53 protein-coding genes (1 of these 53 cut by a window edge) are annotated in these 57,047 nt (G+C 60.3%); 22 read left to right on the top strand and 31 right to left on the bottom strand.

The window, feature by feature from the left end; translation table 11 throughout:
• Window positions 1–126: 126 nt before the first annotated feature.
• Complete coding sequence (locus tag AC1ROI_RS14690) at window positions 127–1,146, top strand: DUF4917 family protein (RefSeq protein WP_102595571.1); 1,020 nt, start codon at window positions 127–129, stop codon at window positions 1,144–1,146.
• A 150-nt stretch (window positions 1,147–1,296) separates the two neighbouring features.
• Here the strand turns inward: AC1ROI_RS14690 and AC1ROI_RS14685 are convergent, their stop codons facing one another.
• Window positions 1,297–1,839: a helix-turn-helix domain-containing protein gene (locus AC1ROI_RS14685; protein WP_102595572.1), complete on the bottom strand. Its 543-nt coding sequence runs from the start codon at window positions 1,837–1,839 to the stop codon at window positions 1,297–1,299.
• A 108-nt stretch (window positions 1,840–1,947) separates the two neighbouring features.
• On the opposite strand from AC1ROI_RS14685, the gene AC1ROI_RS14680 reads away from it, so the two are divergent.
• Both AC1ROI_RS14680 and AC1ROI_RS14675 read left to right on the top strand, forming a co-directional pair.
• Window positions 1,948–2,730 (top strand): aldolase, encoded by a 783-nt coding sequence (locus tag AC1ROI_RS14680; protein WP_010462472.1) that lies wholly within the window; start codon window positions 1,948–1,950, stop codon window positions 2,728–2,730.
• Between the two features lie 29 nt (window positions 2,731–2,759).
• Window positions 2,760–3,647: a dihydrodipicolinate synthase family protein gene (locus tag AC1ROI_RS14675; protein WP_102595573.1), complete on the top strand. Its 888-nt coding sequence runs from the start codon at window positions 2,760–2,762 to the stop codon at window positions 3,645–3,647.
• Window positions 3,648–3,791: 144 nt separating this feature from the next.
• On the opposite strand, the gene AC1ROI_RS14670 is transcribed toward AC1ROI_RS14675, so the two are convergent.
• The 3 genes from AC1ROI_RS14670 to AC1ROI_RS14660 form a co-directional block, all read right to left on the bottom strand.
• Window positions 3,792–4,136 (bottom strand): YegP family protein, encoded by a 345-nt coding sequence (locus AC1ROI_RS14670; protein WP_102595574.1) that lies wholly within the window; start codon window positions 4,134–4,136, stop codon window positions 3,792–3,794.
• A gap of 174 nt (window positions 4,137–4,310) precedes the next feature.
• On the bottom strand, window positions 4,311–4,616 hold the full coding sequence (locus AC1ROI_RS14665) for a ribbon-helix-helix domain-containing protein (RefSeq protein ID WP_008025707.1): 306 nt from the start codon (window positions 4,614–4,616) through the stop codon (window positions 4,311–4,313).
• A 14-nt stretch (window positions 4,617–4,630) separates the two neighbouring features.
• Complete coding sequence (locus AC1ROI_RS14660; RefSeq protein WP_102595575.1) at window positions 4,631–5,212, bottom strand: DJ-1/PfpI family protein; 582 nt, start codon at window positions 5,210–5,212, stop codon at window positions 4,631–4,633.
• A gap of 265 nt (window positions 5,213–5,477) precedes the next feature.
• Here AC1ROI_RS14660 and AC1ROI_RS14655 point away from each other — a divergent pair, with 265 nt between their 5' ends.
• Window positions 5,478–6,368 carry a DMT family transporter gene (locus tag AC1ROI_RS14655; protein ID WP_077749584.1) on the top strand — a complete coding sequence of 297 codons (891 nt, stop codon included), beginning with the start codon at window positions 5,478–5,480 and terminating at the stop codon, window positions 6,366–6,368.
• An 85-nt stretch (window positions 6,369–6,453) separates the two neighbouring features.
• On the opposite strand, the gene AC1ROI_RS14650 is transcribed toward AC1ROI_RS14655, so the two are convergent.
• The 4 genes from AC1ROI_RS14650 to AC1ROI_RS14635 form a co-directional block, all read right to left on the bottom strand.
• Complete coding sequence (locus AC1ROI_RS14650) at window positions 6,454–7,668, bottom strand: class I SAM-dependent methyltransferase (RefSeq protein WP_102595906.1); 1,215 nt, start codon at window positions 7,666–7,668, stop codon at window positions 6,454–6,456.
• Window positions 7,669–7,987: 319 nt separating this feature from the next.
• Entirely contained in the window at window positions 7,988–8,605 is a 618-nt protein-coding gene (locus tag AC1ROI_RS14645) for a TPM domain-containing protein (protein WP_010462489.1), read from the bottom strand.
• Between the two features lie 28 nt (window positions 8,606–8,633).
• Entirely contained in the window at window positions 8,634–9,383 is a 750-nt protein-coding gene (locus tag AC1ROI_RS14640) for a TPM domain-containing protein (protein WP_169856214.1), read from the bottom strand.
• 34 nt (window positions 9,384–9,417) lie between these two features.
• On the bottom strand, window positions 9,418–10,026 hold the full coding sequence (locus AC1ROI_RS14635; RefSeq protein ID WP_010462493.1) for a LemA family protein: 609 nt from the start codon (window positions 10,024–10,026) through the stop codon (window positions 9,418–9,420).
• A gap of 236 nt (window positions 10,027–10,262) precedes the next feature.
• On the opposite strand from AC1ROI_RS14635, the gene bglX reads away from it, so the two are divergent.
• Window positions 10,263–12,554 (top strand): beta-glucosidase BglX, encoded by a 2,292-nt coding sequence (gene bglX, locus AC1ROI_RS14630; protein ID WP_077749543.1) that lies wholly within the window; start codon window positions 10,263–10,265, stop codon window positions 12,552–12,554.
• 132 nt (window positions 12,555–12,686) lie between these two features.
• Here the strand turns inward: bglX and AC1ROI_RS14625 are convergent, their stop codons facing one another.
• The 5 genes from AC1ROI_RS14625 to AC1ROI_RS14605 all read right to left on the bottom strand — a co-directional run bounded on the left by AC1ROI_RS14625 (window position 12,687) and on the right by AC1ROI_RS14605 (window position 17,013).
• Window positions 12,687–13,844: a phospholipase D-like domain-containing protein gene (locus tag AC1ROI_RS14625; protein ID WP_077749544.1), complete on the bottom strand. Its 1,158-nt coding sequence runs from the start codon at window positions 13,842–13,844 to the stop codon at window positions 12,687–12,689.
• A 1-nt stretch (window position 13,845) separates the two neighbouring features.
• Window positions 13,846–14,436 carry a YceI family protein gene (locus AC1ROI_RS14620; protein WP_010462496.1) on the bottom strand — a complete coding sequence of 197 codons (591 nt, stop codon included), beginning with the start codon at window positions 14,434–14,436 and terminating at the stop codon, window positions 13,846–13,848.
• A gap of 105 nt (window positions 14,437–14,541) precedes the next feature.
• Complete coding sequence (locus AC1ROI_RS14615) at window positions 14,542–14,871, bottom strand: amidase (RefSeq protein ID WP_077749545.1); 330 nt, start codon at window positions 14,869–14,871, stop codon at window positions 14,542–14,544.
• Window positions 14,868–15,962, bottom strand: a complete 1,095-nt coding sequence (locus AC1ROI_RS14610) for a serine hydrolase domain-containing protein (RefSeq protein ID WP_102595853.1) — start codon at window positions 15,960–15,962, stop codon at window positions 14,868–14,870. Before AC1ROI_RS14610 ends, AC1ROI_RS14615 begins: the two co-directional genes overlap by 4 nt.
• A 172-nt stretch (window positions 15,963–16,134) precedes the next feature.
• Window positions 16,135–17,013, bottom strand: coding sequence for an acyl-CoA dehydrogenase middle domain-containing protein (locus AC1ROI_RS14605; protein ID WP_083374860.1), 879 nt, complete (start codon window positions 17,011–17,013; stop codon window positions 16,135–16,137).
• Between the two features lie 154 nt (window positions 17,014–17,167).
• Between AC1ROI_RS14605 and olsB the strand changes: the two genes are divergently transcribed.
• Both olsB and AC1ROI_RS14595 read left to right on the top strand, forming a co-directional pair.
• Window positions 17,168–17,923 carry an L-ornithine N(alpha)-acyltransferase gene (gene olsB / locus AC1ROI_RS14600; protein ID WP_010462503.1) on the top strand — a complete coding sequence of 252 codons (756 nt, stop codon included), beginning with the start codon at window positions 17,168–17,170 and terminating at the stop codon, window positions 17,921–17,923.
• Complete coding sequence (locus AC1ROI_RS14595) at window positions 17,923–18,714, top strand: lysophospholipid acyltransferase family protein (RefSeq protein WP_077749548.1); 792 nt, start codon at window positions 17,923–17,925, stop codon at window positions 18,712–18,714. The genes olsB and AC1ROI_RS14595 overlap by 1 nt, the downstream gene beginning before the upstream one ends.
• Window positions 18,715–18,841: 127 nt before the next feature.
• Here AC1ROI_RS14595 and AC1ROI_RS14590 read toward each other — a convergent pair whose 3' ends face one another.
• Complete coding sequence (locus AC1ROI_RS14590; protein WP_102595770.1) at window positions 18,842–19,420, bottom strand: acyl carrier protein phosphodiesterase; 579 nt, start codon at window positions 19,418–19,420, stop codon at window positions 18,842–18,844.
• 171 nt (window positions 19,421–19,591) lie between these two features.
• On the opposite strand from AC1ROI_RS14590, the gene AC1ROI_RS14585 reads away from it, so the two are divergent.
• The 3 genes from AC1ROI_RS14585 to AC1ROI_RS14575 are packed head-to-tail and all read left to right on the top strand — an operon-like array spanning window position 19,592 to window position 22,155.
• Window positions 19,592–19,912, top strand: coding sequence for an ArsR/SmtB family transcription factor (locus AC1ROI_RS14585; RefSeq protein WP_010462509.1), 321 nt, complete (start codon window positions 19,592–19,594; stop codon window positions 19,910–19,912).
• 3 nt (window positions 19,913–19,915) lie between these two features.
• Window positions 19,916–21,082, top strand: a complete 1,167-nt coding sequence (locus tag AC1ROI_RS14580) for an MFS transporter (protein WP_077749549.1) — start codon at window positions 19,916–19,918, stop codon at window positions 21,080–21,082.
• A 23-nt stretch (window positions 21,083–21,105) separates the two neighbouring features.
• The gene (locus tag AC1ROI_RS14575; RefSeq protein ID WP_010462513.1) at window positions 21,106–22,155 is read left to right on the top strand and encodes an alkene reductase; all 1,050 of its coding nucleotides are present in this window, start codon (window positions 21,106–21,108) and stop codon (window positions 22,153–22,155) included.
• A gap of 249 nt (window positions 22,156–22,404) precedes the next feature.
• Here the strand turns inward: AC1ROI_RS14575 and emhR are convergent, their stop codons facing one another.
• A complete protein-coding gene (gene emhR, locus AC1ROI_RS14570; protein ID WP_083374862.1) occupies window positions 22,405–23,037 on the bottom strand; it encodes an efflux system transcriptional repressor EmhR in 633 nt (210 codons plus the stop codon).
• A gap of 265 nt (window positions 23,038–23,302) precedes the next feature.
• Between emhR and AC1ROI_RS14565 the strand changes: the two genes are divergently transcribed.
• From AC1ROI_RS14565 to AC1ROI_RS14535, 7 genes are all read left to right on the top strand, one after another.
• Window positions 23,303–24,460 (top strand): efflux RND transporter periplasmic adaptor subunit, encoded by a 1,158-nt coding sequence (locus AC1ROI_RS14565; protein WP_010462517.1) that lies wholly within the window; start codon window positions 23,303–23,305, stop codon window positions 24,458–24,460.
• A gap of 3 nt (window positions 24,461–24,463) precedes the next feature.
• On the top strand, window positions 24,464–27,613 hold the full coding sequence (gene emhB, locus AC1ROI_RS14560; RefSeq protein WP_102595769.1) for an efflux RND transporter permease subunit EmhB: 3,150 nt from the start codon (window positions 24,464–24,466) through the stop codon (window positions 27,611–27,613).
• Window positions 27,610–29,070: an efflux RND transporter outer membrane subunit EmhC gene (gene emhC / locus AC1ROI_RS14555; RefSeq protein ID WP_077749550.1), complete on the top strand. Its 1,461-nt coding sequence runs from the start codon at window positions 27,610–27,612 to the stop codon at window positions 29,068–29,070. Before emhB ends, emhC begins: the two co-directional genes overlap by 4 nt.
• A gap of 438 nt (window positions 29,071–29,508) precedes the next feature.
• Window positions 29,509–30,768: an OprD family porin gene (locus tag AC1ROI_RS14550; RefSeq protein WP_102595699.1), complete on the top strand. Its 1,260-nt coding sequence runs from the start codon at window positions 29,509–29,511 to the stop codon at window positions 30,766–30,768.
• A 192-nt stretch (window positions 30,769–30,960) separates the two neighbouring features.
• Window positions 30,961–32,151 carry an NAD(P)/FAD-dependent oxidoreductase gene (locus AC1ROI_RS14545; protein WP_102595698.1) on the top strand — a complete coding sequence of 397 codons (1,191 nt, stop codon included), beginning with the start codon at window positions 30,961–30,963 and terminating at the stop codon, window positions 32,149–32,151.
• Between the two features lie 27 nt (window positions 32,152–32,178).
• A complete protein-coding gene (locus tag AC1ROI_RS14540) occupies window positions 32,179–32,544 on the top strand; it encodes a DUF1641 domain-containing protein (protein WP_083374866.1) in 366 nt (121 codons plus the stop codon).
• Between the two features lie 21 nt (window positions 32,545–32,565).
• Window positions 32,566–33,378 (top strand): methyltransferase domain-containing protein, encoded by an 813-nt coding sequence (locus AC1ROI_RS14535; protein WP_102595697.1) that lies wholly within the window; start codon window positions 32,566–32,568, stop codon window positions 33,376–33,378.
• Between the two features lie 194 nt (window positions 33,379–33,572).
• On the opposite strand, the gene pcaC is transcribed toward AC1ROI_RS14535, so the two are convergent.
• The 11 genes from pcaC to pcaR form a co-directional block, all read right to left on the bottom strand.
• Window positions 33,573–33,965 carry a 4-carboxymuconolactone decarboxylase gene (pcaC, locus tag AC1ROI_RS14530; RefSeq protein WP_083374868.1) on the bottom strand — a complete coding sequence of 131 codons (393 nt, stop codon included), beginning with the start codon at window positions 33,963–33,965 and terminating at the stop codon, window positions 33,573–33,575.
• 10 nt (window positions 33,966–33,975) lie between these two features.
• Entirely contained in the window at window positions 33,976–34,767 is a 792-nt protein-coding gene (gene pcaD, locus AC1ROI_RS14525; RefSeq protein WP_102595696.1) for a 3-oxoadipate enol-lactonase, read from the bottom strand.
• An 11-nt stretch (window positions 34,768–34,778) separates the two neighbouring features.
• Entirely contained in the window at window positions 34,779–36,143 is a 1,365-nt protein-coding gene (locus AC1ROI_RS14520; protein WP_102595695.1) for a 3-carboxy-cis,cis-muconate cycloisomerase, read from the bottom strand.
• A 45-nt stretch (window positions 36,144–36,188) separates the two neighbouring features.
• The gene (locus tag AC1ROI_RS14515) at window positions 36,189–37,493 is read right to left on the bottom strand and encodes an MFS family transporter (protein ID WP_010462539.1); all 1,305 of its coding nucleotides are present in this window, start codon (window positions 37,491–37,493) and stop codon (window positions 36,189–36,191) included.
• A gap of 186 nt (window positions 37,494–37,679) precedes the next feature.
• Complete coding sequence (pcaG, locus tag AC1ROI_RS14510) at window positions 37,680–38,246, bottom strand: protocatechuate 3,4-dioxygenase subunit alpha (protein ID WP_077749557.1); 567 nt, start codon at window positions 38,244–38,246, stop codon at window positions 37,680–37,682.
• A gap of 1 nt (window position 38,247) precedes the next feature.
• Window positions 38,248–38,952: a protocatechuate 3,4-dioxygenase subunit beta gene (pcaH, locus tag AC1ROI_RS14505; protein ID WP_010462543.1), complete on the bottom strand. Its 705-nt coding sequence runs from the start codon at window positions 38,950–38,952 to the stop codon at window positions 38,248–38,250.
• 35 nt (window positions 38,953–38,987) lie between these two features.
• A complete protein-coding gene (pcaF, locus tag AC1ROI_RS14500) occupies window positions 38,988–40,193 on the bottom strand; it encodes a 3-oxoadipyl-CoA thiolase (RefSeq protein ID WP_172962179.1) in 1,206 nt (401 codons plus the stop codon).
• Window positions 40,190–40,969, bottom strand: coding sequence for a CoA-transferase subunit beta (locus tag AC1ROI_RS14495; protein ID WP_010462546.1), 780 nt, complete (start codon window positions 40,967–40,969; stop codon window positions 40,190–40,192). Before AC1ROI_RS14495 ends, pcaF begins: the two co-directional genes overlap by 4 nt.
• Window positions 40,969–41,826 (bottom strand): CoA transferase subunit A, encoded by an 858-nt coding sequence (locus tag AC1ROI_RS14490; RefSeq protein WP_010462548.1) that lies wholly within the window; start codon window positions 41,824–41,826, stop codon window positions 40,969–40,971. The genes AC1ROI_RS14495 and AC1ROI_RS14490 overlap by 1 nt, the downstream gene beginning before the upstream one ends.
• 282 nt (window positions 41,827–42,108) lie before the next feature.
• Entirely contained in the window at window positions 42,109–43,455 is a 1,347-nt protein-coding gene (gene pcaK / locus AC1ROI_RS14485; RefSeq protein WP_010462550.1) for a 4-hydroxybenzoate transporter PcaK, read from the bottom strand.
• Window positions 43,456–43,583: 128 nt separating this feature from the next.
• On the bottom strand, window positions 43,584–44,426 hold the full coding sequence (gene pcaR, locus AC1ROI_RS14480; protein ID WP_010462552.1) for a pca regulon transcriptional regulator PcaR: 843 nt from the start codon (window positions 44,424–44,426) through the stop codon (window positions 43,584–43,586).
• Window positions 44,427–45,105: 679 nt separating this feature from the next.
• Here pcaR and AC1ROI_RS14475 point away from each other — a divergent pair.
• Together AC1ROI_RS14475 and AC1ROI_RS14470 are read left to right on the top strand one after the other, a co-directional pair.
• A complete protein-coding gene (locus AC1ROI_RS14475; RefSeq protein ID WP_007935837.1) occupies window positions 45,106–45,306 on the top strand; it encodes a hypothetical protein in 201 nt (66 codons plus the stop codon).
• 376 nt (window positions 45,307–45,682) lie between these two features.
• Window positions 45,683–47,158: an inorganic phosphate transporter gene (locus AC1ROI_RS14470; protein WP_102595692.1), complete on the top strand. Its 1,476-nt coding sequence runs from the start codon at window positions 45,683–45,685 to the stop codon at window positions 47,156–47,158.
• 621 nt (window positions 47,159–47,779) lie between these two features.
• Here the strand turns inward: AC1ROI_RS14470 and ccoM are convergent.
• The 3 genes from ccoM to AC1ROI_RS14455 form a co-directional block, all read right to left on the bottom strand.
• Window positions 47,780–47,893, bottom strand: a complete 114-nt coding sequence (ccoM, locus tag AC1ROI_RS14465) for a cytochrome c oxidase subunit CcoM (RefSeq protein WP_010462558.1) — start codon at window positions 47,891–47,893, stop codon at window positions 47,780–47,782.
• A gap of 144 nt (window positions 47,894–48,037) precedes the next feature.
• Window positions 48,038–48,199, bottom strand: coding sequence for a hypothetical protein (locus tag AC1ROI_RS14460; protein ID WP_007935839.1), 162 nt, complete (start codon window positions 48,197–48,199; stop codon window positions 48,038–48,040).
• A gap of 72 nt (window positions 48,200–48,271) precedes the next feature.
• Window positions 48,272–48,613, bottom strand: a complete 342-nt coding sequence (locus AC1ROI_RS14455) for a hypothetical protein (protein WP_010462560.1) — start codon at window positions 48,611–48,613, stop codon at window positions 48,272–48,274.
• Window positions 48,614–48,831: 218 nt separating this feature from the next.
• Here AC1ROI_RS14455 and rapA point away from each other — a divergent pair, with 218 nt between their 5' ends.
• A complete protein-coding gene (rapA, locus tag AC1ROI_RS14450) occupies window positions 48,832–51,678 on the top strand; it encodes an RNA polymerase-associated protein RapA (protein WP_010462562.1) in 2,847 nt (948 codons plus the stop codon).
• A gap of 179 nt (window positions 51,679–51,857) precedes the next feature.
• Here the strand turns inward: rapA and AC1ROI_RS14445 are convergent, their stop codons facing one another.
• Window positions 51,858–53,207, bottom strand: coding sequence for a spinster family MFS transporter (locus AC1ROI_RS14445; RefSeq protein ID WP_077749560.1), 1,350 nt, complete (start codon window positions 53,205–53,207; stop codon window positions 51,858–51,860).
• A 358-nt stretch (window positions 53,208–53,565) separates the two neighbouring features.
• Between AC1ROI_RS14445 and AC1ROI_RS14440 the strand changes: the two genes are divergently transcribed.
• The gene (locus AC1ROI_RS14440) at window positions 53,566–53,931 is read left to right on the top strand and encodes a YkgJ family cysteine cluster protein (RefSeq protein ID WP_042932325.1); all 366 of its coding nucleotides are present in this window, start codon (window positions 53,566–53,568) and stop codon (window positions 53,929–53,931) included.
• A 131-nt stretch (window positions 53,932–54,062) separates the two neighbouring features.
• Entirely contained in the window at window positions 54,063–56,273 is a 2,211-nt protein-coding gene (locus AC1ROI_RS14435; RefSeq protein ID WP_102595590.1) for a putative bifunctional diguanylate cyclase/phosphodiesterase, read from the top strand.
• On the opposite strand, the gene AC1ROI_RS14430 is transcribed toward AC1ROI_RS14435, so the two are convergent.
• Window positions 56,226–57,047 carry the 3' portion of an NAD(P)-dependent oxidoreductase gene (locus AC1ROI_RS14430; protein ID WP_172962155.1) on the bottom strand. The gene runs 84 nt beyond the window's last position, so 822 of the gene's 906 nt are visible here — the last part of the coding sequence; the start codon falls outside the window, past its right edge — the gene reads right to left on this strand; it ends in the stop codon at window positions 56,226–56,228. The genes AC1ROI_RS14435 and AC1ROI_RS14430 overlap by 48 nt on opposite strands.

The raw sequence follows: 57,047 nt of genomic DNA, 5'->3' as shown, positions 1-57,047 counted from the left end.
TAGTGCCGATCCGGCGGGTGCGCACAGGATCGACGCTTCGGGCAGGCAGTAACTTGATCTGGCTCAAGTCCCGGTCGTGATAAAGTCGCCGCCCATCAGACCTTTTGCTTTGAGACTTTGACCGCAATGACCGATTTCCAGGATGTTGATGCCCAACTTGAAGACTGGAACGCCTTGCGCGCCACCGCCTCGTTCAGCGGTTTGCTGGTCGGCAACGGCGCCAGCCGTGCGGTGTGGGACGACTTCGGCTACGACTCGTTGTTCGAAAATGCCCGCACCGTCGAAGAAAAACCCCTGAGCCAGTCCGAGCTGAGCGTGTTCGACGCCATGCAGACCCGCAGTTTCGAACAGGTGCTGAGTGCGCTGAAAATCACCAGCCGGGTCAACAAGGCCCTGGCCGTCAGCTCCGCTGCGCCGCGTAATCGTTACTACGCGATCAAGGAAGCGCTGATCAACACGGTCCACGCGGTGCACATCCCGTGGCGACTGGTGGTGCCGTCTACCCTGGCCGCCATCAGTCAGGAACTGGGCCGCTATCGGACCGTGTTCACCACCAATTACGACTTGCTCAACTACTGGGCGATCCAGCATCAGCCGGATGCCATCACCGATCTGTTCCAGGGCGCCGAACCGGGTTTTGATTTGAGCGCCACAGCGACCGATAAAACCCGTTTGTTGTACCTGCACGGTGGCCTGCACCTGGTGCGCAATCAGGACGGCACGGCGCGCAAGCTGATGTCGACGGAGGGCACATTGCTGGGCAGTTTCGCCATCAACAACACCATCAAGACTCTGGACGATGTGCCGCTGTTCGTCAACGAAGGGCCGGCGCAGGACAAGCTCAAGACCATTCGCAGCTCGGATTATCTGTCGTTTTGCTATGACCAGTTGCTGAGCCATGGTGAGGGGTTATGCCTGTTCGGGCATGCCTTGGGCGAGCAGGACAGCCACATCATCCATGCGTTGCGCCAGGCGAAACCCAAGGTAGTGGCAATCTCGATTTACCCGCGCAGCAAGGCGTTTATCCTGCATCAGAAGCGGCATTACACGAAGGTGTTTGAGGGAACGGGGTCAGAACTGCGGTTTTTTGATTCGAAGACCCATGCGCTCGGCAGCACGAAGCTCACAGTTCCCGTCGAGGTCTGAAGCGAACACCGAACCTGTGGCAAGGGAGCTTGCTCCCGCTGGGCTGCGAAGCGGCCCCTGCATTCTTTCAGAGAAAACGCATTGTCAGGTTTTACGACTGCTTCGCAGCCGAGCGGGAGCAAGCTCCCTCGCCACAACAGCACCGCAACTTCATTCCTCAGCGCTATGCACCACCACCAGCAACTGCGCCTGAACCTCCCCCACTGAGCGAATCCGGTGCGGTTTCTGCGCATTGAAGTGCAGCGCATCCCCGCGATTGAGCAGCACGCGCTCGTTCATGAAGTCCACTTCCACCTGCCCTTCGTGGACGAACAGAAACTCTTCCCCCACGTGTTCCTTGAAGGTTTTATCCGCGAATTCTGTCGGGGGATAAATCATGAACGGCAGCAGGCTGCGCTCGCTGACCTGGTGGGCCAGCACCGCGTAGCCGGGGCTTTCATCGTTGGCCGCCAGGGACTGGCGCTCGTCGCTGCGCACCAGGCTGTAGCTGTCGAGGCTGATGTTGTCTTCGGAGAACAACTCCTCGACCTTCACGTTCAGCGCCTTGGCCAGTTTCAGGGCAGCCGCGATCGACGGCGTATTCAGCCCGCGCTCGACTTTCGACAGATAGCTCTTGGTCATGCCGGATTTTTCGGCCAGGGCCTCCAGCGTCACGCCAAGTTTTTTTCTAAGTAATTTCAAACGGATAGACATGAAGAACGATTAATCCATCAAGGAGGCGACGATTTGCCCTTGCCTATGACACAAAGTGTCATATAGCCTTTGCTGTGTCATTTGCATGAACCACCCAAGGACACCGAGATGGCCAAGACCTTAGCATTACCCAAAGAGCAATTGGTCAAGCAAGCGTTGACCCAGATGCAAAACACCCTGGCGGATAATACGTGGACCGACCGGCAAAAGCTGGCCCTGACCTGCCGGATTCTATTTGAAAATGGTCACGACTCCGGCCTGGCCGGGCAAATCACCGCCCGTGGCCCTCAGCCTGGCACCTATTACACTCAACAACTGGGCCTGGGTTTCGACGAGATCACCGCGAGCAATCTGCTGCTGGTCAACGAAGACCTGGAAGTGCTCGAAGGCCACGGCATGCCCAACCCGGCCAACCGTTTCCACAGTTGGGTGTACCGCGCCCGGCCCGACGTGAACTGCATCATTCACACGCACCCGACCCACGTCGCGGCGCTGTCGATGCTCGAAGTGCCGCTGCAGATTTCCCACATGGACCTCTGCCCGCTCTACGACGATTGCGCGTTTCTCGAAGGCTGGCCGGGTGTACCGGTGGGCAACGAAGAAGGTGATTTGATCGCCGGCGCACTGGGCGACAAACGGGCCATCCTGCTGTCGCACCACGGCCAGTTGTCCACCGGCACGACCATCGAAGAAGCCTGTGTCATTGCTCAGCTGATCGAGCGTGCCGCAAAGCTGCAACTGCTGGCGATGAGTGCCGGGACCATCAAACCGATCCTGCCGGACCTGGGCCGCGAAGCCCATGACTGGATCTCGAAACCCAAGCGCCACGGCGCCGCGTTCAACTACTACGCCCGGCAGCACCTGCGTCAACACGCCGATTGCCTGAACTGAACCCACCCATTTCCTGAAGGAGACACGACATGTCGACCCCCGCCATTCACGGCATCATCGGCTACACCATCACCCCATTCACCGCCAATGGCGAAGGCGTCGATCTCGACGCGCTCGGGCGTTCCATCGACCGCTTGATCGACGGCGGCGTCCACGCCATCGCGCCACTGGGCAGCACCGGCGAAGGCGCTTACCTGAGCGACGCGGAGTGGGATCAGGTCAGTGAATTCAGCATCAAGCATGTGGCCAAGCGCGTGCCGACCATCGTCAGTGTGTCCGACCTGACGACCGCCAAAGCCGTGCGCCGCGCCCGTTTCGCCGAAGCCCATGGCGCCGATGTGGTGATGGTGCTGCCGACGTCCTACTGGAAACTCAGCGAAGCGGAAATCCTCGCCCACTACCGCGCCATCGGCGAAAGCATCGGCGTCCCGATCATGCTCTATAACAACCCGGCCACCAGCGGCACCGACATGTCGGTGGACCTGATCCTGCGGATCGTCAACGCCGTGGAGAACGTGACCATGGTCAAGGAGAGCACCGGTGACATCCAGCGCATGCACAAGCTGCAACTGCTCGGCGAAGGCCGGGTGCCGTTCTACAACGGCTGTAACCCGCTGGCGCTGGAAGCGTTTGCGGCGGGTGCGAAAGGTTGGTGCACAGCGGCACCGAACCTGATTCCGCAGCTCAATCTGGATCTGTATGACGCAGTTCTGGCGAACGACCTGGGCAAGGCGCGTGAACTGTTCTATCGCCAGTTGCCGCTGCTGGACTTCATCCTCAAGGGTGGCTTGCCGGCGACGATCAAGGCGGGGCTGCGTGCGACCGGGCTGGAAGTGGGCGATCCGCGGTTGCCGGTGTTTCCACTCGGCGAGGCCGGGATCAGCCAGTTGCAAGACTTGCTGAAAGCCTTGCGCTGATCTCAAGCCGCACACAAAACCCATGTGGGAGTGAGCCTGCTAGCGATGGCGGACTGACATTCAACATCTTCGTCGAATGTTAAGCAGCTATCGCGAGCAGGCTCGCTCCTACAAGGGGAATTGTGTTGGTCCTGAAGGGAGCGATCAAAGCACCGGCAAGGTCTTGTCCTTGATCACGGTGGTCGGCCCATTGGCCTTGACGCTGGCGATGCCTTTATCCATCGCACCAGCGGAAGAGTAGGTCTCGCTGCTGCCGATGACCTCGTGGTTACCGGCCTTGAGATTGAAGTAAGGATGGCCATCCTTGGTGGTTTTCTTTTCGTAGCGCTCATCCAGCGGGCTGTTCTTCTGCACCGAAGCAATGCCGTTGTCGGCAGCACCGCGAGTGGTGTACAGCTCGCTGGTCAGAATGGTTTCGGCGTTGGCGGCCTTCAGTACAAACTTGAACTGACCGTTGCTGCTTTTGCTCACTTCGTACCATCCGGACATGCTCTTTCTCCTTGGCGATTGAGTGGTCTCGCGCTTCAGAGTAAAGACCAGCCCGGGACATCTGTCGCCTGTAATACCGCCATCGCGAGCAGGCTCGCTTCCACATTGGAATGCGTTCCCCCGTGGGAGCGAGCCTGCTCGCGATGGGGCCGGTAAGGCCAGCGCAAAACCAACCTATTTCACCACCGCCCGCACCACCGACAACTCCGGCGCCTGCACCCGTCGCTGACTCAGATACCGCGTACAACTCACCCGCAAGAACGAGGCGAAATTCACCACTTCGCCGCGGTAGTCCATCACCTCTTCATACAGCTTGGCGATCAACTGGTTGGTGGTCATGCCGTCGACCTCGGCGATTTCGCTGAGGATGTCCCAGAACTGATTCTCCAGGCGCAGGGTGGTGACCACCCCGCAGATGCGCAGCGAGCGGGAGCGCGATTCATAGAGAATCGGATCGGCTTTGACGTACAGCTCGCACATGGAAAAGCCCCTCGTTACAGCGTGATTTTGGTGCCCAGCAACCCAAGGAAACCGGCGAGCCAGCTCGGGTGCGCCGGCCAGGCGGGCGCAGTGGCCAGATTGCCTTGTACGTGGCCTTCCGTCACCGGAATATCGATGAACGTACCGCCGGCCAGACGCACTTCCGGCGCGCAGGCCGGGTAAGCGCTGCACTCGCGACCTTCGAGAACTCCAGCTGCCGCGAGCAGTTGCGCACCGTGACACACGGCAGCGATCGGTTTGCCGGCCTTGTCGAATGCGCGCACCAGCTCCAGGACTTTTTCGTTCAGGCGCAGGTATTCCGGCGCACGACCGCCGGGGATCAGCAGCGCGTCGTAGTCGGATTCAGCGACTTTGGCGAAATCGAAGTTCAGGGCAAACAAGTGACCGGGTTTTTCGCTGTAGGTCTGGTCGCCTTCGAAGTCGTGAATCGCCGTGCGCACAGTCTGGCCGTCGGATTTGTCCGGGCAAACGGCGTGCACCGTGTGGCCGACCATCAGCAGCGCCTGGAAAGGCACCATCACTTCGTAGTCTTCGACGTAATCGCCGACCAGCATCAGAATTTTCTTGGCAGCCATGGGGAGGACTCCTCTGGGAAATGCATAGGAGTATTCAAGGTAGTCCTTATCCGTGGGGTCGGGTAATAACCAGCTACTACCTGATAGACCGCGTTATCGTTTTTCGCGGGCAAGCCTCGCTCCTACAAAGGCACCACCATACCGGTAGCGCGAAGGCGCCCTTCAACTGTACGGATAACTCTGCGCCTATCTGTAACAGCGCGATCCCCGTGGTTTATGGCTAGATGAAGTCTCTTCCCGCCACCTAACATTCTGGTCCCCCATCATGTCCTCGCGCGAAAACACCGGCATGGCCCTCGGCCTGCTCGGCGTTGTGATCTTCAGCCTCACCTTGCCCTTCACGCGGATCGTCGTGCAGGAACTTCATCCGCTGCTCAACGGCCTGGGCCGGGCGTTGTTTGCGGCGGTGCCGGCGGCGATGTTGTTGCTGTGGCGCCGGGAAAAATGGCCAACCTGGAAACAGGTCAAAGGCCTGACACTGGTGATCGCAGGCGTGATCCTCGGTTTTCCGGTGTTGTCGGCCTGGGCCATGCAAACCTTGCCGGCCTCCCACGGCGCACTGGTCAACGGTTTGCAGCCGCTGTGCGTCGCGCTTTACGCCGCGTGGTTGTCCCACGAACGACCGTCGAAAGCCTTCTGGGCCTGCGCGGCGTTGGGCAGTGCGCTGGTGTTGGGTTATGCGCTGATCAGCGGGGCCGGCAGTATTCAGGCCGGTGATTTGCTGATGCTCGGGGCGATTGCCGTGGGCGGCCTGGGTTATGCCGAGGGCGGCCGGTTGGCCAAGGAGATGGGCGGCTGGCAGGTGATCTGCTGGGCGCTGGTGTTATCGACGCCGCTGCTGATCGGACCGGTGGTCTATTTGGCGCTGCAACACCAGGGCGAAATATCCGCCAAGACTTGGTGGGCGTTTGGTTATGTTTCGCTGTTCTCGCAGTTCATCGGGTTCTTTGCCTGGTACGCCGGGTTGGCGATGGGCGGCATTGCCCGAGTCAGTCAGATCCAGCTGTTGCAGATCTTCTTCACCATCGCGTTTTCGGCGCTGTTCTTTGGTGAACATATCGAGCCGATCACCTGGCTGTTTGCCGCCGGGGTGATCGTGACGGTGATGCTCGGACGCAAGACCGCCATCAAACCCGCCCGCATTGCCACTACGTGACCTGTAGGAGCCAGGCTTGCCGGCGAAGGCGTCGGCACTATCGCCTTCGCCGGCAAGCCTGGCTCCTACAGGGTCATGCGGTGTTTTAGAGGTAGCCGTCGGCGCGCAGCAGGGTTTCCAGGCAATGTTCGCTGATGTGGTAGAAATCCTTCAGCTCCTGGATCTTCACCAACAGCTGGGCCGGGTCGACCGGCTCGGCGCGTTTGACCGCCAAAATCATCTTGTTCTTGTTGGTGTGGTCCAGTGAGATGAACTCGAACACCTTGGTTTCATAACCACAGGCTTCCAGGAACAGCGCTCGCAGGCTGTCGGTGACCATTTCCGCTTGCTGGCCCAGGTGCAGACCGTATTGCAGCATCGGCTTGAGCAGCGCCGGGCTCTGGATTTGCAGGCGGATCTGTTTGTGGCAGCACGGCGAGCACATGATGATCGAGGCGCCGGAGCGGATGCCGGTGTGAATCGCGTAGTCGGTGGCGATGTCACAGGCGTGCAGCGCGATCATCACGTCCAGCTCGCTCGGCGCGACGCTTCGCACGTCACCGCACTTGAACACTAGCCCCGGATGCTCAAGCTTGGCGGCGGCGGCATTGCACAGGTTGACCATTTCTTCGCGCAACTCGACGCCGGTCACCACGGCTTCGGCCTTCAAGGTGTTGCGCAGATAGTCGTGGATCGCAAAGGTCAGGTATCCCTTGCCCGAACCGAAATCCGCCACCTGCACCGGTTTGTCCAGGGCCAGGGGCGAGGTGGTCAGCGCATGGCTGAAGACTTCGATGAACTTGTTGATCTGCTTCCACTTGCGCGACATCGCCGGGATCAGCTCGTGCTTGCTGTTTGTCACGCCGAGGTCAGCGAGGAACGGCCGGTTCAGGTCGAGGAAACGGTTCTTCTCGCGGTTATGCTCGGCGGACGGCACTTCGCGCAATTGCTGAGGTTTGCTCTTGAACAGCGAAGACTTGCCCTTTTTGCTGTATTCGAGCTGAGCTTCGTCAGTCAGCGACAGTAAATGCGCATTTTTGAACGAGGCCGGCAACAGCGCGCCGATGGTCGCGACGCCCTCGGCAAGCGGCAGGTTCTTGGTGATGTCGCGGGTCTTGTAGCGGTAGACGAAGGACAGGCAGGCCTGATCCTTGACCGTCAGTTGCTTGATGATCAACCGCTGCAAATCGGCTTCGGTGCCGACGTACTTGGCCAGGACCAGTTTGATGAAGGCATTCTGGTCGAGGCTGGTTTGCAGCAGGTCGATGAACTGGGCGTGGTGATCCGGCGCGAGGCTGGCGGGAGTGGCGGTGACAGACATGGAAAAAACGGCCTCGGGCGGAGCGGATCGGGAATGGCGGGTATTTTAGGGGGGATGGCATACGAGGGCACGGGTAATTTCCCGAACGGTGCGAAACCCGAAGCAAAAACGCTACTGGGTTGAGTGGGATTGTGTGGGATTGTGTGGCGAGGGAGCTTGCTCCCGCTGGGCTGCGAAGCAGCCCTACCCCCTGCAACCGTGTTTATCTGAATGACCGCATTGGCTGATTTGGGGGGCCGCTTCGCGCCCCAGCGGGGGCAAGCTCCCTCGCCACAAAAGCCCTCTCCCCACAGAAGGTGTATCAATTCCAGAAGTGAAATCAGCCCAACACCACTAACCGATTCGGCAACTCATTGCGCACGTGCGTCACCGGCACATGCACCTTGAGCAGCTCGCCGCACGCCTCGACGCACGTCACAAACCCCTGCAACGTCTGGCCCTGCTTCACCTGTTGAGTAAACGCCGCAACGATCGCGTCCCAGTTCTTGTTATCCAGCCGCTTGGAAATCCCTTCATCCACCAGAATTTCCACGTACCGCTCAGCTTCGCAGACAAAAATCAGCATCCCGGTGCTACCCACCGTGTGGTGCAGGTTTTGCTCCAGAAACTGCCGGCGCGCCAGATTTGACGCTCGCCAATGCCGCACCGAGCGCGGGATCAGGTGGGTGGTGACTTTCGGAATCCGGAACACCAGGCACAGCACGATGAACGTGATCCATTGCACCAGCAGCAAACTGTGCAGGGTCAGCCAGCCTGTCAGGTAATGCACGATACCCGGCACCACCAGCGCCAGCAGGCTGGCCCAGAGCAGCGGGATGTACGCGTAGTCGTCGGCGCGGGCCGCGAGCACCGTCACCAGTTCGGCGTCGGTGTCGCGCTCGACCCGGGCAATCGCCTCGGCGACTTTGCGTTGTTCGTGTTCAGTCAGTAATGCCATGTCTAAAAGTGCCCATTCATTATTATGCTCACCAGCCGCCCGACGAACCGCCGCCCCCGAAACTGCCGCCACCCCCACTGAAGCCCCCGCCACCGCCGCCGAAACCTCCACCGCCGAAACCGCCCCTCGAACTGCCTCGACCACCGCCACCGCTGGGCAGGATACCGAGCATCTGGCAGACGAAAATCGTCAGGATAAACAGCAACACCAGGAACACGAACACGCCCGGATGGCGGGATACGAAATCGTCGCCCTCATCCCCTCTCGGCTCATAGACCGTCGACGGTTCATCCAGCGGATTGCCGCCCAGCACCACCAGCATCGCGGCGACCCCGTCGCTGATGCCCTTGCTGAAGTTGCCGGTCTTGAACGCTGGCGTGATCACCTGGTTGATGATCACCGAACTCTGCGCATCGGTCAGGCGATCTTCCAGGCCGTAACCGACTTCGATGCGCAATTTACGATCATCGCGCGCAACGATCAGCAACGCGCCGGTGTTTTTATCCTTCTGGCCGATGCCCCAGTAGCGCCCCAGCTGATAGCCGAAATCGGCAATGTCGGTGCCCTGCAAGTTCGGCAACGTCACCACGACCAACTGCTCGCCCGTGGCTTTTTCATGGGCCTGGAGCTGCTGCGTCAGTTGCTCACGAACCGACGGCTCGATCATCTGGGCGTTATCCACCACCCGTCCGGTCAGCTGCGGAAACTTCAACTCGGCCTGGGCTGTCAGGGCAAACACCCACAGCACCAGCACCAGGCCCACTTTCAACACGCGCATTGGCAACCTCATCCGTGGTGACGCGTCAAGCCGATCAGAACTTCACTTCTGGCGCTTTTTCGGCATCGGGGCTCGTGGCCTCGAAGGTTTCGCGGATCGGCAAATCGCTGTACATCACCGTGTGCCACAGGCGACCCGGGAAGGTGCGGATTTCGGTGTTGTACTTCTGCACCGCGAGGATAAAGTCGCGACGCGCCACGGCGATGCGATTCTCGGTGCCCTCGAGCTGCGATTGCAACGCAAGGAAATTCTGGTTGGCCTTGAGGTCCGGGTAACGTTCGGACACCACCATCAAACGGCTCAAGGCGCCGGTCAGCTGATCCTGCGCCTGCTGGAACTGCTTGAGTTTTTCCGGGTTGTCCAGGGTGCTGGCATCCACCTGGATCGAGGTCGCCTTGGCTCGGGCTTCGATCACCGCGGTCAGGGTTTCTTCCTCATGTTTGGCGTAGCCCTTGACGGTTTCCACCAGGTTGGGGATCAGGTCGGCGCGGCGCTGGTACTGGTTCTGCACCTGGCCCCAGGCAGCCTTGGCCTGTTCGTCGAGGGTAGGAATGTTGTTGATGCCGCAGCCCGCCAGCAGCGTGGTGAGCAACATCAAGGCTGCAACCTGCAGGCTCGACCGAGTGTGGTGTCGTACATTCATCTGGTTGACGCTCCCTTGCACCTTCCGTTGAAAAACAACCAGCGACCTTCTGAGCGGTCTCTTGGGGCATAATCTGCCCCCGCCACTGGATTGCATCGAGCCAATGGGCTAAAAGATGCCCCAGCGCCAAACGCTGCAGAAGTGTGCTGCATTTACCTGAACAACAATAGTCGCTCCCTAAATTTTGGCTGATCGGCGCGTATTCACTGCCGTTTAGGCCTTTGAGAAAACTATTCATGAAGAAGCTGTGTTTGCTGGGCCTGTTCGTCAGCCTGGCCAGTCATACCGTATTGGCCGCCACGACGCCCGCACCTTTGGAGAACAAGGACGCTTTCATCACTGACCTGATGAAACAAATGACCCTCGATGAAAAGATCGGCCAGTTGCGCCTGATCAGCATCGGCCCTGAGATGCCTCGGGAGATGATCCGCAAGGAAATCGCCGCCGGCAACATCGGCGGCACCTTCAATTCGATCACGCGCGCGGAAAACCGTCCGATGCAGGACGCGGCCATGCGCAGCCGGTTGAAGATCCCGATGTTCTTCGCCTATGACGTGATCCACGGTCACCGCACGATTTTCCCGATCCCGATTGCCCTGGCCTCGAGCTGGGACATGGACGCCATCGGCCTGTCCGGGCGCATCGCCGCCAAGGAAGCCGCGGCAGACAGCCTCGACATCACCTTTGCGCCGATGGTCGACATTTCCCGTGACCCACGTTGGGGCCGCACCTCCGAAGGCTTCGGCGAAGACACGTACCTGGTGTCGCGCATTGCCGGCGTGATGGTCCGGGCCTTCCAGGGCACCGGCGCGAACGCGGCCGATAGCATCATGGCCAGCGTCAAGCACTTTGCCCTGTACGGTGCGGTCGAGGGCGGTCGTGACTACAACGTCGTCGACATGAGCCCGGTCAAAATGTACCAGGACTACCTGCCACCGTACCGCGCCGCCATCGACGCGGGCGCGGGTGGCGTGATGGTTGCGCTGAACTCGATCAACGGCGTGCCGGCCACCGCCAACACCTGGCTGATGAACGACCTGCTGCGCAAGGATTGGGGCTTCAAGGGCCTGGCGGTCAGTGACCACGGGGCGATTTTCGAGCTGATCAAGCATGGCGTCGCTCGTGACGGTCGCGAAGCCGCGAAGCTGGCGATCAAGGCCGGCATCGACATGAGCATGAACGACACCCTGTACGGCAAAGAGCTGCCGGGACTGTTGAAGGCCGGCGAGATCGAACAGAAAGACATCGATAACGCCGTCCGCGAAGTGCTCGCCGCCAAGTACGACATGGGCCTGTTCAAGGACCCGTACCTGCGCATCGGCAAGGCTGAAGACGATCCGGCCGACACCTACGCCGAAAGCCGTTTGCACCGCGCCGAGGCCCGTGACGTCGCGCGCCGCAGCCTGGTGTTGCTGAAGAACCAGGGCGAGACCCTGCCGCTGAAGAAAACCGCGAAGATCGTGCTGGTCGGTCCGCTGGCCAAGGCGCCAATCGACATGATGGGCAGCTGGGCCGCCGCTGGCCGTCCGGCTCAATCGGTCACCTTGTTCGACGGCATGAACGCCGCTGTTTCAGACAAATCGAAGCTGATCTACGCCCGTGGCGCCAATATCACCAGCGACAAGAAAGTGCTGGATTACCTGAACTTCCTCAACTTCGATGCGCCGGAAGTGGTGGATGATCCGCGTTCCGCCCAAGTGCTGATCGACGAAGCGGTGAAGGCCGCCAAAGACGCTGATGTCGTGGTTGCCGCTGTCGGCGAGTCCCGTGGCATGTCCCACGAATCGTCGAGCCGCACCGACCTGAACATCCCGGCCAACCAGCGCGACCTGATCAAGGCGCTGAAAGCCACCGGCAAACCGCTGGTGCTGGTGTTGATGAACGGCCGCCCGCTGTCGATTCTCGAAGAGAAGGAACAGGCTGACGCGATTCTGGAAACCTGGTTCAGCGGCACCGAAGGCGGCAACGCCATCGCGGACGTGCTGTTCGGCGACTACAACCCATCGGGCAAACTGCCGATCACCTTCCCGCGTTCGGTGGGCCAGATTCCGACCTACTACAACCACCTGAGCATTGGCCGGCCGTTCACGCCGGGCAAACCGGGCAACTACACCTCGCAGTATTTCGATGACACCACCGGCCCGCTGTTTCCGTTCGGTTTCGGCCTGAGCTACACCGATTTCAGCCTGAGCGACATGGCCTTGTCGTCGACCACGCTGAACAAGACCGGCAAGCTCGACGCCAGCGTCATGGTGAAAAACACCGGCAAGCGCGACGGCGAAACCGTGGTGCAGCTGTACATCCAGGACGTGACCGGCTCGATGATCCGCCCCGTCAAGGAACTGAAGAACTTCCAGAAAATCACGCTGAAGGCCGGCGAACAGAAAGTCGTGCACTTCACCATCACCGAAGACGACCTGAAGTTCTTCAATGCCCAGCTCAAATACGCAGCGGAGCCAGGCAAGTTCAACGTGCAGATCGGCCTGGATTCCCAGGACGTGACGCAGCAGAGCTTTGAATTGCTGTAACCCCTGACACACCGCAATAAACCTGTGGGAGCGAGCCTGCTCGCGATGAGGGCATAACATTCAACATCTTTGTTGGCTGTTACACCGCCATCGCGAGCAGGCTCGCTCCCACAGTGATTTTGGGTGTGACGACTATCCGCGTCGATCCAGCAGATTCACCACCAGCCGATCCACCCATCCCCAAACCCTTTGCTTGACCCGCCGCCACAGTGGCCGGCTTTGCCATGCCTCCAGGCTCACTTCCTGGCTCTGTGCAAAGTCCTTCTCGAAACTCGCCACTACCGCACGCGTCAACCCTGGGTCCAGCGCTTCAAGGTTGGCTTCCAGATTGAAGCGCAAATTCCAGTGATCGAAATTGCATGAGCCGATGCTCACCCAGTCATCGATCAAGACCATTTTCAGGTGCAGGAAACACGGCTGGTATTCGAAGATCTTCACCCCGGACTTGAGCAATCGCGGGTAATAACGATGCCCGGCGTAGCGCACCGACGGGTGATCGGTGCGTGGCCCGGTCAGCAGCAGACGCACATCGACGCCTCGGCCGGCAGCCCTGCGCAATGAACGGCGGACTTTCCAGGTCGGCAGAAAGTACGGCGTGGCCAGCCAGACCCGCCGCTGACCGCTGTTCAGCGCTCGAATCAGCGATTGCAGGATGTCGCGGTGCTGGCGGGCGTCGGCATAGGCCACCCGCCCCATCCCTTCGCCCATGGACGGCACCCGTGGCAGACGCGGCAGGCCGAAGTGCGCCGCAGGTCTCCAGGCGCGGCGATGGCGGTTGGCGATCCATTGCCGGTCGAACAGCAGCTGCCAGTCGATGACCAAGGGGCCGGTGATTTCCACCATCACTTCATGCCATTCGCTGGTGTCTTCGCCCGGCGTCCAGAACTCGTCCGTGACGCCCGTGCCGCCGACCACCGCCAGACTCTGATCGACCAGCAACAGCTTGCGGTGATCGCGGTAAAAGTTACCGACCCAGCGTCGCCAGCTCAGGCGATTGTAGAAACGCAGTTCCACACCCGCCGCCATCAGGCGCTGACGCAAGGTCAAGGTGAATGCAAGGCTGCCGTAGTCATCGAACAGACAGCGCACACGCACGCCGCGCTCGGCGGCCTGCACCAACGCCTGCACCATGGCCTCGGCACAGGCGCCCGCTTCCACCAGATACAACTCCAGCTCGACCTGTTCTTCGGCGCGGGCAATCGCGACCAACATGCGCGGGAAAAACTCCGGGCCGTCGATCAGCAGTTCAAAGTGGTTGCCTGCACGCCAGGGAAAGATTGCACCGGCCATGTCAGCGCGCCGTGAAAATCAGTACCGCACCCACCGGCACCGACAGGCTGATGGCCGACAATCCAGCGACCTTGCGCAAACTTTCCAGGCCCGGTGCCAGATCGAAGTCTTCGGCATTGATGATAATCGGCTCGAGGGTCACCACCTGGAAGCGCCGGTCATCAAGACGGGTCGCCAGCAGTTCGGCGTTGTATTCGTGGGTTTTACCGTGAAGGTTGACGGTCAGCGGCAAGCGCAGCTCCAGTTGGGCACCGGGCGCGAGATCGCTGATCGGGCGCAGATCGATCTGCGCGGTGATCAGCGCTTCAGGGAAGGTCTGGATCTCAAACAGTTCCTTGCGCATGCGTTCGTCGCGCAGCGGGATGCCGCTGTTCACCGACTCCATCTCGACTTCCACCTCGGCCAGGCCCTTGGGGCTGACTTTGCCGTGCAACACCAGGAAGCGCTGCACTTCGGAAATGTTGGCGTTTTTGGTGCTGATGAAGGACAGCCGAGAGGACTCGCCATCGAGATACCAATTGGCCTCGGCCGACAACGAAGCGCCGGCCAGAAGCAGGAAGGCGAGGGTTTTGGAAAGGGACCGCTTGAACATAGAGACTCATGGGGCAAATAAACCTGAGCGAACCTTAACCGCCCTGAGGCAGGTTGCAAACTCTAATGCCACAACAGCCCTGCACCACAAGTAATTCCAGCGTGTTCAGGGTTGCAGGCGGCAGCCTTGGTGTTCGCCGATCCATTGCGCGCTGTTGCTGCGGCCCATGCCGCTGACGGTCACGCGCTGGCTGGCGGGGTCTTCGGTGAAACCGCTGGTGGGCAACCACTGCTTCACGTAGCGGTGGCAATACTCGGCGTCGTTCTTCATCACGTACCGGCACGAGCAATATTCCTTGGCGGTGTAGCCGCTGATGATGTCGGGGAACGCCCGCAACGCCACTCGCTCCTGCCAGATCCAGCCGAGCAAAGCTATCAGCGCTACTAACATCAGCGCGCTAAACGGTCGGCGACGAACAAAACGGTGGCGGTTCATGGCTGCACCTTCCCGGCAAAGGCCTTGAGCGCGAGCTTGAGCAATTCGTTGTGCTGATAGATCTCGTCGCGGTCATCGCCGTAGCGCACGATCACCAGCTGTTCGCCGGGAATCACGTACATCGCCTGCCCCCAATGGCCCAAAGCGGCAAAGGTGTCGGCCGGAGCATCCGGCCAGGGTCGGGCAGCGCCCTCCACCGCGCGATTGAGCCACCAATGACCGCCGGGGACCGCATCATCCTGATTGGCTTGATAACGGGCGAAGGGTTCGCGGTTGAAGGCGACCCAGTCTTTGAGCAGCAGCTGTCGATCACCCCAACGACCGTCACGCGCCATCAGCAGGCCGACGCGCGCCAGGTCCCGGGCGGTGAGGTAGGCATAAGAGGACGCGACGAAAGTGCCCGTGGCATCGGTTTCCCAGACGGCATGGCGAATTCCTAGCGGCTCGAACAATGCTGCCCATGGATAGTCCGGGTAACGGGCCGGACCGACGATGGTTTTCAGCGCGGCGGCCAGCAGATTGCTGTCGCCACTGGAGTACCGAAAGGCCTGGCCTGGTTTGGCGTACTCAGCGTGATCAGCGGTGAACGCCGCCATGTCGTGATGACCCAGGGTGTAGAGCATGGCGACCACCGAGGACTTCAACGGCGCGTATTCGTAGTCTTCCTGCCAGTCCAGGCCTGAAGCCCAGTGCAACAGGTCGGCCAGGGTCATTGCCGGGTGTTTCGCCAACGGCGGGTAAAACCGCACCGCAGGGTCCTCAAGTTTGAAAAGGCCCTCGCCATAGGCCACACCCAGGACCGTGGCCATCAGGCTTTTGCTGATGGACCAGGTCAGGTGCGCGGTGTCGGCCGTGGTCGGGCCGGCGTAGCGTTCGTAGATCAGTTGGCCGTCGCGGATTACCAGCAAGGCATCGGTGCGGATGCCTTTTCGAGTGGTGTCATCGCGAGGCGGGAAGGCGTAAGTCTCCAGGGCTTGAAGTGCGGGGCCGGAGACGTTCGGGCCGGTCGACCATTGCTCGGCGGGCCAGGTTTCGGCGTGGGCCGTGAGGCAGAGCAGCAGCGTGAAAATCAGGGGCAAGCCTTTGAACATGGCGGGGGCTCGGCGGGGTGGGCTTGCTGAGCCTAGTCGAGGTTGATGACAGTTTTGGAATGTGTGTCGCCTATGCGGCCGCCTTCGCGGGCAAGCCTCGCTCCTACAGGAGTTCGCGATCCAATATAGGAGCGAGCGGTGCGGCGATCCGACTTGCCCGCGAAGAGGCCTGTCAGATCGCCGCCAACGCCTTGGCCAATCGCTTGCCTCTGGCCCCCGCCGCCAGATCCATCACACTCTGATCACGCTGCCACATCGCCGCCCAGTGCTGCGGGCCATCAGCCAGAGCCTCGTTCAGCTCAGCCTTGAGCCCCTCGAATTGCGCAAACAATCCCCCCAGCAGCACATGCCCGGCCAGATTGTTCGGCGCCTGCCGGCTGACTTCCGCGCACCCGGCCAGCAGCGCCAGCAACCGCAATTGCAGGGCCTGCGGCCAGTCACTGTCCTGCCCCACCCCATACAGCCACGCGGTCATCGCGCTCAATACATAAATGTCTTCCAGCGTGCGGAACGGTTTGACGTAGGCATCCCAGCCATCCCCCGCGAGTAGTTCGCACTGGGCGTTGTCCAGAAACAACCGACCGTGGCTGATGTCCGGCATCAGCGCGATGGCCGGGAGTTTTTCCAGGCGCACGCCCGGTTCATCGGGATAGACCACCGCCAGACTCAAGCGCGGCGTTTCGCCGGACGCTTCACTGCGCGCGGCAACCAGCAGCCAGTCGGCCGCATCGCCAGCGGTGACGAAATCCTTGCGCCCACTCACGCGTAAATCGCTCAGACGCGTCTGCATGTCCGCCACCCGCAGACTGCGCTGTTCGGTGGCACACAACGCGCCGAGGCTCAGCGGCGCGCTCGGCCAGAGCATGCGCAGCGCCGCCTGATAGCCCACCAGAAACGCCAGCCCCGGCGTCGACATCAAACGCCCGCCGACCACCGCCAGTTCCAATGGCGTGACCGTGCCCAACGCGTGCAACAAGGTCGCGAACCCCTCCGCCAGGTCCGGGTTGACGGGCAGGCGATCGCGGCGATTCAACAGGTTTTGCCAGGGCATAAGAGGCTCCTTGTGGGCTGTCATGTAAGCATCACCAAAGCTTCATGGCGATGACACCGGGGCTACATAGCCTGACTTTGCACAACACGGCTGCATAAAGAAAGTCGATCGGCTTTAACCCAAGACGGGTTGACCAGCCCGCACGGAGATTCCCATGACTCAGATCGCCCGCATCAGCGACACCGGCAATGAACGCCGCCTGCAAGCCGAACGCCTGGTGGGCGCCGAGGCCTTGCAGGAAGCCCAGGCCTTGCGCTTCAACGTCTTCAGCGGCGAGTTCAACGCCAAGCTCAAAGGCGCGGAGTTGGGTCTGGACATGGACGACTATGATGTTCACTGCGCCCACATTGGCGTGCGTGACTTGAACACCGGGCGCCTGGTGGCGACCACCCGTTTGCTCGATCACACGGCCGCGAGCAGCCTGGGCAAGTTCTACAGCGAAGAAGAGTTCAGCCTCCATGGTCTGGTCCACTTGAAAGGCCCGATCCTGGAAATCGGCCGCACCTGCGTCGACCCGGCTTATCGCAACGGCGGCACCATCGCGGTGCTCTGGGGCGAACTGGCCGAAGTGCTGAATCAGGGCGGCTACAGCTATTTGATGGGTTGCGCGAGCATTCCGATGCAAGACGGCGGGATTCAGGCCCACGCGATCATGCAGCGTCTGCGGGAACGTTATCTGTGCACCGAACACCTGCGGGCCGAGCCGAAAAAACCGCTGCCGGTCCTGGACCTCCCGTCCAACGTGATCGCCGAAATGCCGCCGCTGCTCAAGGCCTACATGCGTCTGGGCGCGAAGATCTGCGGTGAGCCGTGCTGGGACGAAGACTTCCAGGTCGCCGATGTGTTCATCCTGCTCAAGCGCGACGAACTCTGCCCACGTTATGCCAAGCACTTCAAGGCGGCAGTCTGATGAGCCGGTTGCGGGTGTACGCACGGATTGCGCGAGTACTGGTGGTGGTCGCGCTGGGGTTGAGCATGGCCAGCGTGTTCGGGCTTTTCGAGCGGCTGGGCATTGCCCATTCGATGGTCCGCCGCCAACGCTGGTCGCGGTTTTTCATGGCGCGGTTGAGCAACGCCCTGCCCTTTCGCGTGACGGTTCACGGTGAACTGCCGAAGGAGCCGATGCTTTGGGTCAGCAATCACGTGTCGTGGACCGACATTCCGTTGCTGGGCATGCTCACGCCAATGTCGTTTCTGTCCAAGGCCGAAGTGCGCACCTGGCCGGTGGCCGGTTGGTTGGCGGCCAAGGCCGGCAGCCTGTTTATCCGTCGCGGCTCGGGTGACAGCCAGCTGATTCGCAAACAGATGACGCGCCACCTGGCGCAGGCACACCCACTGCTGATGTTCCCTGAAGGCACCACCACCAATGGACGTTCGTTGCGTACCTTTCATGGTCGCTTGTTGTCAGCAGCGATTGATTCTGAAGTGAAGCTGCAGCCGGTGGCGATTCGTTATCTACGTGACGGTGAACTCGACTCACTGGCGCCGTTCATTGGCGATGATGATTTGCTGTCGCACTTGATGCGGTTGTTCGCCAATGATCGCGGGGAAGTGGAAATCAAAGTGCTCAAGCCGATCGCTTGCGAAGGCCGGGAGCGTGCGGCGCTGGCGTTCGAGGCACAGCAGGCGGTGCAGAAATCGTTGTTTGGGGCCATCCCTCAGGCGCAATCGGAACCGCTGCGCCCCGCGATCGCGGCGTGAAACAAATTCCCTGAAGAAACACCAAAAACCTTGTGGGAGCGAGCCTGCTCGCGATAGCGGTTTTACATTCAACAATGATGCTGAATGACACACCGCTATCGCGAGCAGGCTCACTCCTACAAGGGGTTTAGGGTGCTGGGTAGTTTTGGGCGAAATCCTGAAGCTGCGGATAGAACAACCGGAAATCCTCACTGAGCGGTTCGTACAGCCGACGCAATTCCTGCATCGCCCCCGCCAATTCCTCAGGCCGGGTCAACCGCCGCGAAATCCCCCGCAGCACTTGGTCCAGCACATCAAACTCCTGATAAGACCCCAACCAGTCATTCGCCACCATGTGCGGCGCGATCCTCGCCAACCGTTCCGGCAATTGAGGCTCAGTCGACAGCACCCGATACACATCCGAGGTGAACCGCTCCAGCGGCTGGTCCGAGTAGAGGGTCCAGTCCCGCGCCAGGCAGTGGTCGAAAAACACGTCGAGCACGATCCCGGCGTAACGCCGGCGTGTGATGGAAAATCGCGACAGCGAGGCATCCACCAACGGATGGCGGTCGGTGAAGACGTCGATGCTGCGATGTAGCTGGATGGCCGCTTCAATCTCCGGGTTGAACTGCCCTTGCAGCCGTCCCTTGACGAAATCGCCATACAGACTGCCGAGCAATTGACCGGGGCGCTGGCCACCGAGGTGAAGATGGGCGAGATAGTTCATGGGCGCAGCTTAGCATTGCGCCTTCGAATGTTGACACTCACCGTATCGTTATAACCCGATATAGCGATTTATGCGCTCATCAGACCAAAATCATATTTGTATATCGCGATCTACCGATTTAAAGTTCGCCACATCGCGATATAGCGTTTTACTCATCACGAGCCCAAACCCATGACCATCGACCTCGACGAAATAATAAAAGCCCTGGCACACCCAGTCCGCCGAGACATCCTCATCTGGCTGAAAGACCCCAAGACCCAGTTCCCGGAACAGATCCACAACCACGAGTACGGCATTTGCGCCGGACAGATCGATCAACGCTGCGGCCTGTCGCAGTCGACCGTGTCCGCCCATTTGGCGACCTTGCAACGTGCGGGACTGATCAGCAGCCAGAAAGCCGGTCAATGGCACTTCTTCAAGCGCAACGAGGACGTGATCCAGGCATTCCTCGCGGCCATCGTCAAGGAGCTCAGCGCTCCGACAAGGAATTAACCAATGCCCCTCTCGCTTCTCATTCTGGCCTTGAGCGCCTTCGCCATCGGCACCACCGAGTTCGTCATCATGGGCTTGTTGCCCGATGTGGCGGCTGACCTCGGCGTGTCGATCCCGGGCGCTGGCTGGCTGGTGACCGGTTACGCCCTGGGCGTGGCCATCGGTGCGCCGTTCATGGCACTGGCCACCTCCCGATTACCGCGCAAGGCTGCACTGGTAGCGTTGATGGGCATTTTCATCATCGGCAACCTGCTCTGTGCCATGGCGACCGATTACAACGTGCTGATGTTTGCCCGTGTGGTCACGGCCCTCTGCCACGGTGCGTTCTTCGGTATCGGTTCGGTGGTGGCGGCAGGTCTGGTTCCGGCGAACAAACGTGCCTCCGCCGTAGCCTTGATGTTCACCGGCCTGACCCTGGCCAACGTGCTCGGCGTTCCGTTGGGCACCGCGCTCGGTCAGGAAGCCGGCTGGCGCTCGACCTTCTGGGCAGTGACCGTGATTGGTGTGATCGCGTTGATTGGCCTGATCCGCTTCCTGCCGGCCAAGCGCGATGAAGAGAAACTCGACATGCGCGCCGAACTGCGCGCCCTCAAAGGCGCCGGGATCTGGCTGTCGCTGAGCATGACGGCGCTGTTCGCGGCGTCGGTATTCACCCTGTTCACTTATGTCGCCCCGCTGCTCGGTGATGTCACCGGCGTCTCGCCCAAAGGCGTGACCTGGACCCTGATGCTCATCGGCCTGGGCCTGACGGTCGGCAACATCATCGGCGGCAAGCTGGCTGACAAAGGCCTGGCCGCAACGCTGATCGGCGTCTTCATCTCGATGGCCGTGATCTCGACCGTACTGACCTGGACCAGCGTCGCGCTGATCCCGGCCGAAATCACCCTGTTCCTCTGGGCCACCGCTTGCTTCGCCGCCGTCCCCGCCCTGCAAGTGAACGTGGTGACCTACGGCAAGGCCGCGCCGAACCTGGTGTCGACCCTGAACATCGGCGCTTTCAACATCGGCAACGCCTTGGGCGCCTGGGTCGGCGGCAGCGTCATCGCCCACGGTTTCGGCCTGACCAGCGTGCCACTCGCGGCAGCAGCACTGGCGGTACTCGCCCTGCTGGTGACCCTGATTACTTTCCGTCAGCGCGGTAATCCCGAACTGGCCCCTGCTATCAACTGATACTTCACGAGGGTTGTACTTAAATGACGACTATTTTCGATCCGATCAAACTGGGCGACATCGAGCTGGCCAACCGCATCATTATGGCGCCGCTGACCCGCTGCCGCGCCGACGAAGGCCGGGTGCCAAACGCCCTGATGGCCGAATACTACGTACAACGCGCCTCGGCCGGCCTGATCCTCAGCGAAGCCACGTCGGTCACGCCGATGGGCGTCGGCTACCCGGACACTCCGGGTATCTGGTCCAACGATCAGGTGCGTGGCTGGGCTAATGTGACCAAAGCGATCCACGGTGCGGGCGGCAAGATTTTCCTGCAACTGTGGCACGTCGGCCGGGTTTCCCACGAGTCGTACCTGAACGGTGAAGCACCAGTCGCACCGAGCGCCATCCAGCCAAAGGGTCACGTCAGCCTGGTTCGCCCATTGTCCGACTACCCAACCCCGCGCGCACTGGAAACCGCTGAAATCGCCGACATCGTCGACGCCTACCGCACCGGTGCCGAGAACGCCAAGGCTGCCGGTTTTGACGGCGTGGAAATCCACGGTGCCAATGGTTACCTGCTCGATCAGTTCCTGCAAAGCAGCACCAACCAGCGCACCGATAACTACGGTGGTTCCCTGGAAAACCGAGCGCGCCTGTTGCTGGAAGTAACCGACGCCGCAATCGAAGTCTGGGGCGCTGGCCGCGTCGGCGTGCACTTGTCTCCGCGTGCCGATTCCCACGACATGGGCGATGACAACCTGGCCGAGACGTTCACCTACGTTGCTCGCGAACTGGGCAAGCGTGGCATCGCGTTCATTTGCTCCCGTGAGAAAGAAGCCGGCGACAGCCTGGGTCCACAATTGAAAGAAGCGTTCGGCGGCCCGTACATCGTCAACGAACGCTTCACCAAGGACAGCGCCAACGCTTGGCTGGCCAGCGGCAAGGCAGATGCAGTCGCCTTCGGCGTTCCATTCATTGCCAACCCGGACCTGCCGGCACGCTTGAAGGCGGATGCGCCGCTTAACGAAGCGCGTCCCGAGCTGTTCTACGCCAAGGGGCCCGTGGGTTACATCGACTATCCCGTGATGTAAGCATCCCCCTTGAAATGCAAAAGCCCCGACTCGAAAGAGCCGGGGCTTTTTGTTGCGCCATGTTTATTCACAGGGCTTCACACCGATTCACACGCACGACACAAAATCACTACAAAATACGTAGCTCGCTACCTTTCAACCTGACGAGCGTGCGTATATAAAAGCATCCCGGTGCATTAAGGCGAACATTGAAGGGATCAACGCTCGCCTTAATGGTTGACATAAACGGATCCAATTACGCATTTTGTTTTATTTGCGCAGGCTGGGGCTCAGGCGCAGCATGTCCAATCCTGTATTGACCCATCGCTCGGCTTCGGTGTGCAGTTGAAAACTGTCCGGGGCCAATAGCCACTGGTACAGCATGCCATCAATGTAGGCGTGCAGGCTGATGGCCGCGCGGGCCGTGTCGAGGTCCTCGGGCATTTGCCCCCGATTCACCGCATTACTCAGGGCCAGGGCGATTCGCACATTGCAGTCGAGGCTGACTTCACGACGCTGCTGACGCAGATCGCACATTTCATCGGTGAATTCGCACTTATGAAACAAAATCTCATTGATGCGTCGGGTCTTCGGATCCAGGGCAACTTGATGAAACAAATGAATCAGCAGTTTGCGCATGCAGCCCAGCGGATCGAGCTCATCTTCGCTTTCACTGGCCCTGGCCATTTCATCCAGCGGCTCTTTCAAGCTATCGAGCATGGCCTGCACCAGATCCGCCTTATTGCTGAAATGCCAGTAGATGGCGCCGCGAGTCACGCCGGCCAGAGTCGCGATGTCCGCCAGCGTAGTGCGCGCCACGCCTCTTTCATAAAAGGCTTTCTCTGCCGCTTCCAGTATCTGGCTGCGGGTTTCTTGAGCTTCCTCTTTGGTACGACGGACCATGGCAGTAAAACCTCAATCGGGATGCTTCAGCGATGTCTGAACAGCCGCTGAACAAAAGTGGGGCGAGCGCTCTTGGGACTCGTCCCCGGCTTACAATTCGAACCTTTGACGGGCGTTGGTAACGGGGTGGATACGCAGTCAAGGTGTTTACAAACAACCATGAACGTAAGTATATTCCTTAGCAAGCTACTTATCCACTCAGCACTCATTTTTTACCCTTTCACATTTCTAGTGCGTTTCTTGCGCGCCTGACCCGAGGATTTTCATGCAATTCAAGCCAGCTGTTACCGCTCTGGTCGCCGCCGTCGCCCTGGCATCACTGCTCAGCGGATGCAAAAAGGAAGAAGCGGCACCCGCCGCACCGCCTCCTCAGGTCGGCGTGGTCACCCTGCAACCTCAAGCCTTTACCCTGACGTCCGAACTGCCGGGGCGCACCAGTGCGTTCCGCATCGCCGAAGTTCGCCCACAGGTCAATGGCATCATTCTCAAACGTCTGTTCAAGGAAGGCGGTGACGTCAAGGCCGGCCAGCAGCTGTATCAGATCGATCCGTCGGTCTATGACGCTACGCTGAAAAGCGCCCAAGCCAACCTGCAACAGACGAAGTCGATCTCGGATCGCTACAAGCAGTTGGTCAACGAACAGGCCGTCAGCCGTCAGGAATACGACACGGCCGTGGCCAACCGCATGCAATCGGAAGCCGCGCTGCAAACCGCTCAGATCAATGTGCGGTACACCAAGGTCTACGCGCCGATTTCCGGCCGCATCGGCCGCTCGAACGTGACCGAGGGTGCGCTGGTCAGCAACGGCCAGGTCGATGCCATGGCGGTGATCCAGCAACTCGATCCGATTTATGTCGACGTCACCCAGTCTTCGGTCGAGCTGCTTGAGCTGCGTCGCGAACTGGAAAGCGGTCGCCTGCAAAAGGCTGGCGACACGGCAGCGGCGGTCAAGCTGACGCTCGAAGACGGCAGCCAGTACAAACAGGAAGGCAAGCTCGAATTCTCCGAAGTCTCGGTTGACCAGACCACCGGCTCCGTGACCTTGCGTGCAGTGTTCCCGAACCCGGATCACACGCTGCTTCCGGGCATGTTCGTACACGCTCAGCTCAAATCCGGTGTGAACGCCGCTGCCATTCTGGCGCCGCAACAAGGCGTAACCCGCGACCTCAAAGGCTCGCCGACCGCACTGGTCGTCGGTGCGGACAACAAGGTCGAACTGCGTCAGCTCAAGGCCAGCCGCACCGTCGGCAACCAATGGCTGATCGAAGACGGCCTGAAGGCCGGCGATCGTCTGATCACCGAAGGACTGCAATTCGTCAAACCTGGCGTCGAAGTCAAAGCCAGTGAAGCGACTAACGTTGGCGCAAAGAACCCGGCCCCCGCACAGGCAGCTGACAAGGCTTCCAGCGGCAAAGGGGAGTAAACCATGTCGAAATTTTTTATCGACCGTCCGATTTTCGCTTGGGTAATTGCCCTGGTGATCATGCTGGTCGGGGCACTCTCGATTCTCAAACTTCCGATCAACCAATACCCGAGCATTGCGCCTCCGGCCATTGCGATCCAGGTCACCTACCCAGGCGCGTCCGCACAAACCGTGCAGGACACCGTGGTGCAGGTCATCGAACAACAGCTCAATGGTATCGATAACCTGCGTTATGTCTCCTCGGAAAGTAACTCCGACGGCAGCATGACCATTACCGCGACCTTCGAGCAGGGCACCAACTCCGATACCGCGCAGGTTCAGGTCCAGAACAAACTGAACCTGGCCACCCCGCTGCTGCCGCAAGAAGTGCAGCAACAGGGTATCCGCGTGACCAAGGCAGTGAAAAACTTCCTGTTGGTGATCGGCGTGGTATCTCGCGACGGCAGCATGACCAAGGACGACCTGTCCAACTACATCGTGTCGAACATGCAGGACCCGATCTCGCGGACCGCCGGTGTCGGTGACTTCCAGGTCTTCGGTTCCCAGTACGCGATGCGTGTCTGGCTCGACCCTGCCAAGCTGAACAACTTCAACCTGACGCCAGTGGACGTGAAAGCGGCCATCGCGGCGCAGAACATCCAGGTGTCCTCCGGTCAACTGGGCGGCCTGCCTGCTGCGCCCGGCCAGCAGTTGAACGCCACCATCATCGGCAAGACACGTCTGCAGACTGCCGAGCAGTTCAACAAGATCCTGCTCAAAGTCAACAAGGACGGCTCGCAAGTACGCCTGTCCGATGTCGCCGATGTAGGCCTGGGCGGTGAAAACTACAGCATCAACGCCCAGTTCAACGGCGCACCGGCTTCCGGTCTGGCGGTGAAACTGGCCAACGGTGCCAACGCCCTCGACACCGCGAAAGCGCTGCGCAACACCATCAACACGCTCAAGCCGTTCTTCCCGCAAGGCATGGAAGTGGTGTTCCCGTACGACACCACCCCGGTGGTGACCGAGTCGATCAAGGGTGTGGTTGAAACCCTGGTCGAAGCGATCGTGCTGGTGTTCCTGGTGATGTTCCTGTTCCTGCAGAATTTCCGCGCCACTGTCATCACCACGATGACCGTGCCGGTGGTGTTGCTGGGGACATTCGGGATCCTCGCGGCGTTCGGTTTCAGCATCAACACCCTGACCATGTTCGGCATGGTGCTGGCCATCGGCTTGCTGGTGGACGATGCCATTGTCGTGGTGGAAAACGTCGAACGGGTCATGAGCGAAGAAGGCCTGTCACCCAAGGAGGCCACCAAGAAATCCATGGGGCAGATCCAGGGTGCACTGGTCGGTATCGCCCTGGTCCTGTCGGCGGTACTGCTGCCGATGGCGTTCTTCAGCGGCTCTACCGGTGTGATCTACAAGCAATTCTCGATCACCATCGTCTCGGCCATGGCCCTGTCGGTACTGGTTGCGCTGATCTTCACCCCGGCACTGTGCGCCACCATGCTCAAGGCAATTCCGAAAGGCGAGCACGGCACGCCGAAACGCGGCTTCTTCGGCTGGTTCAACCGCAGCTTTGACCGTGGCGTCAAAAGCTACGAGCGTGGCGTGGGCAACATGCTGACGCACAAGGCGCCGTACCTGCTGGCCTACTTGATCATTGTCGTCGGCATGATCTGGCTGTTCACCCGCATTCCAACGGCGTTCCTCCCGGAAGAGGACCAGGGCGTGCTGTTTGCCCAGGTGCAGACCCCGGCCGGCTCCAGCGCCGAACGCACGCAGGTGGTGATCGATGAGATGCGCTCCTACCTGCTGGACAAGGAATCGAGCGCCGTGGCCTCGGTGTTTACCGTCAACGGCTTCAACTTCGCCGGTCGCGGCCAAAGCTCGGGCCTGGCGTTCATCATGCTCAAGCCGTGGGATCAGCGGGATGCGGAAAACAGCGTGTTCAAACTCGCCGCCCGCGCCCAGCAGCACTTCTTCACCTTCCGCGATGCGATGGTGTTCGCCTTTGCACCACCGGCGGTATTGGAGCTGGGTAACGCCACCGGTTTCGACGTATTCCTGCAAGACCGCGCCGGCATCGGTCACGACAAGTTGATGGAGGCTCGCAACCAGTTCCTCGGCATGGCGGCACAGAGCAAGGTGCTTTATCAGGTGCGTCCGAACGGCCTGAACGACGAGCCGCAATACCAGCTGGAAATCGATGACGAGAAAGCCAGTGCATTGGGCCTGACCCTCACCGACATCAACAGCACCCTGTCGATTGCCTTGGGTAGTAGCTACGTCAACGACTTCATCGACCGTGGTCGGGTGAAGAAGGTCTACGTGCAAGGTCAACCCGGTTCGCGGATGAGCCCGGAAGACATCAAGAAATGGTATGTGCGCAACGCCGCCGGAACCATGGTGCCCTTCTCCACCTTCGCCAAGGGCGAGTGGATTTACGGTGCACCGAAGCTCTCGCGTTACAACGGTGTAGAAGCGATGGAAATCCTCGGTGCCCCGGCCCCGGGCTATTCCACCGGTGAAGCCATGGCGGAAGTCGAAGCCCTGGCCAAGAAACTGCCGGCCGGTGTCGGTATTTCCTGGACCGGTCTGTCATACGAAGAACGGCTATCGGGCTCACAGGCGCCGGCGCTGTATGCGTTGTCGCTGCTGATGGTGTTCCTGTGCCTGGCGGCGCTGTACGAAAGCTGGTCGATTCCGATCGCGGTGATGCTGGTGGTGCCGCTGGGGATCATCGGGGCACTGTTGGCCACCAGTCTGCGGGGACTCTCCAATGACGTTTACTTCCAGGTGGGCCTGTTGACAACCATCGGTCTGGCAGCGAAAAACGCCATTCTGATCGTCGAGTTCGCCAAGGAACTGCATGAGCAAGGGCGAAGCCTTCGCGAAGCGGCGATTGAAGCGTGCCGGATGCGTTTGCGACCGATCATCATGACCTCGCTGGCCTTCGTGCTCGGTGTGGTACCGCTGGCGATTTCCACGGGCGCCGGTTCAGGTAGCCAGCACGCAATCGGCACAGGCGTTATTGGCGGTATGATCACCGCCACCGTTCTGGCGATCTTCTGGGTCCCACTGTTCTTCGTTACCGTGTCGTCCATTGGCCAGCGCAAAAAAGCCGACCAGGATGACGCAATTGAACCTTCTAAAGAGGCTGGCCAATGAGCAAGTCGCTACTCTCCATCGCAGTTGCCGCCTTCGTGCTGAGCGGCTGCTCGCTGATTCCCGACTATCAGCAACCTGAGGCACCAGTGGCGGGCCAATACCCGCAAGGTCCGGCGTACTCGTCGGCCCAGGCGCCGAATCAGGCCGCTGCGGAACAGGGCTGGAAGCAGTTTTTCCATGACCCGGCACTGCAACAGCTGATTCAGGTGTCGCTGGAAAACAACCGTGACCTGCGTGTCGCCGCCCTGAACATCGACGCGTTCGCGGCTCAATACCGCATCCAGCGCGCCGATCTGTTCCCGGCCGTTTCAGCCAATGGCACCGGCAGCCGTCAGCGTCTTCCGGCTGACGCGTCGCAGACCGGTCAAGCGGGCATCAGCAGTTCCTACTCCGCTACGGTCGGTATCAGTGCTTATGAACTCGACCTGTTCGGTCGGGTTCGCAGCCTCAGCGAAGAAGCCCTGCAGAAGTACTTCGCGACAGAAGAAGGCCGTCGCAGCACGCAGATCAGTCTGGTGGCCAGCGTGGCCAATGCCTACCTGACCTGGCAGGCCGACAAGGAACTGCTGAAACTCACCCAGGACACCCTCGGTGCGTTCGAGGAGAGCTACAAGCTCACCGCGCGCAGCAACGAAGTCGGTGTGGCTTCGGCCCTGGACCTGGCCCAGTCGCGTACCTCGGTGGAAAACGCCCGGGCGCAACTGGCCAAGTACACCCGTCAGGTCGCGCAGGACGAAAACAGCCTGGTGCTGCTGCTCGGCACCGGCATCCCGGCCAATCTGCGAGAAGCCAAGCCGCTGTCTGACGACCTGCTGAGCGACGTACCGCCCGGTCTGCCATCGGACTTGCTGCAACGTCGTCCGGATATTCTCCAGGCCGAGTACAACCTGAAAGCTGCCAACGCCAACATCGGCGCGGCACGGGCGGCGTTCTTCCCGAGCATCAGCCTGACCGCCAATGCCGGGACCCTGAGCCCGGACTTGTCCGGTCTGTTCAAGGGCGGCTCGGGCACCTGGTTGTTCTCGCCGCAGATCAATCTGCCGATCTTCAATGCCGGCAGCCTGCGCGCCAGCCTGGATTACTCGAAAATCCAGAAAGACATCGGCGTGGCGAACTACGAGAAGTCCATTCAAACGGCCTTCCAGGAAGTCGCCGACGGCCTGGCCGCCCGCCAGACCTACACCGACCAGTTGCAGGCGCAGCGTGATTTCGTCACCGCCAACCAGGACTACTACCGTCTGGCCGAGCGTCGCTACCGTATCGGTGTCGACAGCAACCTGACCTTCCTCGACGCCCAGCGTCAGTTGTTCAGCGCCCAGCAGGTGCTGATCACTGATCGTCTGGCGCAGCTGATCAGTGCGGTCAATCTGTACAAGGCACTGGGTGGTGGCTGGAACGAGCAGACGGCGAAAGTCGAACCGCTGAAAGAAGAAGCGCCGAAGATGAAGTTGTTCTGATAGCGCTGTAAGACAAGAGGCCCACCTTTTGGTGGGCTTTTTGTTGCCTGCGGGAAAAGGTGTGGTGTCAGTAATGGCCTCTTCGCGGGCAAGCCTCGCTCCTGCAGTGTCCGCGTCGGATTATATTCCATGAAACCCCCACACCCCGTAGGAGCGAGGCTTGCCCGCGAAGAGGCCAGCCCATAAACACAAAAACCTCAAGCCAACATGCGTTCGATAACCGCCCAAAACCCGCTTTCCCCGATTGAACCCTCCCGTCCATCCCCCGCACCATTCGTCGCACAAGACCAATAACATCAGGTTCGACACCATGCCCCCGCGCCCTGCCCTGTCCGGCTGATCCCACCCCTTTTTTCACGATATCGAATCCCTTGTCTGCAACGGCCACGTTGCGGCAGCGCCCCGTTTCATCCCTAACAATTAGAGAGACCCGAGCCCATGACGCCTTCCACCACGCCGTACTACTTCCCAAGCCTGATAGCCATCGCCCTGGCCTGCGCGGCCCTGCCTGCCATGGCCGAGGAGTCGGGTTTTGTCGAAGGTGCCAAGGTCAACCTGAACCTGCGCAATTTCTACATCAACCGCAACTTCACCAACCCGACCAAGGCCCAGGGCAAGGCTGAAGAATGGACACAAAGTTTCATTCTCGACGCCAAATCCGGCTTCACCCAAGGCACCGTCGGCTTCGGCATGGATGTGCTGGGCTTGTATTCGGTGAAGCTCGACGGCGGCAAAGGCACGGGGGGGACTCAGTTGCTGCCGCTGGATCACGACGGTCGCCCGGCGGACAGCTTTGGTCGCACCAACGTGGCGTTCAAGGCCAGGCTGTCGCAGACCGAAATCAAGGTCGGTGAATGGATGCCGGTGCTGCCGATCCTGCGCTCGGACGACGGTCGCTCCCTGCCGCAAACCTTTCGTGGCGGCCAGATCACCTCAAAAGAAATCGCCGGCCTGACGCTCTACGGCGGCCAGTTCCGCGCCAACAGCCCCCGTGACGACAGCAGCATGAGCGATATGTCGATGACCGGAAAACCGACCTTCACCTCAGACCGCTTCAACTTCCAGGGCGGCGAATACGCCTTCAACGACAAGCGCACCCAGATCGGCCTGTGGAACGCCGAACTCAAGGACATCTATAGCCAGCAATACGTGAACCTGATTCACAGCCAACCCCTCGGCGACTGGACCCTGGGCGCCAACCTGGGTTTCTTCTATGGCAAGGAAGATGGCAGTGCCCGGGCCGGCGATCTGGACAACAAGACGTGGTCAGGCCTGTTCTCGGCAAAATACGGCGGCCACACCTTCTACGTCGGCCTGCAAAAACTCACTGGCGACAGCGGGTGGATGCGGGTCAATGGCACCAGCGGCGGCACCCTGGCCAACGACAGTTACAACGCCAGTTATGACAATGCGAAAGAAAAATCCTGGCAGGTACGGCATGACTACAACTTCGTCGCCCTCGGCATCCCCGGTCTGACCCTGATGAACCGCTACATCAGCGGCGACAACGTGCACACCGGCACAATCACCGACGGCAAGGAGTGGGGCCGCGAAAGCGAATTGGGCTACACCGTGCAAAGCGGCGCGCTCAAAGACCTCAACGTTAAATGGCGCAACTCGACCATTCGTCGGGACTTCAGCAACAACGAGTTCGATGAGAACCGGTTGATCGTCAGCTATCCGATCAGTTTGTTGTAACCGCACCCGGGCAGCGGTCGAAGTCAAAAGGCCGCTGCCTGTAACCACCTGTCGGCTTGCCTGGCGTTTTGCGAGTGGGCAGATACAGTCAAAAAGCGTGTTTAATTCTCCATCACTGCTGTAGGAGCCCCTGTTTTCTTCCGTTATCTCCGGATGCTGTACGCGAAGCTGCCATGACCCAGGAGGTCAGGTATGAGCAAGCGAATAGTTATCGTCGGTGGCGGCGTTGGTGGAACCATGCTGGCCAATCAACTGGCCAGCAAGCTGTATCCGGAAATCCTGCGCGGCGAAGTCTCGATTGCACTGCTGTCCAATTCCCCCGATCACTTCTATAAACCTGCGTTCATGTACGTGGCGTTCAACCTGTTCTTTGAAGAAGAACTCAAGCGCCCGGAACGTTCACTGTTGCGCCCGGAAATCGAGTTCCATGTCGATGAAGTCGTGCGTTTCGATTTCAACCGACAACACCTGCAAACCCGCAGCGGCAAGCGTTACGGCTATGACTTTTTAGTCATCGCCACCGGATGCGTGCCGGCCCCGGAACGTATCGAAGGCTTGAAAGAAGCCGGCGATCATTTCTATCAGTACGCGCCCGCTAGGCAACTGGCGCAAAAACTGAGCACGATCGAAAAAGGCCGCATCTTCATTACCGTGTCCTTCCCGAAAACACCCAATGTCCCGCATCAATGCGGTATCGCGCCCATCGAAACCACATTGATGCTCGATGATTTCTTGCGGCGTCGTGGGGTGAGAGACCAGGTGGAAATCGTCTACACCTACCCGACCACGGCTCAACTACTGCGCAACTGCCTGTTCCTGCAACGCCCGACCGGGGAAATTCTGCCGGGTATCTTTGAACGGAAAAATATTCGCTTTCAACGCGGCTTCACGCTCAAACGAGTCGATCCGGATAAAAAAGTCGCGTACTCCGAGGAAGGTGACGAGCAACCCTTCGACATTCTGATGGCGACACCACCGATCAGGGCCGTGGACGCTGTGCTCGAGTCCGGCGCCTCACAAGCGCCCAACGACGAAGGCTGGCTGCCGACCCACCATGAAACGTTGCAGGTCTACGGCCTGGAAAACGTCTACGTCATCGGTGATACCGTCGACTTGCCTGTCAGCAAAGCCGGCGGGGCATGCCATAACCAGGCGCCGGTGATCGCCAACAACATCGCTGCCGAAATTCGTCTGGGCACCCCCATCGCCGTCTACGACGGACGTGTTCAGGCCGTGGCACAAATGGGCCTGGATGCCGGCATGCCGCTTTGGTACGACTACCAGCACGATGTCCGGCCCACCCCGGCCACCAAGCTCGGCGGGTTGCTCAGAAACGGATTCAACCGTGGACTGTACTGGGCGGTTGCCCGCGCAATGCTTTGATCGGCCCGGGAAGAGGAGTAAATCGTAATGAGCGTCTCAAATGAATCAATCACCCCCCTCATCAGCCCTGGATCAGACGCGCTGATGGAAAAGCTCAAACCCTTGATTGACGGCGGTCGACTGGACAACCTGGTGGACCTGCTTTCACTGATCAGCGACCTCGTCGATCTACTGGACCCGGCCATGGTGGAGAAACTGGCGCGGCTGTTCGAAGGCGCGACCGAGGCAACCTGGAGCGTCAGCAATGCCGTGCGCATGGCAAAAGCCGATAGCACAGCAAACGAGCAGCCCCCTGGCTTTTACCAGCTACTGAAATTGTTGCGCGAACCCGACACACGACGAGGGGTGGGGTTTGCACTCAAAACCCTCAACGTCATTGGAAGACAACTTTGAACGTCCAGAGAGGACAACCTCATGAGCACCAAACTGCAAAGAGCAAGGACGGCTGACTGGGACGCCACGGCCTACCAGCAATTCTCCCGGCTTCGACAACGACCGGTTAACGAGCTGATCGACCGTGTCGACATTAAAAACCCCAGGCGCATCTACGACCTGGGATGTGGCACAGGCATCGCGACGCAGGTTTTGGCCAAACGCTGGCCCCGCGCACACCTGATGGGCATCGACAGTTCGGAGCAAATGCTTCAGGAGGCCAGAGGCTTGCCGATCAAGGCGCTGTGGAAGCAGTGCGATCTACAGAACTGGCAGCCGGAGCAACCCGCCGACCTGCTCTTTGCCGCCGCCGTGCTGCACTTCATCGACAGTCACGAACAGTTGCTGCCGCGCTTGCTCGATTATCTCAACCCGGGTGGTTGTCTGGCGGCGCACATGCCCGACTGGCGGGATGCGGTGTGGTATCAGCTGGTGCTCGACACCCTCAACGATGGAGGCTCCGACGGCAAACCGCTCGGCTCCCCGCAAGTGCGCGAGAGGATGGCGGCGCGGCCGTTGCTGTCACTGGAAAATTACCACCGGTTGCTCGCACCGATTACCCGGACGCTGGACATCTGGGAAACCGAGCAGTTGCAGGTCGTGGACGGCAAGTCGCCGATTTATGACTGGATCAAGGTCTCGGCCTTGCGGGCGGTGATGCAAGGCTTGAAGGATGACGAACAGGCGCGGTTCATTTATCACTTCATGATGCGGGTGCATGCGCATTACCCGCGAGAATACGATGGGCGCACGCTGTTTCCGTTCAAGCGGATCTTCATTGTCGCCACCGTTTGACCCTGTGGTCGCCGCGCGTGCCCGCGATGGCGGTGTGTCATTCACCATCGATGCAAGCTGACCCACCGCGATCGCGAGCAGGCTCGCTCCCACACGGGTCCTGTGTGAACACAAGTCATGTACTCACCGGACATCCCCTGCAGGAGCGAGCCGGCTCGCGATGGCGTCAGCTCAGACACCGCAAATCGCCAGGATCACTCCCGCGATTCAACCCCAAGCTCATCCCACACCGACTCCGCCAAATGGAACGTCGCATTGGCCGCCGGGATGCCGCAGTAGATCGCGCTCTGCATGATCACTTCCTTGATCTCGCCGCGGGTCACGCCGTTGTTGGCGGCGGCGCGCAGGTGCAGTTTGAGTTCTTCGTTGCGGTTCATGCCGATCAGCATGGCGATGGTGATCAGGCTGCGGGTATGGCGTGGCAGGCCCGGCCGGGTCCAGATGTCGCCCCACGCGTGGCGGGTGATCATTTCCTGGAACTCCGAGTTGAACTCGGTCAGGGCATTCAGGCTGCGGTCGACATGGGCGTCGCCGAGCACCGCGCGACGGACTTCCAGGCCGTCGTCGTAACGTTGTTTCTCGTCCACAACAATCCCCTTAATCAGCTGACAAAAACGTCAGGACCCGGTCACTGAACGCAGCACCGGCCTGAACGTTGGACAAGTGCGCGGCGTAGAACTCGGCGTATTCGGCGCCCGGCACATGCTCCTGAATAAAGTGCCCTCCGGACGGTGGCGTGACCGCGTCTTCGGTGCCGGCAATGACCAGCAGCGGCACCTTGATCGCGGACAGCTGATCACGGAAGTCGGCGTCGCGCACGGCGGCGCAGTTGGCGGCATAACCCTCTGGCGAAGTGGCCGCGAGCATGTCGGTAATCCGCTTCGCGGCGGCCGGGTTGGCCTCGGCAAAGTCGGGGGTAAACCAGCGCGCAATCGACGCATCGCGCAAGGCGACCATGGCCGCCTGACCGTCACGCAGCACGGTTTCGATCCGAGGATTCCACACCGATGGATCGCCGATTTTCGCGGCGGTGTTGCACACCACCAACTTATTCAATCGATCACCGGCATTGATGCCCAGCCATTGGCCGATCAAGCCGCCCATGGACAGGCCGCAAAAATGCGCGCGTTCGATGTGCAGCGCATCCAGCAACGCCAGCACGTCGTGGCCCAGTTGCTCGATGCTGTATGGCCCCGGCGTGACCAGCGATTTTCCGTGGCCACGGGTGTCGAAACGCAGCACTCGGAAATGCTCGGAGAACGCGGCGATCTGCGCGTCCCACATGTGCAGGTCGGTGCCCAGCGAGTTGGACAGCACCAGCACCAGTGCATCCGCCGGGCCATCAAGTTGGTAATGCAGTTCGCCCTCGGCGAGTTGTACAAAAGCCACAGCAATCTCCTTCAGGCAGTCAACGCAGAATGTTCAGCCACCGCCCGCTCGACCCAGGTATGGGCCTGACCAAGGTAATGGGCGGGGTCCAGCAGACGATCGAGTTCCAGGGCCGACAACTCGGCGGTCACTTGCGACTCTTCGCCGAGCACCGCTCGCAGATGACGTTGTTCGGCCACCGCACGTTTGCAGCAGCGCTCCAACAGATGGTGCGCAGTGTCGCGGCCAACCCGTTGGGCGAGGACGATGCTCACCGCCTCGGCCAGCACCAGGCCTTGGGTCAGGTCAAGGTTGCGGGCCATGCGGTCGGCGTCCACTTCCAGCCCGTCCGCCACCAGCAGCGCTTGCTTGAGGCTGCCGGACACCAGGCAGCAAATCTCCGGCAGGGTTTCCCATTCGGCATGCCACAGGCCCAGGCTGCGCTCGTGTTCCTGCGGCATGGCGCTGAACAGGGTCGAGAGCAAACCGGGAACGCGGGTCGCCGCACCGATCAGCACCGCGGCGCCCACCGGGTTGCGTTTGTGCGGCATGGTCGAGGAACCGCCCTTGCCCGGTGCCGACGGCTCGAACACTTCGCCGGCTTCGGTCTGCATCAACAGACTGATGTCGCGGCCGAGTTTGCCGAGGCTGCCGGCGATCAAACCGAGTACCGCGCCGAACTCCACCAACCGGTCTCGCTGGGTGTGCCAGGGTTGGTCCGGCAGGGTCAGTTGCAGCTCACCGGCCAAGGCTTCGGCAATCGGCATCGCTTGCTCGCCGAGGGCTGCCAGGGTTCCGGAGGCGCCGCCAAATTGCAGCACCAGCAACCGAGGCTTGAGTTCTTGCAGACGTTGGCGGCTGCGAGTGACGGCGCCCAGCCAACCGGCGATTTTCATGCCGAGGGTGACGGGCGTGGCGTGCTGCAACCAGGTGCGCCCGGCCAGCGGCGTGGCGACGAAGCGTAACGCCCGGGTCGCCAAGGTTTCGCCCAGTTGCGCCAGATCGCTTTCGATCAGCGCCAGCGCGCGGCGCAGTTGCAGCACCAGGCCCGTGTCCATTACGTCCTGACTGGTGGCGCCCAGATGCACGTAGCGTTCTGCTTCGGCATCGTTGGCGGCGACCTGTTTACCCAACGCCTTGACCAACGGAATCGCCGAATTGCCCGCCGAGGCAATCGCCTCGCCGAGTGCTGAAAAGTCGTAATGCCCAGCCTGACAAGCCGCTGCGATCGAGGCGACAGCCGACAGCGGAATCAAACCCACCTGCGCCTCGGCCCGGGCCAGTGCCGCTTCGAAATCAAGCATGGCCTGCACCCGGCCTTGATCACAAAACACCTCACGCATATCGCGTGCCGTGAAATAGGCATCGAACAATTGATTGCCCGGTCGCTGATTCATAGACAGTCCCTGAAGGCGTGGGCCAGTCGGGCCCACGCGGTTGGATCAAAGGTCGTGGTGCAAATACTTGGCCTGTTTCGGCAGGCGCAGGCTGAACAGGAACGCCACCGCCATCATCACCGTCACGTACCAGTAGAAGGAGTTTTCAATGCCCGCGGCTTTAAGGCTCAGGGCGACGTATTCCGCCGAACCACCGAAGATCGCGTTGGCCACCGCATACGCCAGGCCGACACCGAGTGCGCGCACTTCCGGCGGGAACATCTCGGCTTTTACCAGGCCACTGATGGAGGTGTAGAAACTGACGATCGCCAGCGCCACGGTAATCAGCACAAAGGCCAGGAACGGACTGCTGACACTTTTCAGGCTCAGCAGAATCGGCACAGTACACAACGTACCCAATGCACCGAACCACAGCATCGAGTTACGGCGGCCGATCTTGTCCGCGAGCATGCCGAACAGCGGCTGCATGCACATATAAAGGAACAGCGCGCCGGTCATGATGTAACTGGCGGTCTTGGCGTGCATGCCGGCGGTGTTCACCAGGTACTTCTGCATGTACGTGGTGAACGTGTAGAAAATCAGCGAGCCACCGGCGGTGTAACCGAGCACGGTAATAAAGGCCGCTTTATGGTCGCGGAACAACGCGCGAATGCTGCCGGCGTCCTTGTTTTCACGCATTTCCTTGCTGGTGGTTTCCTTGAGCGAACGACGCAGGAACAGCGAGATCAATGCAGCCACTGCGCCGACCACAAACGGGATTCGCCAGCCGTAGGCACGCAGGTCATCTTCAGTGAGGAACTGTTGCAGGACCACCACCAGCGACACCGCCAGCAACTGCCCGCCAATCAGCGTCACGTACTGGAACGAGGCGAAGAAACCGCGCTGGCCCTTGAGGGCGACTTCGCTCATGTAGGTTGCGGTGGTGCCGTACTCACCGCCCACCGACAAGCCCTGCAGCAAACGGGCGAACAACAGCATGATCGGCGCCCAGACGCCGATGTCCTTGTAGGTCGGCAGGCAGGCGATGAGTAACGAGCCGAAACACATCATCAGAATCGAGATCAGCATCGAATTCTTGCGCCCGTGCTTGTCCGCGACACGGCCGAAAATCCAGCCGCCAATCGGCCGCATCAGGAACCCGGCCGCAAACACGCCGGCGGTATTCACCAGCTGCACAGTCGGGTTATCGGACGGGAAAAAGGCCGGCGCAAAGTAGATCGCGCAAAAGGCGTAGACGTAGAAGTCGAACCATTCAACGAGGTTGCCGGACGAGGCGCCGACAATGGCGAAGATCCGTTTGCTGCGCTCTTCGCCGGTGTAGTGCGCTGGAATAGCGGTAGGAGTTGTCATTGTTTTTCACTCTTTGGGGACCATGACATTCTAGACACACTTTGCAACAGTCCCGTTCCACAGTTGGCAATACTGTCCTCTGTAAGGAGTGAGCCGGCTCGCGATGGCGGAGTGTCATTCAGCACTGAAGGCACTGATACACCGCCATCGCGAGCAGGCTCACTCCTACAGGGATCTGCGGTGTTTTCAGTAGTCGAAGAACACCGTCTCGGCATCGGTGCCTTGCAGAATCACATTCCACTGGTACACACCCGACGCATCCTGCTTCGCCAGCAACGTACCCCGGCGCTCGGCCGGCACACACTCCAGCAACGGGTCGTCGACGTTAGCCGGTTCGCCCTCAAAGTAAATCCGCGTCAGCAAGTGCTTCACCAACCCGCGAGCGAACACCAGCACCACCAGGTGCGGCGCCTGGGTCGAGCCCTTCAGGCCTTCCACCGTTCCGGGTTTGATCGTGGTGAAACGAAAGCGCCCTTCGGCGTCCACCGGCACCCGGCCGAAGCCTTCGAAATTCGGGTCCAGGGGTTTGGCCTGGTCGTCTTCGGGGTGGTCGTACTTGCCGGCGGCGTTGGCCTGCCAGACTTCCAGCATCGCGTCGTTAACGAAATCGCCATTGCCATCGACGACTTGCCCGGTGATCGCCACGCGCTCGCCCAGGGTTTGTTCGACCGTCAGGTCTTCGCGGTTCAGCCAGGTCAAACCAATGTGGTAATACGGCCCGACGGTGTGGGATGTGGTCGCGTTCAGCGTCATCTTATTTCTCCATCGGCGTGGCTTCACGGCCGCGCAAGACGATGTCCCAGCGATAGCCGAGGGCATAGGAAGGGATGGTTTTTTCCAGGTCGAAACTGGCGATCAAACGCTCTTTGGCGCTGGTGTCCGGTACGCAGTTGTAGATCGGGTCATAAGCCAGCAGCGGGTCGCCGGGGAAATACATCTGCGTGACCAGCCGCGTCAGGATGCTCGGCCCAAACAGCGAGAAATGAATGTGCGCCGGACGCCAGGCGTTGTGGTGGTTGCCCCACGGGTAAGCGCCGGGCTTGATGGTCTGGAATTGATACCAACCATCGGCGTCGGTCACGGTGCGACCGGTACCGGTGAAGTTCGGGTCCAGCGGCGCGTCGTGCAGGTCGCGGGCATGGTTGTAGCGCCCGGCGGCATTGGCCTGCCAGATCTCCACCAGAATCCCCGGCACCGGCAAGCCGTCTTCATCCAGCACGCGGCCGTGGATGATGATGCGCTCGCCCAACGGTTCGCCCGCGTGCTGCACCGTCAGGTCGTTGTCCTTCTCGTTGATACGCTCGGCGCCGATGGTCGGGCCGGTAATTTCCGACAACGAATGCGGCAAAAACACCAACGGCTTGGACGGCGCGCGAAGGTTGGTGGATTGATAAGTCGGGTGCAGGTAGTCCGGCTGGGTGCCTTCCTGCGGGCGACGGTAACCAGGCTTGTCAGTCATTTCGCTTTCCTCTGTTCTTATTAGTCTGCCGGGCGTCAGACGCGTTCGATGGCCAAGGCCAGACCCTGGCCGACACCGACGCACATGGTCGCCAGGCCTTTGTTGCCGCCCGTTTTTTCAAGCTGATGCAACGCGGTCAGGACCAGGCGCGCACCGCTCATGCCCAACGGATGGCCCAAGGCAATGGCGCCACCGTTCGGGTTGACCTGGGCCGCGTCGTCCGCCAAGCCCAGCTCACGCAGTACCGCTAACCCTTGGCTGGCAAAGGCTTCATTGAGTTCGATCACATCGAAATCGCTGACGGCCAGCCCGAGGCGCTCGGTCAATTTGCGCACCGCCGGCACCGGGCCGATGCCCATTACCCGTGGCGCGACACCGGCGCTCGCCATACCCAGCACTTTGGCGCGGGCGGTCAGGCCGTGTTTCTTCACTGCTTCAGCGGAGGCCAGAATCAACGCTGCTGCGCCGTCGTTCACACCGGAAGCGTTGCCGGCGGTGACAGTTTTGCCTGGACCGTTGACGGGCTTCAGCTTGGCCAGGGTTTCCAGCGTGGTGTCGGCACGAGGATGCTCATCCTGGCTGACGACGGTTTCACCTTTCTTGTGGGCAATCCGCACTTCGACGATTTCTTCAGCGAAAAATCCTGCAGCTTGCGCGGCGGCTGTGCGTTGCTGGCTGCGCAGGGCGAAAGCGTCCTGATCCTCGCGAGACACTTCGTAATCGTCGGCCACGTTGTCGGCGGTCTGCGGCATCGCATCGACGCCGTATTGCGCTTTCATCAACGGGTTGATGAAGCGCCAGCCGATGGTGGTGTCTTCCAGCTTCATGTTGCGCGAGAACGCCGCATCAGCCTTACCCATCACGAAGGGTGCGCGGGACATAGACTCGACGCCGCCGGCAATTGCCAGCTCCATTTCGCCACTGGCGATTGCGCGGAAGGCGGTGCCGATCGCATCCATACCCGAGGCGCAGAGGCGATTGAGCGTGACGCCGGGAATGCTTTCCGGCAGCCCGGCCAGCAACAGCGCCATGCGGGCGACGTTGCGGTTGTCTTCGCCGGCCTGGTTGGCGCAGCCGAGGAACACCTCGTCCACTGCGTTCCAGTCCACCGACGGGTTGCGTTCCATCAAGGCCTTGATCGGCACGGCGGCGAGGTCGTCTGCACGCACCGCTGACAAGCCGCCGCCGAAACGGCCGATGGGGGTGCGAATCGCATCGCAGATATAAACGTCGCGCATCACGCTTCTCCCGGTGTCTGGCCGTGGGCGGCGGCGGTGCGGGCTTCCAGATCCCTGAGCGCCTTAAGCTCAACATCCGTTGGCTCAGCCGTATTTTCGACATTTCCTGCGAAGCGAATTGCCCAACCGGTGGCGGCAATCACTTGCTCGCGAGTCACGCCCGGGTGCAGCGCGGTGACCACGAATTCATGGGTGTCCGCTTCGGGCTCCATGATGCACAGGTCGGTAATGATGCCGACTGGCCCGGCGCCCGGAAGGCCGAGACGCTTGCGCGAATCACCGCCCTCGCCATGACCGACCGAGGTGATGAAGTCGAGTTTGTCGACGAAGGAGCGCGCCGATTGCTTGAGAATGATGAGTACGCTTTTCGCCGAGCCGGCAATTTCCGGCGCGCCACCGGCACCGGGCAGGCGGACTTTCGGTGCGTGGTAATCACCGACCACGGTGGTGTTGATGTTGCCGAAGCGGTCGACCTGCGCGGCGCCGAGAAAACCGACGTCGATGCGCCCGCCCTGCAACCAGTAGCGAAAAATCTCACCGGTCGGGACGACAGTGTCGGCGGTTTCCGCCAGTTCGCCGTCACCGATCGACAGCGGCAGTACGCTTGGCTTGGCACCGATCGGACCCGATTCGTAGATCAGGACCACATCCGGCGAAGACGTCAGGCGCGCCAGGTTGGCGGCTTTCGACGGCAGGCCGATGCCAACGAAGCACACCGAACCGTTCTTCAGGCGGCGGGCAGCGGCGACGGTCATCATTTCGTTGGTGGTGTAAGTCATTACTTGGCCTCCGAAGCAGCGGCCAGTTTGGCCTGGAACTCGCTGAAGTCAGCGCAGCCGTGGATGTATTCGTCGATCCACGCGGTGAAGGTTTCACGGTCGCGGGCAATCGGGTCCCAAGCCTGGTAGAAACGATTGTCGCGCTCGTTGTAACCGTGGGCGTAGGACGGATGCGCGCCGCCAGGCACATGGCAGACCGCGCTCAAGGCCCAGGTCGGCAGCACGCAAGAATTCATTGGTGCATTGAGGTCGTCGACGATTTCCTCGACGGTGACGATGCAACGCTTGGCCGCCAGCGCGGCTTCTTTTTGAACGCCGAGAATGCCCCACAGCAGCACGTTGCCTTTGCGGTCGGCTTTCTGCGCGTGAATCACGGTGATGTCCGGGCGTACCGAAGGCACGGCGGCCAACACTTCGCCGGTGAACGGGCAGGTGACGGTTTTGATCAGCGGGTTGACCTTCGGCAAGTCGGAACCGGCGTAGGCACGCAGTACCGCGAACGGTAGGCCGGAGGCGCCAGCGACGTAGGCATTGGCCAGGTCGGCGTGGCTATGCTCTTCGATTTCCAGCGCGTGCGGCCACTGCTTCTCGACCGCGTCACGCAGACGATGCAGCGAACCGACACCCGGGTTGCCGCCCCAGGAGAAAATCAGCTTGCGAGCACAACCGGCGCCGATCAACTGGTCGTAGATCAGGTCAGGCGTCATCCGCACCAGCGTCAGATCTTTCTTGCCCTGGCGAATGATTTCGTGACCGGCCGCCGTAGGGATCAGGTGAGTGAAGCCTTCGAGCGCGACGGTATCGCCGTCGTTGACGAATTGCTTCACCGCGTCGTGCAGCGAAAGGATTTCAGCCATGGGGCAGGCTCCCGTTTGTGATGAACCGACAGTGGTAGAAAAAGGCGCGATGCGCAGCGCCGGAATGACTGAAGGTTAAGCCTGTGCAAAACACCAAACAATCCGATAATCGACTAAGTGTTCGTTTATCGAACATATTGTTGTCTCGCTATCGATCCCAAAAAGCATCGCCGGAACGCCGCCCGGAGCCGGCTCACTCCTACAGGAGAACGCGATTGACTGTAGGACCGAGCCTGCTCGCGAAGAGGCCATCAAACCCGCTGAAGATTCCGGAGCCTGAACTCAGGTCGCATCCGCATGACTGACCATGCCCTTGATCACCACCGCCATGGTTGCCACCGCCGCCGGAATCACCAGCGCCGTCAGCACTTGTTCAAAGTTCCAGCCCAGGCCCAGCAATGTCGCACCCATCCAGGCCCCGAGAATCGCGCCGAAACGGCCAATCCCGAGCATCCACGACACCCCGGTCGCTCGCCCTTGCGTCGGATAAAACCGCGCTGCCAGCGACGGCATCGCCGATTGCGCACCGTTGACGCACATCCCGGCCACCAGCACCAATGTCGCCAAAATCGTGATATTGCCCAGGCTCTGCCCTACCGCGTAGGCAAACACCCCGGCCAGCAGGTAGAAAATGCCGATGACCTTGTGCGGATTAAACCGGTCCATCGCCCAGCCCACGCCCACTGCGCTCAACACCCCGCCAAACTGGAACAGGGCACCAATGAATGCCGCTTGTTCCATGCTCGCGCCACTGTCACGCATCAGCGTCGGCAACCAACTGGTCAGCAGGTAAACAATCACCAGCCCCATGAAGTAGGTCAGCCACAACAGCAAGGTGCCGGTGCTATAGGTGCCAGAGAAGATCACCGCGAACACGTTGCGCGCCTTCACGGTTTTCTGCTCCGGTACGCTGAAGCTCGACGCCTGAGCGACGACAGTGGGATCGATCGGTGCGAGAGCCTTGCGCACTTTGTCGGTGCCACGGTTGCGCACGACCAGGTAACGCGCCGATTCGGGCAGCCAGAACAGCAAGACGACGGTCAGGATCAACGGCAGAATCCCGCCGATCAGCAGCAGACTGTGCCAGCCGAAGGCCGGAATCAGCTTGGCCGAGATAAACCCGCCACCGGCCATGCCGAGGTTGAAGCCGCAGAACATGCTGGTCACCAGCAGGGATTTTTTGCGCTCCGGGGTGTATTCCGACAACAGCGTGGTGGCGTTCGGCATCCCGGCGCCAAGGCCCAGGCCGGTGAGGAAGCGCAGCACCAGCAGTTGGTCGACGTTGGTGCTGTACGCCGAGGCCAGGCTGAAAGCCCCGAACAACAATACCGCGCCGACCAGTACGACTTTTCGCCCAAAGCGGTCAGCCAAGGGACCGGAGCCCAGTGCGCCGAAGACCATGCCGATCAGCGCGGCACTCATTACCGGGCCGAGACTGGCGCGATCAATGCCCCAGTCCTGGGACAGGGCCGGCGCGATGAAGCCCATGGCCGCGGTATCGAGGCCATCAAGGAAGACAATCAGGAAACACAGGATCACCACTCGCCACTGGTAGCGCGAGATGGGTTGAGCATTGATGAAGGACTGCACGTCGAGGCAGTTTCCTACAGCAGACTGAGGCTGGTTCATTATTTTTATTCCACGCAAGAACGCAGTCGGACAGGTGCCAGCTCAGGGCTGGCGCTGCCGCGACAGTAATGATCCCGGGGAAACAGCGTCAATTCGATAAACGCGAGTCTGTGCGTTTATCGAACAGCTTAGGCAAACAACTGGGCGCTGAGGTCACGGCTGGCACTTAACAAACCGGGCAAGAAACGCTGCTCCAGCTCGTTGCGGCTGACTCGTCCGGCGTGGGTACTGACGTTGAGCGCGGCCACCACCTGGCCCGAAGCGTCGTACACCGGAACGGCAATCGAACGCAGGCCCTGCTCCAGTTCCTGATCGACGATGCACCAGCCTTGTTGCCGCACTTCCTGCAGACATTCGAGCAACGCCTCGGGTGTGTGCAAGGTTCGGCTGGTCTTGGCCTGGAACTCCGCATGGTCGAGGTATTCGCGCAGCGAGGTGTCGTCCAGTGCCGCAAGAAGGATCCGGCCCATCGACGTGCAATAGGCTGGCAACCGCCCGCCCACCGACAGGTCGACGGAAATCAGGCGCTGGGTGGTCGCCGAGCGGGCGATGTACAAAATGTCGTCGCCCTCCAGCGTGGCCATGTTGCAGGCCTCGTGAAGTTGCTCACTCATACGGTCCAGATACGGCTGGGCGGACACCGCCAAAGGCGTTGAGGACAAATAGGCATGGCCCAGCGTCAGCACTTTGGGCAGCAGCGAATAGGTGCGACCGTCGGTGGTGGCGTAGCCGAGTTTGATCAGGGTGTGCAGGCAACGTCGCACAGCGGCGCGGGGAATTTCCGTGCGGTGGCTGATCTGGGCAATGGTCAGGTGCCGTTTGCGCTCCTGGAACGCTTGAACCACCGCCAATCCCCGGGCCAGAGACGTCATGAAATCCGGATCGCCGGTCAGGGCCTGGATTCGCTTGGCGGGCGAGGCCACGATCGGCGGCGCCACTGAAGCGAAGGAGTTGCGCATTTGATCGTTCATATCAGGTCCTTTTCCCACACGGATCAGCGGCTATTACAAGCGGCTTCGGGTCCGGCACACAAGCCACAGGCTGCAAGATTGGGCGATTATCGAACCATCGACCGATAATCGCAATCGACCTCACAGGCGATGGCTACCTGCGCGCGCTGATTTGCGCAGCGCCCGCAACATGCTTTTATTCTTTACTGATTAAGGGCTGATGTAGTGGGATTAACTTGTTCGACTTTATGGCGTCAGAAAGACATCGTTGCACTGTGACATCACCCACACCCTAGTTACCTCTGAAAGTTGTGAGTAACAAAACAATCACACAGGTAGAACTACTTTTAACTCTCAAGCGATAGTGTTCTTCGGATCGACCGCTATAATGCACCTCAGTGGCGAAGCGGTTTTTACGTGCCGATCCCGCTATCCGGCAGCCCGGTATTCTATCGTCGCTGCCTGCAGCAAGCGCTTGACGCTCATTTCATATGCTCCGCCAACGCGCTCGCTGAAACAGGTAACTGATGCTACGTCAGCTGTTTTTCTCTGGTGCCGTGGCCGCCTGCAACATGGAAGTATTTTTCGCACGCCGTAGAAACGATGCCTTTATCGGGTATTGGCCTTTCGACGGGTGTGGTCAATAGGTTCCATGCAGCGCGTTTCACCAGAATTTATCTCAACTCATACAGGTAGCACTGTGACGAAAGACGAACTGCGCGCGGAACTTGAGCGCCAGGAACAACGTTACAAGGAAGTTTACGGCGGGGAAGTCACCACCTACGCCGCTCAGCCCGAACCCGAACGCAAACCCTGGCGTAAACGCGCCACCGTTCAGGATCAGGCATTCACCCAGGAATTGCAGAAGATGGAAAAGGAACTCAAAGCCGAAGAACCCTGAATACCTCGGCCTGAATCCTTCAAGGGTCTGCATCGGCACCCGTTAAAAGCGGGGTGTTCTGATGATGCCTTTCGCGCCCGCTACAAGCGGGCAGCGGTCACCTCACCCTACGGATGAGGCAAATGGCACTTGCCTGACCCTCTTCTCAGATATTTCACACAAGTGTTCAAGCCTCTCGGTCTCACGAGAGAAACCCTTGTGGCTGCGGCCTTTTCATCTGAATTCAATGACTTGCAAAACCCGGTAAAAACCTCGGCGATAGGCCATCGTCACAAATTAATTCGTTGAAGAATGTTACCGATGAGCACCTAGTGCATCGATTTGCAGTCTTTTCTGGCATAATCGCGCCCCCTTATGACCGGGTCAGAAAACCTTCATGATCGATTTATTCAGCGGACTTGATGCTTGGGTGCTTGTGAGCCTCTTGCTCGCCCTGGCCTTTGTCCTCGCCTTCGAGTTCATCAACGGCTTTCATGACACCGCTAACGCGGTGGCCACCGTTATCTACACCAAAGCCATGCCGCCTCATCTGGCGGTGTTCTTTTCCGGTGTGTTCAACTTTCTCGGCGTACTGCTGGGCGGTGTCGGCGTGGCGTATGCCATCGTCCACCTGCTGCCGGTAGAGCTGCTGATCAATGTGAACACCGGTCACGGGCTGGCCATGGTGTTCTCACTGCTCGCCGCCGCCATCACCTGGAACCTGGGCACCTGGTACTTCGGTATCCCGGCCTCCAGCTCCCACACGCTGATCGGTTCGATCCTCGGTGTCGGCCTGGCCAACGCGTTGATCAACGACATCCCGTTGGCCGATGGCGTGAACTGGCAGAAAGCGATCGACATCGGGGCGTCCCTGGTGTTCTCGCCGATGGCGGGTTTCCTGGTCGCAGCGCTGATATTGATCGGTCTTAAATGGTGGCGTCCTCTGTCGAAGATGCACAAGACACCGGAACAGCGCCGCAAGATCGACGACAAGAAACACCCGCCGTTCTGGAATCGCCTGGTGCTGGTGATCTCGGCCATGGCCGTGAGCTTCGTGCACGGTTCCAACGATGGCCAGAAAGGTATCGGCCTGATCATGCTGGTGCTGATCGGTATCGTGCCGGCGCAGTTCGTTCTCGACCTGGGCAGCACGACCTACCAGATCGAACGGACCCGCGATGCGACGTTGCACCTGAGCCAGTTCTACAAGCGTAACGCCGACACCTTGGGCGAGTACCTGGCCCTGGGCAAAAGCGTGGAAGGCGATCTGCCGGAGAAATTCCGTTGCAACCCGCAACAGACCGAACCGACCATCACCGCCCTCCTCGACACCCTTAAAGGTGTAGCGGATTACCACTCGCTGTCGCCGGAAAGCCGCATCGAAGTGCGTCGCTATCTGCTCTGCCTGGATGACACGGCGAAGAAAGTCGGCAAGCTGCCTGGCCTCGCTGCCCGTGAAAAGGCTGACCTGGACAAACTGCGCAAAGACCTGACCACCACCACCGAATACGCCCCGTTCTGGGTGATTCTGGCGGTCGCCCTGGCCCTGGGCCTGGGGACCATGGTCGGCTGGAAACGCGTGGTGCTGACCATCGGCGAGAAGATCGGCAAGCAGGGCATGACTTACTCCCAAGGCATGTCGGCACAGATCACCACCGCGAGCCTGATCGGCATGGCCAACATCTTCAGCCTGCCGGTCTCCACCACCCACGTCCTGTCCTCGGGTGTGGCGGGCACCATGGTCGCCAATAAAAGCGGCCTGCAAGGCGGCACCGTGAGAACCATCCTGCTGGCCTGGGTCCTGACCCTGCCCGCGACAGTGGCCTTGTCGGCCGGCCTGTTCTGGCTGGCATCGAAGGCACTGGGCAGCTGATACATGGCTGCGACAAAGAGGCGCGTTCCGTAAGGTTCGCGCCTTTTTTATGGCCTGCAGTCCGGCATTGCCGGGTCTGTTGAAAGAGATGGTTGGCCGTGAGGACGCCTTCGCGGGCAAGCCTCGCTCCTACAGTGGGACGGTGCCCACCGAACGCTTCTCACCACTCATTAGGCCGAGCGTTAGCTCGCCTGCTCTTGATCTGCCCGCCCCTTCGGGAGGCTGAGTGGAGGCGTTCATCTGGGGGGGGACGCGTAGCGCCGTGCGGCGAAGCCGCACACATCGAGAGGAGGTCGAAGCGAAGCCGACCGGAGGCGATGCCCCCAGATGAATGCCGGAGCGAAGGAACGCCGAGCCTAGGCGAGGGGCCGGACGTTCGGGGCGAGCCTCTTTTTGCTTACTTTTTTTTGGCGTTTGAAAAAAAAGTGAGTCGCCGTAAGGGCGAAACCATAAGCGGCCATTACCGCAGGAATGGATATGTACACCACGCAGAGACAGGTCGGCTATCAGGCCGCCTTCGCAAACAGGCTCCACAGCCCCCCCATTACCAAATCGCAGGCGAAAAAAAGGGCAACCGAAGTTGCCCAAAATGCCTTGCGTGCTCATTACATCCAGAAAGAACTACGGCTTACGCTTATGCGAATCCTTCCAGATAAAAAATCCGAACCCTGCGAAAAACAGAACCATGAGGCCGACTGTCAGCACCCCGGCGATCACCACGTTGTCGAAAAACATGACGGCTCTCCTGCACTTGCCCTGTTGCGATAGGGCTAAGTTAACCAATCAGGCAGAAGAGAAAATTGACCAGGATCAATGTCGCCCAAGACAGGGCGTAAAGGAGGGGAAATAACTGACCTGCATCAACAGATGCAGGGTGTTTCAGCGCTTTTTCGGCTTGTTCTTCGGTTTCTTCTTGGCTTTACCCAACGGCATCGCCTGCTCAAACGCCTGACGCACTTCATTCAGACGCTTTTCATTAAGGTCATGAACCCGCTTGGCGCGTTCGGAATTGAGATCAATCAGCTTGTCGTCTTGGCTCATGGTGCTCAGTACATCGTATGGCAGGGTTGTCACAATAATGCGGTCTCACGGCAGCGCTGACCAGCCACAACCTCAAATCTGGATATCGACCCACAGCCCCTGGCGCGGCTGATCTTCCATCAACGGCGCCACCGGCACGGTATTATCGGCATTGAGCTCGTTACCGGGAATCGCCAGATGCTCTTCCGGATCTTCATCAGCCTCACGACGACGCCGTTCCCGCTCCTGCTTGCGCCGCTGTTCCTCGCGCAGCTGAAAAGCCGCCTCTTCGGGATCTCGCTGTTGCAGGTCGATGGTGTTTTCGTTGGAGCTTTCCTGCACCGGCACGACAGGCGGAATATCCGGGCGCTGGCGGATCGGGTCCTGCTGTGACGTGATCGGCACGGCACTCAAAGGGAGCATCGGTGGCAGCATAATTAATAGTCTCCTGTCAGCAGGCTGTCGGCTGCGGGGATGGCGACTTGAGCCATCGGTCGCAAACTGTGACCGGTTTGGCACCAATTGGTGCCCCGACCTGCAAGCATCGCGTCGCTGGGCTAACGTAAGAGTGCGAGTTTTTATGAGAGTCCTTTGGCCCTGAAGCCCTCATTCCGTTAAGATAGCCCGCTTTTTCAAGGTGGGAGTCAGGCAGCATGGCGCAGCAGTATCAACCGGGGCAACGCTGGATCAGTGACAGCGAAGCCGAGCTGGGTTTAGGCACCGTTCTGGCACAGGACGGCCGCTTGTTGACCGTGCTCTATCCGGCCACTGGCGAGACTCGCCAGTACGCGCTACGGAATGCGCCCCTCACCCGCGTGCGGTTTTCGCCGGGCGACTCCATCACTCACTTCGAAGGCTGGAAGCTGACCGTCCAGGAAGTCGACGACGTCGATGGCCTGCTGGTTTACCACGGCCTCAACGCGCAGAACGAAGTGGTTACCCTGCCGGAAACCCAACTGTCGAACTTCATTCAGTTCCGCCTGGCCAGCGACCGTTTATTCGCCGGGCAGATCGACCCGCTGGCCTGGTTCTCCCTGCGCTACAACACCCTGGAACACACCAGCCGCCAATTGCAGTCCGCGCTTTGGGGCCTCGGTGGCGTACGCGCGCAACCGATCGCGCACCAGTTGCACATCGCCCGTGAAGTCGCCGACCGCATTGCGCCACGGGTTCTGCTGGCCGATGAAGTGGGCCTGGGCAAAACCATCGAAGCCGGCCTGGTGATCCATCGCCAACTGCTCTCGGGCCGCGCCAACCGCGTGCTGATCCTGGTGCCGGAGAACCTGCAGCACCAGTGGCTGGTCGAGATGCGCCGCCGCTTTAACCTGCAAGTCGCGCTGTTCGACGAAGAACGCTTCATCGAAAGCGATGCCGCCAACCCATTTGAAGACACCCAGCTCGCGCTGGTTGCACTCGAGTGGCTGGTGGACGACGAAAAGGCCCAGGACGCGCTGTTCGCCGCCGGTTGGGACCTGCTGGTGGTCGACGAAGCGCACCACCTGGTGTGGCACGAAGACAAGGCCAGCCCTGAATACACCTTGGTCGAGCAACTGGCCGAAGTCATTCCCGGCGTCCTGTTGCTGACCGCGACCCCGGAACAACTGGGTCAGGACAGCCACTTTGCGCGCCTGCGCCTGCTTGACCCGAACCGTTTCCATGACCTGCACGCCTTCCGCGCCGAGAGCGAAAACTATCGCCCGGTGGCCGAAGCCGTTCAGGAGCTGCTGGACAAGGGGCGCCTGTCGCCGGAAGCGCACAAGACCATTCACGGTTTCCTTGGCAACGAAGGCGAAGCGCTGCTGACCGCCGTCAATGATGGCGACATCGAAGCCAGCGCCCGCCTGGTCCGCGAACTGCTGGACCGCCACGGCACCGGCCGCGTGCTGTTTCGCAACACCCGCGCCGCCGTGCAGGGTTTCCCGGAGCGCAAACTGCATCCGTACCCGCTGCCGTGCCCGGACGAATACCTCGAACTGCCGCTGGGCGATCACGCCGAGCTGTACCCGGAAGTCAGCTTCCAGGCCCAGCCGGACGCCAACGAAGAAGAACGCTGGTGGAAATTCGACCCGCGCGTCGAGTGGCTGATCGATCAGCTGAAGATGCTCAAGCGCACCAAAGTGCTGGTGATCTGCGCCCACGCTGAAACCGCCATGGACCTGGAAGACGCCCTGCGTGTGCGCTCCGGTATTCCGGCCACGGTCTTCCACGAAGGCATGAACATCCTTGAGCGTGACCGCGCCGCGGCCTACTTCGCCGACGAAGAATTTGGCGCACAGGTGCTGATCTGCTCGGAAATCGGCAGTGAAGGTCGTAACTTCCAGTTCTCGCACCACCTGGTGCTGTTCGATCTGCCATCCCACCCGGACTTGCTCGAGCAGCGTATCGGTCGTCTGGACCGGATCGGCCAGAAGCACATCATCGAACTGCACGTGCCGTATCTGGAAACCAGCCCTCAAGAACGGCTGTTCCAGTGGTACCACGAGGCGCTGAACGCGTTCCTCAACACCTGCCCGACCGGCAACGCCTTGCAGCATCAGTTCGGCCCGCGCCTGCTGCCGCTGCTGGAAAATGCCGACGATGGCGAGTGGCAAGCGCTGATCGACGAAGCCCGCGCCGAGCGTGAGCGCCTGGAAGCCGAGCTGCACACCGGCCGTGACCGCTTGCTGGAACTCAACTCCGGCGGCGCTGGCGAAGGTGATGCGCTGGTCGAGGACATTCTCGAACAAGACGATCAGTTCGCCCTGCCGATCTACATGGAAACCCTGTTCGACGCATTCGGCATCGACAGCGAAGACCATTCGGAAAACGCCCTGATCCTCAAGCCGAGCGAAAAAATGCTCGACGCCAGTTTCCCGCTGGGCGACGACGAAGGCGTGACCATCACTTACGACCGTAACCAGGCGCTGTCTCGCGAAGACATGCAGTTCATCACCTGGGAACACCCGATGGTGCAAGGCGGCATGGACCTGGTCTTGTCCGGTTCAATGGGCAACACCGCCGTGGCGCTGATCAAGAACAAGGCGCTGAAACCGGGCACCGTGTTGCTGGAACTGCTCTACGTCAGCGAAGTGGTTGCGCCGCGCTCGCTGCAACTGGGCCGTTACCTGCCGCCGGCCGCCCTGCGCTGCCTGCTCGATGCCAATGGCAACGACCTGTCGGCACGGGTGTCGTTCGAAACCTTGAACGATCAACTGGAAAGCGTGCCCCGCGCCAGCGCCAACAAGTTCATCCAGGCTCAGCGCGATCAACTGACGCCACGGATCAACGCCGGCGAAGAGAAGATCTTCCCGCGTCACGCCGAACGGGTTGCCGAAGCGCAACGTCGTCTGGCGGCCGATACCGACGAAGAGCTGGCACGTTTGACCGCACTGCAAGCGGTCAACCCGACCGTTCGCGACAGCGAACTGGTTGCCCTGCGCAAACAACGCGAGCAGGGTCTGGCGATGCTGGATAAAGCCGCGTTGCGGCTGGAAGCGATTCGGGTGTTGGTGGCGGGTTAACCCCCCCTGCTCCACCGCTGAAAACAAGAAGGCCCGCAGTGATGCGGGCCTTTTTTATTGCCTGAAATTTGATGCAGAGATGCTGATGGCCGCATCGCTGGCAGGAGCAGACTAGCGCCCACAGGGGATTTGTTAACGCTGTAGATCCAATGTGGGGGCCAGTCTGCTGGCGATAGCGATTATGCAGTCGCCACTGCAACATCAGATTCACCCACAGCGACCAACCCTTCCTTCATCCGCTTCGAATCCCGAACAAAACACCGCGAAGCCAAAAACAGAAACACCATGGTGAAAAACAGCGCCACCGGGATCAAGTACATCGCGTCATGCAAGCCGACCGCCTTGAACGCCTCGGTCATTTGCTCGGTGCCTGCCGCGGCCATCGCCGTGTGCGCGAAGTGGTCGGACAAACCACCCACCACCACCGGCCCCAAACCACCGCCCAGCAAGTACAACCCGGCGAAGAACAGCGCCATCGCCGTGGCCCGCAAGCGCGGTTCGACCACGTCCTGAATCGCCGTGTAAACGCAGGTATAGAAGTTGTAAGCAAACAGCCAACCCACGCTGAACACCGCCACGAACACCCCGATCTCGATCCGCCCGGCATGCAGCGCCCACGCGGTACACACCGTCGAGATGATCAGGCTGAATGCCGCAAACAGCAGGCGCCCATTGGCCACTCGCTGGTGAATCTTGTCGGCGACCCAGCCACCGAGCGTCAATCCGAACAAACCGGTCACGCCGACGATCACGCCGGTCGCCACCGCCGCTTCCTGCAACGGCATCAGGAAGTAACGCTGCAACATCGGCACCAGAAACGAGTTGCAGGCATAAGTAGCGAAGTTGAAGCACAACCCGGCCATGACCAGCCAAAGAAAGGTCGGCACTGCCAGAATTCGCCGGATCGGCTTGTCGACTTTCTCTTGCGAGACCTGCACGGTTTCTGCCGCGCCACGCTTCGGCTCTTTGATGAAGAACATGAAGATAGCGAGGATCAGCCCCGGCACCGCCGCGATGAAGAACGGTGCACGCCAGCTGTCGAACGCTTTGACCATTGCGCCAATGGTGAAGAACGCCAGCAGCAGGCCCAGTGGCAGACCGAGCATGAAAATGCCCATGGCCCGCGCGCGACGATGCGCCGGGAACAGGTCGCCGATCAGCGAGTTGGCGGCCGGCGCGTAACTGGCTTCGCCGACGCCGACGCCCATGCGCACGATCAGGAACGCCCAGAAATTGCCCACCAGCCCATTGACCGCCGTCAGACCGCTCCACGCCGCCAGGCCCCAGCCCATCAGCTTGCTGCGCGAACCGGTATCGGCCATGCGCCCCAGGGGCAAGCCGGCAATGGCGTAGACGATGGTGAATGCAGTACCGATGATCCCCAGCTGAAAGTCGCTGAGGTGCCATTCCATGCGGATGGGTTCGATGATGATGGCCGGGATGGTGCGATCGAAGAAGTTGAACAGATTGGCCAGGAACAGCAGGAACAGAATGCGCCAGGCATTCGCCGCTTGGGTCGAGTTCTGCATGGGGGTCCGTCTCTTTTATTGTTATTGGGGCTTCGCTGTCCCCGGAACCTCCAATCTAGACAGGCCCGCCGGAGCTGTCTGTAATTATTCGTAATGCTGATATCAACCCATGGAGCCAAATCCAAACCTGTGGGAGCGAGCTGATAGCGAAGAGGCCGGCACATTCAATACAGAGGGTGACTGATCCGCCGCTTTCGCGAGCAGGCTCGCTCCCACAAGGGATTCTGCAAGGCAAGTATTTCTCGCCATTGGTCACATGAAAAAATACTTTTTCGCCCCCTTCCCAAGTTCAAAGCGAAGCCTAGAATAGCGGCCTTGCCTGCCCCACCAATCCCCTATCCCTCTTTGATTATCGCCCATGTCCGAAGCCAGTCCGTGTCTGAATTGCGGTGCCTGCTGTTCTCATTTTCGCGTGTCTTTTTTCTGGGGTGAATGCACCTCGGCCGGGGGAACGGTGCCTGACGAGCTAGTCGCACCCATCAGCCCCAGCCGGGTGGCCATGCTGGGCACGGACTGCAAACCCACTCGCTGCGTCGGGCTGGTCGGCGAAGTCGGCAGCACCGTGCAATGCTCGATTTACGACCAACGTTCCAGCACCTGTCGGGAGTTCGACGCCTCCTGGGCCAACGGCGAGGCAAATGTGGATTGCGATGCGGCACGGGCAGCGTTCGGATTGCCGGCCCTGCAACCGGAATTCGAGTTCCCTTATGAGCAGATCGCCTGAATACCGGCGCCAGTAATTACAAAATGTTCGAATGCAATGTGCCACTACCGTTTGCACTCTTTGTGTGACCTCTATACTCCAAGACATTCGCCAGGGTTCATGGTGTCGGCTGGATAAATACGAGGCGTCCGATGGAGTGGCCAGCTTTATATTTCACGACTCAACTGCCTGAGACTGGCCAGGTCATCCTCAATTGCACCCATAACCCCTTTCTGGTGTTGCTGGCCTATGTGGTCGCCTGTGCGACCGGCTTCGCCACACTGGACATCACCGAACGGATCGGCCACGCCGAGAAAGCGGCGTCCCAACGTCTGTGGCGCTGGGTTGGTGCCGGGTGTCTGGCGGGCGGTATCTGGGCCATGCACTTTGTCAGCATGCTGGCCTTCCAGGCCCCGATCGAAATCCATTATCAGTTACCCGTCACCCTGATCTCGTTGCTGTTTGCACTGACAGCTTCGTGGCTGGCGATGCATACCCTCAGCCATCCTCATCTGACTTTCTGGAAAACACTGCGGGCCGCGGTATGGATCGGCCTGGGTATCGCGACCATGCATTACGTGGGTATGGCCGCGATGCGCTCCTACGCGACGGCCTATTACAACCCTGCCCTGTTCGCTCTCTCAATCGTGATCGCAATTGGCGCCAGCTTGGCGGCCCTGTTGATTTCCCGTCACCTGTGCGAGGGCAGCGGCGTGGTTCATCAACTGCTCAAATACACCGCCAGCCTGGTGCTCGGAGCCGGCATCGTCAGCATGCATTTCACTGGCATGGCGGCGCTCAACCTGGTACTTCCCATCGATAGCCCCCAGCCACTGCCCGACGACAACACCCACCTGCAACTGGGGCTGACAGTGGCGGTAATGACCTTGCTGATCATCGGCAGCAGCATCAGCGCGGCATTGGCCGACAAGAAGCTGCAACACAAGGAATCCGACCTGAAGCGGGTCAACATCCTGCTCAGCCAACTGGATCAGGCGCGCTTGTCGCTGCAACAGGTGGCGCACTACGACGCGCTGACCAACCTGATCAACCGCCGTGGCTTCAATCAGATTTTCGCCGAAAAACTGCTCGAAAAGACCAACGAAGGCGGGATGCTTGCCGTGATGTTCCTCGACATCGACCACTTCAAGCGGATCAACGACAGCCTGGGCCATGACGCCGGCGATGAATTGCTCAAGGTCCTGGCCAGCCATATCAAGGATTCGGTACGCAGCCATGACGATGTGGTGGCGCGCTTTGGCGGGGACGAGTTCTGCATCCTCATCGGGCTGCATGACCTTGAAGAAGCCCGGAGCATGGCCCAACGCATCATGCTGAAGATGAAAGAGCCCATCGAGCTGTCCGGCCGCAGCATGGTCATGACCACCAGCATCGGCATCAGCGTTTTTCCGCAAGATGGTACGACCTGCGAGGAGCTGCTGAAAAACGCCGACCTGGCGCTTTACCAGTCCAAGGGCAGCGGGCGCAACGGGCTGCATTTTTTCAGTCCACACATGAAAAACCGTGCCACGCTGGAGCTGCAACTCGAAGAAGAACTGCGGTACGCCCTGCGCAACGACGCCGGTCTGATCCTTTATTACCAACCGATCTACGACCTGAAAAGCGGCCAGGTCACCAAACTCGAAGCGCTGATTCGCTGGCAACACCCGGTCCACGGGTTGCTGGCACCGGATCGGTTCATTGCCATTGCCGAGGCCAACGGCCTGATCAACGAACTGGATAACTGGGTATTGCACAAGGCCTGTGAGGATCTTGGAGTGCTGTCTCGCCAGGGGCGCGAAGAACTCAAGATCGCCGTGAACTGCTCGCCGCTGAACCTCGCCCGCGAAGAGTTGGCCGATGAAATCGAAAACGCCCTGCGCATCGCCGGAGTGTCACCACAACGGCTGGAACTCGAAGTCACCGAAAACGCGCTGATGGGCAATCTCGCCAACACCCTGGCGTTGTTGAAGCAGATCCGTTCTCTCGGCGTCTCGCTCTCGATCGACGACTTCGGCACGGGCTATTCATCCCTGGCCTACCTCAAGCGCCTGCCGCTGAACACACTGAAAATCGACCGCTCGTTCATTCAGGACATCCCCAAGGCCATCCAGGACATGGAAATCGTCCACGCCATTATCATCATGGCCCACACCCTGCATTTACAGGTCGTCAGCGAGGGCGTCGAAACGCCCGAGCAACATGACTTTCTCGAACGCCAGGGCTGCGACCTGGTTCAAGGCCACCTGCTCAGCCGCCCGGTACCGCTGGCCGAGCTGCCTGCGGTGCTGGCCGAAATCAATCAGCGCAAACATTCACGCAGTGTCAGTTCTCTGAGCCTGGCTACGGTACAACTGCACTAACGTCGACGGATCCTTTTCCAAAAAGCCCTGCCCCCCATGCAGGCGCATCAGTTGTGCGGCCAAGCCGCTGATCGGCGTGGCCGAGCCCTGTTCGCGGGAGAATTTCACCGCGGTGTCGAGGTCTTTGAGCAGCGTACGCACGTGCCACTTCACCGGCTCGAAACGACTCTCGGCCATCTGCGGGGCGAGGATCTGCAGCGGTTTTGAATCAGCGAACCCTCCCGCCAGCGCCTCGGCGATCAGGCTGGCGTCAACCCCGGAGCGCTCGGCCAGTGCCACCACTTCAGCAATCACCAGTGCATTGCAGGCAACAATCATCTGATTACAGGCCTTGGTCACCTGCCCGGCGCCGACACCGCCCATGTGAGTCACCCGCTGACCGAGGTTCAACAGCACCGGCCTGACTCGCTCAAGGTCTGCCGCTTCGCCGCCGACCATAATGGCCAGGCTACCGGCCTCGGCACCGACGACCCCGCCGGACACCGGCGCATCCAGCCAACGCATGCCGCATTGGTCGACAAGCGCCGATGCCATGTCCCGCGTCGCCGTCGGTTCCAGACTGGAAAAGTCCACCAGCAACTGACCGCTTTTAGCGCCCTCGGCAATGCCAGCCGGACCGAAAACCACCTCGCGCACCACCGCCGTGTCCGCCAGGCACAGCATCACCACATCAGCGTGCTGACCCAATTCAGCCGCCGTTGCCACTTGCCGGGCGCCGGCCTCGACCAGCGCTGCGCACTTGGCCGGGTTGCGATTCCACACCGTCAGCGGATA

The sequence above is a fragment of the Pseudomonas sp. GW823-FHT02C02 genome (genome assembly GCF_058797635.1).
The sequence above is the reverse complement of the archived record's forward strand: the minus strand, read 5'-3'. Positions and strand labels throughout refer to the sequence as shown.

Coding starts and splice junctions, on each gene's coding strand:
- AC1ROI_RS14690 (WP_102595571.1), top strand. CDS start 127: ATGACCGATTTCCAGGATGTTGATGCCCAACTTGAAGACTGGAACGCC.
- AC1ROI_RS14685 (WP_102595572.1), bottom strand. CDS start 1,839: ATGTCTATCCGTTTGAAATTACTTAGAAAAAAACTTGGCGTGACGCTG.
- AC1ROI_RS14680 (WP_010462472.1), top strand. CDS start 1,948: ATGGCCAAGACCTTAGCATTACCCAAAGAGCAATTGGTCAAGCAAGCG.
- AC1ROI_RS14675 (WP_102595573.1), top strand. CDS start 2,760: ATGTCGACCCCCGCCATTCACGGCATCATCGGCTACACCATCACCCCA.
- AC1ROI_RS14670 (WP_102595574.1), bottom strand. CDS start 4,136: ATGTCCGGATGGTACGAAGTGAGCAAAAGCAGCAACGGTCAGTTCAAG.
- AC1ROI_RS14665 (WP_008025707.1), bottom strand. CDS start 4,616: ATGTGCGAGCTGTACGTCAAAGCCGATCCGATTCTCTATGAATCGCGC.
- AC1ROI_RS14660 (WP_102595575.1), bottom strand. CDS start 5,212: ATGGCTGCCAAGAAAATTCTGATGCTGGTCGGCGATTACGTCGAAGAC.
- AC1ROI_RS14655 (WP_077749584.1), top strand. CDS start 5,478: ATGTCCTCGCGCGAAAACACCGGCATGGCCCTCGGCCTGCTCGGCGTT.
- AC1ROI_RS14650 (WP_102595906.1), bottom strand. CDS start 7,668: ATGTCTGTCACCGCCACTCCCGCCAGCCTCGCGCCGGATCACCACGCC.
- AC1ROI_RS14645 (WP_010462489.1), bottom strand. CDS start 8,605: ATGGCATTACTGACTGAACACGAACAACGCAAAGTCGCCGAGGCGATT.
- AC1ROI_RS14640 (WP_169856214.1), bottom strand. CDS start 9,383: ATGCGCGTGTTGAAAGTGGGCCTGGTGCTGGTGCTGTGGGTGTTTGCC.
- AC1ROI_RS14635 (WP_010462493.1), bottom strand. CDS start 10,026: ATGAATGTACGACACCACACTCGGTCGAGCCTGCAGGTTGCAGCCTTG.
- bglX (WP_077749543.1), top strand. CDS start 10,263: ATGAAGAAGCTGTGTTTGCTGGGCCTGTTCGTCAGCCTGGCCAGTCAT.
- AC1ROI_RS14625 (WP_077749544.1), bottom strand. CDS start 13,844: ATGGCCGGTGCAATCTTTCCCTGGCGTGCAGGCAACCACTTTGAACTG.
- AC1ROI_RS14620 (WP_010462496.1), bottom strand. CDS start 14,436: ATGTTCAAGCGGTCCCTTTCCAAAACCCTCGCCTTCCTGCTTCTGGCC.
- AC1ROI_RS14615 (WP_077749545.1), bottom strand. CDS start 14,871: ATGAACCGCCACCGTTTTGTTCGTCGCCGACCGTTTAGCGCGCTGATG.
- AC1ROI_RS14610 (WP_102595853.1), bottom strand. CDS start 15,962: ATGTTCAAAGGCTTGCCCCTGATTTTCACGCTGCTGCTCTGCCTCACG.
- AC1ROI_RS14605 (WP_083374860.1), bottom strand. CDS start 17,013: ATGCCCTGGCAAAACCTGTTGAATCGCCGCGATCGCCTGCCCGTCAAC.
- olsB (WP_010462503.1), top strand. CDS start 17,168: ATGACTCAGATCGCCCGCATCAGCGACACCGGCAATGAACGCCGCCTG.
- AC1ROI_RS14595 (WP_077749548.1), top strand. CDS start 17,923: ATGAGCCGGTTGCGGGTGTACGCACGGATTGCGCGAGTACTGGTGGTG.
- AC1ROI_RS14590 (WP_102595770.1), bottom strand. CDS start 19,420: ATGAACTATCTCGCCCATCTTCACCTCGGTGGCCAGCGCCCCGGTCAA.
- AC1ROI_RS14585 (WP_010462509.1), top strand. CDS start 19,592: ATGACCATCGACCTCGACGAAATAATAAAAGCCCTGGCACACCCAGTC.
- AC1ROI_RS14580 (WP_077749549.1), top strand. CDS start 19,916: ATGCCCCTCTCGCTTCTCATTCTGGCCTTGAGCGCCTTCGCCATCGGC.
- AC1ROI_RS14575 (WP_010462513.1), top strand. CDS start 21,106: ATGACGACTATTTTCGATCCGATCAAACTGGGCGACATCGAGCTGGCC.
- emhR (WP_083374862.1), bottom strand. CDS start 23,037: ATGGTCCGTCGTACCAAAGAGGAAGCTCAAGAAACCCGCAGCCAGATA.
- AC1ROI_RS14565 (WP_010462517.1), top strand. CDS start 23,303: ATGCAATTCAAGCCAGCTGTTACCGCTCTGGTCGCCGCCGTCGCCCTG.
- emhB (WP_102595769.1), top strand. CDS start 24,464: ATGTCGAAATTTTTTATCGACCGTCCGATTTTCGCTTGGGTAATTGCC.
- emhC (WP_077749550.1), top strand. CDS start 27,610: ATGAGCAAGTCGCTACTCTCCATCGCAGTTGCCGCCTTCGTGCTGAGC.
- AC1ROI_RS14550 (WP_102595699.1), top strand. CDS start 29,509: ATGACGCCTTCCACCACGCCGTACTACTTCCCAAGCCTGATAGCCATC.
- AC1ROI_RS14545 (WP_102595698.1), top strand. CDS start 30,961: ATGAGCAAGCGAATAGTTATCGTCGGTGGCGGCGTTGGTGGAACCATG.
- AC1ROI_RS14540 (WP_083374866.1), top strand. CDS start 32,179: ATGAGCGTCTCAAATGAATCAATCACCCCCCTCATCAGCCCTGGATCA.
- AC1ROI_RS14535 (WP_102595697.1), top strand. CDS start 32,566: ATGAGCACCAAACTGCAAAGAGCAAGGACGGCTGACTGGGACGCCACG.
- AC1ROI_RS14520 (WP_102595695.1), bottom strand. CDS start 36,143: ATGAATCAGCGACCGGGCAATCAATTGTTCGATGCCTATTTCACGGCA.
- AC1ROI_RS14515 (WP_010462539.1), bottom strand. CDS start 37,493: ATGACAACTCCTACCGCTATTCCAGCGCACTACACCGGCGAAGAGCGC.
- pcaG (WP_077749557.1), bottom strand. CDS start 38,246: ATGACGCTGAACGCGACCACATCCCACACCGTCGGGCCGTATTACCAC.
- pcaH (WP_010462543.1), bottom strand. CDS start 38,952: ATGACTGACAAGCCTGGTTACCGTCGCCCGCAGGAAGGCACCCAGCCG.
- AC1ROI_RS14495 (WP_010462546.1), bottom strand. CDS start 40,969: ATGACTTACACCACCAACGAAATGATGACCGTCGCCGCTGCCCGCCGC.
- AC1ROI_RS14490 (WP_010462548.1), bottom strand. CDS start 41,826: ATGGCTGAAATCCTTTCGCTGCACGACGCGGTGAAGCAATTCGTCAAC.
- pcaK (WP_010462550.1), bottom strand. CDS start 43,455: ATGAACCAGCCTCAGTCTGCTGTAGGAAACTGCCTCGACGTGCAGTCC.
- pcaR (WP_010462552.1), bottom strand. CDS start 44,426: ATGAACGATCAAATGCGCAACTCCTTCGCTTCAGTGGCGCCGCCGATC.
- AC1ROI_RS14470 (WP_102595692.1), top strand. CDS start 45,683: ATGATCGATTTATTCAGCGGACTTGATGCTTGGGTGCTTGTGAGCCTC.
- ccoM (WP_010462558.1), bottom strand. CDS start 47,893: ATGTTTTTCGACAACGTGGTGATCGCCGGGGTGCTGACAGTCGGCCTC.
- AC1ROI_RS14460 (WP_007935839.1), bottom strand. CDS start 48,199: ATGAGCCAAGACGACAAGCTGATTGATCTCAATTCCGAACGCGCCAAG.
- AC1ROI_RS14455 (WP_010462560.1), bottom strand. CDS start 48,613: ATGCTGCCACCGATGCTCCCTTTGAGTGCCGTGCCGATCACGTCACAG.
- rapA (WP_010462562.1), top strand. CDS start 48,832: ATGGCGCAGCAGTATCAACCGGGGCAACGCTGGATCAGTGACAGCGAA.
- AC1ROI_RS14445 (WP_077749560.1), bottom strand. CDS start 53,207: ATGCAGAACTCGACCCAAGCGGCGAATGCCTGGCGCATTCTGTTCCTG.
- AC1ROI_RS14440 (WP_042932325.1), top strand. CDS start 53,566: ATGTCCGAAGCCAGTCCGTGTCTGAATTGCGGTGCCTGCTGTTCTCAT.
- AC1ROI_RS14435 (WP_102595590.1), top strand. CDS start 54,063: ATGGAGTGGCCAGCTTTATATTTCACGACTCAACTGCCTGAGACTGGC.